Source organism: Streptomyces sp. NPDC050287, from assembly GCF_044459385.1.
GTDB lineage: Bacteria > Actinomycetota > Actinomycetes > Streptomycetales > Streptomycetaceae > Streptomyces.
This window is the reverse complement of the sequence record NZ_JBITIY010000014.1, coordinates 1-57,671: the sequence shown is the minus strand read 5'-3', so window position 1 is coordinate 57,671 and position 57,671 is coordinate 1. Positions and strand designations below refer to the sequence as shown.

Annotated in this window: 45 protein-coding genes and 5 pseudogenes (1 of these 50 running past the window's edge); 16 read left to right on the top strand and 34 right to left on the bottom strand. The window is 70.6% G+C overall.

The window, feature by feature from the left end:
* The 6 genes in view from ACIBK3_RS36800 to ACIBK3_RS36775 are tightly spaced (at most 36 nt apart) and all read right to left on the bottom strand, a layout consistent with a single transcriptional unit that may run on beyond the window.
* Positions 1–617 carry the 5' portion of an aldo/keto reductase gene (locus tag ACIBK3_RS36800; protein ID WP_399372096.1) on the bottom strand. 382 nt of this gene lie to the left of the window's left edge, so the window shows 617 of its 999 coding nt (coding positions 1–617); it begins with the start codon at positions 615–617; the stop codon falls past the left edge of the window.
* Positions 614–1,369 (bottom strand): SDR family NAD(P)-dependent oxidoreductase, encoded by a 756-nt coding sequence (locus tag ACIBK3_RS36795; protein ID WP_399372095.1) that lies wholly within the window; start codon positions 1,367–1,369, stop codon positions 614–616. The genes ACIBK3_RS36800 and ACIBK3_RS36795 overlap by 4 nt, the downstream gene beginning before the upstream one ends.
* Complete coding sequence (locus ACIBK3_RS36790; RefSeq protein ID WP_399372093.1) at positions 1,366–2,718, bottom strand: L-fuconate dehydratase; 1,353 nt, start codon at positions 2,716–2,718, stop codon at positions 1,366–1,368. Before ACIBK3_RS36790 ends, ACIBK3_RS36795 begins: the two co-directional genes overlap by 4 nt.
* 36 nt (positions 2,719–2,754) lie before the next feature.
* On the bottom strand, positions 2,755–3,771 hold the full coding sequence (locus ACIBK3_RS36785; protein ID WP_399372353.1) for an ABC transporter permease: 1,017 nt from the start codon (positions 3,769–3,771) through the stop codon (positions 2,755–2,757).
* Position 3,772: 1 nt separating this feature from the next.
* Positions 3,773–5,335, bottom strand: a complete 1,563-nt coding sequence (locus tag ACIBK3_RS36780; RefSeq protein WP_399372092.1) for a sugar ABC transporter ATP-binding protein — start codon at positions 5,333–5,335, stop codon at positions 3,773–3,775.
* Entirely contained in the window at positions 5,332–6,414 is a 1,083-nt protein-coding gene (locus ACIBK3_RS36775; protein ID WP_399372090.1) for a sugar ABC transporter substrate-binding protein, read from the bottom strand. The genes ACIBK3_RS36780 and ACIBK3_RS36775 overlap by 4 nt, the downstream gene beginning before the upstream one ends.
* 164 nt (positions 6,415–6,578) lie before the next feature.
* On the opposite strand from ACIBK3_RS36775, the gene ACIBK3_RS36770 reads away from it, so the two are divergent.
* Positions 6,579–7,280, top strand: coding sequence for a FadR/GntR family transcriptional regulator (locus tag ACIBK3_RS36770; RefSeq protein WP_399372089.1), 702 nt, complete (start codon positions 6,579–6,581; stop codon positions 7,278–7,280).
* Positions 7,281–7,327: 47 nt separating this feature from the next.
* On the opposite strand, the pseudogene ACIBK3_RS36765 reads toward ACIBK3_RS36770, so the two are convergent.
* The 5 genes and pseudogenes from ACIBK3_RS36765 to ACIBK3_RS36745 all read right to left on the bottom strand — a co-directional run.
* A pseudogene (locus ACIBK3_RS36765) lies at positions 7,328–7,560 on the bottom strand (DUF6009 family protein); the annotation flags it as partial.
* Positions 7,561–7,686: 126 nt separating this feature from the next.
* A complete protein-coding gene (locus tag ACIBK3_RS36760; protein WP_399372088.1) occupies positions 7,687–8,820 on the bottom strand; it encodes an epoxide hydrolase family protein in 1,134 nt (377 codons plus the stop codon).
* A gap of 22 nt (positions 8,821–8,842) precedes the next feature.
* The gene (locus tag ACIBK3_RS36755; RefSeq protein ID WP_399372087.1) at positions 8,843–10,099 is read right to left on the bottom strand and encodes an MFS transporter; all 1,257 of its coding nucleotides are present in this window, start codon (positions 10,097–10,099) and stop codon (positions 8,843–8,845) included.
* Positions 10,096–10,833, bottom strand: coding sequence for a TetR/AcrR family transcriptional regulator (locus ACIBK3_RS36750; RefSeq protein ID WP_399372084.1), 738 nt, complete (start codon positions 10,831–10,833; stop codon positions 10,096–10,098). The genes ACIBK3_RS36755 and ACIBK3_RS36750 overlap by 4 nt, the downstream gene beginning before the upstream one ends.
* Before the next feature lie 37 nt (positions 10,834–10,870).
* Positions 10,871–11,185 (bottom strand): annotated as a pseudogene (locus ACIBK3_RS36745) (hypothetical protein); the annotation flags it as partial.
* A 53-nt stretch (positions 11,186–11,238) separates the two neighbouring features.
* Between ACIBK3_RS36745 and ACIBK3_RS36740 the strand changes: the two are divergent.
* Positions 11,239–12,054: an SDR family NAD(P)-dependent oxidoreductase gene (locus ACIBK3_RS36740; protein WP_399372083.1), complete on the top strand. Its 816-nt coding sequence runs from the start codon at positions 11,239–11,241 to the stop codon at positions 12,052–12,054.
* A gap of 256 nt (positions 12,055–12,310) precedes the next feature.
* Here ACIBK3_RS36740 and ACIBK3_RS36735 read toward each other — a convergent pair whose 3' ends face one another.
* Together ACIBK3_RS36735 and ACIBK3_RS36730 are read right to left on the bottom strand one after the other, a co-directional pair.
* Positions 12,311–13,846 (bottom strand): alpha-L-fucosidase, encoded by a 1,536-nt coding sequence (locus tag ACIBK3_RS36735; protein ID WP_399372081.1) that lies wholly within the window; start codon positions 13,844–13,846, stop codon positions 12,311–12,313.
* 12 nt (positions 13,847–13,858) lie between these two features.
* Entirely contained in the window at positions 13,859–15,685 is a 1,827-nt protein-coding gene (locus ACIBK3_RS36730; RefSeq protein ID WP_399372080.1) for a family 20 glycosylhydrolase, read from the bottom strand.
* Positions 15,686–15,935: 250 nt separating this feature from the next.
* On the opposite strand from ACIBK3_RS36730, the gene ACIBK3_RS36725 reads away from it, so the two are divergent.
* The gene (locus tag ACIBK3_RS36725; protein ID WP_399372079.1) at positions 15,936–17,279 is read left to right on the top strand and encodes an amidase; all 1,344 of its coding nucleotides are present in this window, start codon (positions 15,936–15,938) and stop codon (positions 17,277–17,279) included.
* 326 nt (positions 17,280–17,605) lie between these two features.
* On the opposite strand, the gene ACIBK3_RS36720 is transcribed toward ACIBK3_RS36725, so the two are convergent.
* Together ACIBK3_RS36720 and ACIBK3_RS36715 are read right to left on the bottom strand one after the other, a co-directional pair.
* Positions 17,606–18,592, bottom strand: coding sequence for an endonuclease/exonuclease/phosphatase family protein (locus ACIBK3_RS36720; RefSeq protein ID WP_399372351.1), 987 nt, complete (start codon positions 18,590–18,592; stop codon positions 17,606–17,608).
* A 116-nt stretch (positions 18,593–18,708) separates the two neighbouring features.
* A complete protein-coding gene (locus ACIBK3_RS36715) occupies positions 18,709–19,344 on the bottom strand; it encodes a M15 family metallopeptidase (protein ID WP_399372077.1) in 636 nt (211 codons plus the stop codon).
* A gap of 87 nt (positions 19,345–19,431) precedes the next feature.
* On the opposite strand from ACIBK3_RS36715, the gene ACIBK3_RS36710 reads away from it, so the two are divergent.
* Together ACIBK3_RS36710 and ACIBK3_RS36705 are read left to right on the top strand one after the other, a co-directional pair.
* The gene (locus ACIBK3_RS36710) at positions 19,432–20,127 is read left to right on the top strand and encodes a response regulator transcription factor (RefSeq protein ID WP_399372075.1); all 696 of its coding nucleotides are present in this window, start codon (positions 19,432–19,434) and stop codon (positions 20,125–20,127) included.
* A complete protein-coding gene (locus ACIBK3_RS36705) occupies positions 20,120–21,238 on the top strand; it encodes a sensor histidine kinase (protein WP_399372074.1) in 1,119 nt (372 codons plus the stop codon). Before ACIBK3_RS36710 ends, ACIBK3_RS36705 begins: the two co-directional genes overlap by 8 nt.
* A gap of 37 nt (positions 21,239–21,275) precedes the next feature.
* Here the strand turns inward: ACIBK3_RS36705 and ACIBK3_RS36700 are convergent, their stop codons facing one another.
* Both ACIBK3_RS36700 and ACIBK3_RS36695 read right to left on the bottom strand, forming a co-directional pair.
* The gene (locus ACIBK3_RS36700; RefSeq protein WP_399372073.1) at positions 21,276–21,758 is read right to left on the bottom strand and encodes a GNAT family N-acetyltransferase; all 483 of its coding nucleotides are present in this window, start codon (positions 21,756–21,758) and stop codon (positions 21,276–21,278) included.
* A gap of 55 nt (positions 21,759–21,813) precedes the next feature.
* The gene (locus ACIBK3_RS36695; RefSeq protein ID WP_107416040.1) at positions 21,814–21,987 is read right to left on the bottom strand and encodes a hypothetical protein; all 174 of its coding nucleotides are present in this window, start codon (positions 21,985–21,987) and stop codon (positions 21,814–21,816) included.
* Positions 21,988–22,434: 447 nt separating this feature from the next.
* Between ACIBK3_RS36695 and ACIBK3_RS36690 the strand changes: the two genes are divergently transcribed.
* Together ACIBK3_RS36690 and ACIBK3_RS36685 are read left to right on the top strand one after the other, a co-directional pair.
* The gene (locus ACIBK3_RS36690) at positions 22,435–22,872 is read left to right on the top strand and encodes a hypothetical protein (RefSeq protein WP_399372071.1); all 438 of its coding nucleotides are present in this window, start codon (positions 22,435–22,437) and stop codon (positions 22,870–22,872) included.
* Between the two features lie 25 nt (positions 22,873–22,897).
* On the top strand, positions 22,898–23,701 hold the full coding sequence (locus tag ACIBK3_RS36685) for an SDR family oxidoreductase (protein ID WP_399372068.1): 804 nt from the start codon (positions 22,898–22,900) through the stop codon (positions 23,699–23,701).
* 24 nt (positions 23,702–23,725) lie between these two features.
* Here ACIBK3_RS36685 and ACIBK3_RS36680 read toward each other — a convergent pair whose 3' ends face one another.
* The 7 genes from ACIBK3_RS36680 to ACIBK3_RS36650 all read right to left on the bottom strand — a co-directional run bounded on the left by ACIBK3_RS36680 (position 23,726) and on the right by ACIBK3_RS36650 (position 33,292).
* Positions 23,726–23,977 carry a hypothetical protein gene (locus ACIBK3_RS36680; protein WP_399372067.1) on the bottom strand — a complete coding sequence of 84 codons (252 nt, stop codon included), beginning with the start codon at positions 23,975–23,977 and terminating at the stop codon, positions 23,726–23,728.
* A 73-nt stretch (positions 23,978–24,050) separates the two neighbouring features.
* Positions 24,051–25,544 (bottom strand): SDR family NAD(P)-dependent oxidoreductase, encoded by a 1,494-nt coding sequence (locus ACIBK3_RS36675; protein ID WP_399372065.1) that lies wholly within the window; start codon positions 25,542–25,544, stop codon positions 24,051–24,053.
* 102 nt (positions 25,545–25,646) lie between these two features.
* Entirely contained in the window at positions 25,647–26,975 is a 1,329-nt protein-coding gene (locus ACIBK3_RS36670) for a wax ester/triacylglycerol synthase family O-acyltransferase (RefSeq protein WP_399372064.1), read from the bottom strand.
* A gap of 240 nt (positions 26,976–27,215) precedes the next feature.
* The gene (locus tag ACIBK3_RS36665) at positions 27,216–29,828 is read right to left on the bottom strand and encodes a PA14 domain-containing protein (protein WP_399372062.1); all 2,613 of its coding nucleotides are present in this window, start codon (positions 29,826–29,828) and stop codon (positions 27,216–27,218) included.
* A gap of 121 nt (positions 29,829–29,949) precedes the next feature.
* Entirely contained in the window at positions 29,950–31,170 is a 1,221-nt protein-coding gene (glgC, locus tag ACIBK3_RS36660) for a glucose-1-phosphate adenylyltransferase (RefSeq protein ID WP_399372061.1), read from the bottom strand.
* A gap of 122 nt (positions 31,171–31,292) precedes the next feature.
* The gene (gene glgA / locus ACIBK3_RS36655; protein WP_399372059.1) at positions 31,293–32,444 is read right to left on the bottom strand and encodes a glycogen synthase; all 1,152 of its coding nucleotides are present in this window, start codon (positions 32,442–32,444) and stop codon (positions 31,293–31,295) included.
* A gap of 38 nt (positions 32,445–32,482) precedes the next feature.
* Positions 32,483–33,292: a (2Fe-2S)-binding protein gene (locus ACIBK3_RS36650; protein ID WP_399372057.1), complete on the bottom strand. Its 810-nt coding sequence runs from the start codon at positions 33,290–33,292 to the stop codon at positions 32,483–32,485.
* 210 nt (positions 33,293–33,502) lie between these two features.
* Between ACIBK3_RS36650 and ACIBK3_RS36645 the strand changes: the two genes are divergently transcribed.
* Positions 33,503–34,738, top strand: coding sequence for a DMT family transporter (locus ACIBK3_RS36645; protein WP_399372055.1), 1,236 nt, complete (start codon positions 33,503–33,505; stop codon positions 34,736–34,738).
* Here ACIBK3_RS36645 and ACIBK3_RS36640 read toward each other — a convergent pair.
* Both ACIBK3_RS36640 and ACIBK3_RS36635 read right to left on the bottom strand, forming a co-directional pair.
* Positions 34,728–35,429 (bottom strand): annotated as a pseudogene (locus tag ACIBK3_RS36640) (peptidoglycan DD-metalloendopeptidase family protein); the annotation flags it as partial. The gene ACIBK3_RS36645 and the pseudogene ACIBK3_RS36640 overlap by 11 nt on opposite strands.
* A gap of 195 nt (positions 35,430–35,624) precedes the next feature.
* Positions 35,625–35,831, bottom strand: a pseudogene (locus tag ACIBK3_RS36635) (transglycosylase family protein); the annotation flags it as partial.
* A gap of 376 nt (positions 35,832–36,207) precedes the next feature.
* On the opposite strand from ACIBK3_RS36635, the gene gndA reads away from it, so the two are divergent.
* Entirely contained in the window at positions 36,208–37,647 is a 1,440-nt protein-coding gene (gene gndA / locus ACIBK3_RS36630; protein ID WP_399372052.1) for an NADP-dependent phosphogluconate dehydrogenase, read from the top strand.
* 495 nt (positions 37,648–38,142) lie between these two features.
* Here gndA and ACIBK3_RS36625 read toward each other — a convergent pair whose 3' ends face one another.
* Genes ACIBK3_RS36625 through panD form a run of 3 tightly spaced genes read right to left on the bottom strand, consistent with a single transcriptional unit; the run spans position 38,143 to position 39,641 of the window.
* Positions 38,143–38,805: an aspartate/glutamate racemase family protein gene (locus ACIBK3_RS36625; protein WP_399372050.1), complete on the bottom strand. Its 663-nt coding sequence runs from the start codon at positions 38,803–38,805 to the stop codon at positions 38,143–38,145.
* A 32-nt stretch (positions 38,806–38,837) separates the two neighbouring features.
* On the bottom strand, positions 38,838–39,182 hold the full coding sequence (locus ACIBK3_RS36620) for a GNAT family N-acetyltransferase (RefSeq protein ID WP_399372049.1): 345 nt from the start codon (positions 39,180–39,182) through the stop codon (positions 38,838–38,840).
* A 39-nt stretch (positions 39,183–39,221) separates the two neighbouring features.
* A complete protein-coding gene (gene panD, locus ACIBK3_RS36615; RefSeq protein WP_399372048.1) occupies positions 39,222–39,641 on the bottom strand; it encodes an aspartate 1-decarboxylase in 420 nt (139 codons plus the stop codon).
* Between the two features lie 431 nt (positions 39,642–40,072).
* Between panD and ACIBK3_RS36610 the strand changes: the two genes are divergently transcribed.
* Positions 40,073–42,649: a DUF262 domain-containing protein gene (locus tag ACIBK3_RS36610; protein ID WP_399372046.1), complete on the top strand. Its 2,577-nt coding sequence runs from the start codon at positions 40,073–40,075 to the stop codon at positions 42,647–42,649.
* A gap of 108 nt (positions 42,650–42,757) precedes the next feature.
* Here ACIBK3_RS36610 and ACIBK3_RS36605 read toward each other — a convergent pair whose 3' ends face one another.
* The 5 genes and pseudogenes from ACIBK3_RS36605 to ACIBK3_RS36585 all read right to left on the bottom strand — a co-directional run bounded on the left by ACIBK3_RS36605 (position 42,758) and on the right by ACIBK3_RS36585 (position 48,615).
* Positions 42,758–43,867: a hypothetical protein gene (locus ACIBK3_RS36605; RefSeq protein WP_399372045.1), complete on the bottom strand. Its 1,110-nt coding sequence runs from the start codon at positions 43,865–43,867 to the stop codon at positions 42,758–42,760.
* Positions 43,868–44,039: 172 nt separating this feature from the next.
* The gene (locus ACIBK3_RS36600) at positions 44,040–45,230 is read right to left on the bottom strand and encodes a restriction endonuclease (protein WP_399372043.1); all 1,191 of its coding nucleotides are present in this window, start codon (positions 45,228–45,230) and stop codon (positions 44,040–44,042) included.
* An 88-nt stretch (positions 45,231–45,318) separates the two neighbouring features.
* On the bottom strand, positions 45,319–46,623 hold the full coding sequence (locus tag ACIBK3_RS36595) for a hypothetical protein (RefSeq protein ID WP_399372350.1): 1,305 nt from the start codon (positions 46,621–46,623) through the stop codon (positions 45,319–45,321).
* Between the two features lie 261 nt (positions 46,624–46,884).
* A pseudogene (locus ACIBK3_RS36590) lies at positions 46,885–47,154 on the bottom strand (amidohydrolase family protein); the annotation flags it as partial.
* Between the two features lie 861 nt (positions 47,155–48,015).
* Positions 48,016–48,615, bottom strand: a complete 600-nt coding sequence (locus ACIBK3_RS36585; RefSeq protein ID WP_399372041.1) for a TetR/AcrR family transcriptional regulator — start codon at positions 48,613–48,615, stop codon at positions 48,016–48,018.
* Positions 48,616–48,758: 143 nt separating this feature from the next.
* On the opposite strand from ACIBK3_RS36585, the gene ACIBK3_RS36580 reads away from it, so the two are divergent.
* The 6 genes from ACIBK3_RS36580 to ACIBK3_RS36555 form a co-directional block, all read left to right on the top strand.
* On the top strand, positions 48,759–49,559 hold the full coding sequence (locus tag ACIBK3_RS36580; protein ID WP_399372039.1) for an alpha/beta fold hydrolase: 801 nt from the start codon (positions 48,759–48,761) through the stop codon (positions 49,557–49,559).
* A gap of 92 nt (positions 49,560–49,651) precedes the next feature.
* Positions 49,652–50,023, top strand: coding sequence for an antibiotic biosynthesis monooxygenase family protein (locus tag ACIBK3_RS36575; protein ID WP_399372038.1), 372 nt, complete (start codon positions 49,652–49,654; stop codon positions 50,021–50,023).
* A gap of 388 nt (positions 50,024–50,411) precedes the next feature.
* Positions 50,412–52,436: an HAD-IIIC family phosphatase gene (locus ACIBK3_RS36570; RefSeq protein ID WP_399372348.1), complete on the top strand. Its 2,025-nt coding sequence runs from the start codon at positions 50,412–50,414 to the stop codon at positions 52,434–52,436.
* Positions 52,433–52,669 (top strand): acyl carrier protein, encoded by a 237-nt coding sequence (locus tag ACIBK3_RS36565; RefSeq protein ID WP_399372037.1) that lies wholly within the window; start codon positions 52,433–52,435, stop codon positions 52,667–52,669. Before ACIBK3_RS36570 ends, ACIBK3_RS36565 begins: the two co-directional genes overlap by 4 nt.
* On the top strand, positions 52,666–53,454 hold the full coding sequence (locus tag ACIBK3_RS36560; RefSeq protein WP_399372035.1) for a thioesterase II family protein: 789 nt from the start codon (positions 52,666–52,668) through the stop codon (positions 53,452–53,454). Before ACIBK3_RS36565 ends, ACIBK3_RS36560 begins: the two co-directional genes overlap by 4 nt.
* 278 nt (positions 53,455–53,732) lie before the next feature.
* Positions 53,733–57,671: acyltransferase domain-containing protein (locus tag ACIBK3_RS36555; protein ID WP_399372033.1), on the top strand; the 3,939-nt coding region annotated here is incomplete at its 3' end.

Below are 57,671 nucleotides of genomic sequence, written 5' to 3'. Positions count from 1 at the left end.
AGTTCGGCGAGAGCCCGTTGGTCCAGGAGCGTGTACCGGCCGGCGCACAGCACCACGTCGACGTCGGTGTCGCGGACGAAGCGGGTGAGCATCTCGGCCTGGTTCATGCCCGCGCCGATCGCGCCGACCACGCCCTCCGAGCGGAGCTTCTCCAGCGCCGGATAGCCCTCGTGGAAGGCCTGTTCGGCGTGGTCGTCGGGGTCATGGAGGTAGACGACGTCGACCCGGTCGAGGCCGAGCCGTTCGAGGCTGGCGTCCAGGCTGCGGCGTACGCCGTCGGCGCTGAAGTCCCACACGCGGCGGTGGGTGGCGGGGACCGCGAAGCCGTTCGCGAGGTCGTCGCCGCCGCCGTCGGTGGGCTCCAGGAGCCGTCCGACCTTCGTGGAGATCGTGTACGCCGGGCGCGGACGCGCACGCAGGGCGCTGCCGAGGCGGCGTTCGGACAGGCCGAGTCCGTAGTGCGGCGCGGTGTCGAAGTAGCGCATGCCCACGGTCCAGGCGGCCTCGACGGTCGCCCGGACCTGCTCCTCGCCGATCTCGGCGTAGAGGTTGCCGATGCCGGCGGCGCCGAAGGACAGCGCGCTGACCTCGACGCCGCTGCGGCCCAGCCGGTTCACCGGCCCACCGGCCGCAGTCGCAGCCCCTGCATGCCGCCGTCCACGGCGAGGGACGTGCCGGTCGTGGCGCCGGACAGCGGGCTCGCGAGGTAGGCGACCGCGCCCGCCACCTCGTCGGCGCTGACCAGGCGGCCGGTGGGCTGGCGGGCCTCCAGGGCGGCGCGTTCGGCGGCCGGGTCGGCGGCCTTGGACAGCAGGCGGCCGACCCATGGGGTGTCCGCGGTGCCGGGGTTCACGCAGTTGACGCGGATGCCCTCGCGGACGTGGTCGGCGGCCATGGCGAGGGTGAGGGAGTACACCGCGCCCTTGGTCGCGCTGTAGAGGGCCCGCTGCGGGAGACCTGCCGTGGCCGCGATGGAGGAGGTGTTGACGATCGCCGCGTGCGCGGATTCCCGCAGGTGGGGCAGGGCGGCGCGGGCCACCCGGACCATGCCGACGACGTTGACGTCGAGCACCCGGTGCCACTCGTCGTCGGGATTGTCCTCGACGGTGCCCTGGGCGCCGATGCCCGCGTTGTTGACCACGATGTCGAGCCCGCCCAGGTCGGCCGCGGCGGCCGCGACGGCCTCGCGGACGGAGGCGTCGTCGGTGACGTCGGCCCGGTAGCCGAGCAGCGGCTTCTCGACCGACGACAGGTCCAGGTCGAGCACGGCGACCTGGGCGCCGCGCGCGACGAGGAGTTCCGCCGTCGCCCGGCCGATGCCGGAGGCACCGCCGGTGACCAGTGCCTTGAGTCCCGCGAAGTCGTTCATGCCGCCTGTCCCTTCTTCTGCTCGGCGAGGTCGGCCACCCAGAAGGCGCCGTCGGGGTATGTGTACCGCGCGATCGACTCGGGGCGCATGGCGGCCGAGAAGCCCGGCGTGGTGGGTGCCGTGTAGTGACCCTCGCGGATGACCACCGGGTCGATGAAGTGGTCGTGCAGATGGTCGACGTACTCGATGACCCGGTCCTCGGTGGTGCCGGAGAGAGCCACGTAGTCGAACATCGACAGGTGCTGGACGAGTTCGCACAGGCCGACACCGCCCGCGTGCGGGCAGACCGGGACCCCGAACTTGGCCGCCAGCAGGAGGATCGCGAGGTTCTCGTTGACTCCGGCGACCCGGGCCGCGTCGATCTGGACGATGTCGACGGCGCCGGCCTGGAGGAGCTGCTTGAAGATCATCCTGTTCTGGACGTGCTCGCCGGTGGCGACCTTCACCGGGGCCACGGCCCGGCGGATGGCCGCGTGGCCGAGGATGTCGTCGGGGCTGGTGGGCTCCTCGACCCAGTAGACGTCGAACTCGGAGAGGGCCTTGGTCCAGCGGATCGCCTCGCCCACGTCCCAGCGCTGGTTGGCGTCGATCGCCATGCGGATGTCGGGGCCGACGACCGAACGGGCGACGCGGCAGCGCCGTACGTCGTCGTCGAGGTCCGCGCCGACCTTCAGCTTGATCTGCCGGAAGCCGTCGGCGACGGCCTCGGCGGCGAGGCGCGTCAGTTTCTCGTCGCTGTAGCCGAGCCAGCCCGGCGAGGTGGTGTAGGCGGGGAAGCCGGCGGCCAGCAGGTTCGTGGTGCGGTCGGCGGCGCCGTCCCGGCCCTTGCGCAGGAGCTCCAGCGCCTCCTCGGGGGTGAGCGCGTCGGTGAGGTAGCGGAAGTCGATCTGGCCAACCAGCCACTCGGGGTCGGCCTCGGCGAGCAGCCGCCACAGCGGCTTGCCGGCGCGCTTGGCCGCCAGATCCCATACGGCGTTGACGACCGCGCCGATCGCCATGTGCATCACGCCCTTCTCGGGCCCGAGCCAGCGCAGCTGGCTGTCCCCGATCAGGTCCCGGAAGAGGGACCCGGGGTCGGCGCACACCTCGTCGACGGACCGCCCGACCACATGGTGGCGCAGTGCGTGGATCGCGGCGACCTGGACCTCGTTGCCCCGCCCGATGGTGAAGGTGAAGCCGTGCCCCTCCGGTCCGCCCGGGCCCTCTGGGGAGTCCGTGCGCAGCACGACGTACGCCGCCGAGTAGTCGGGGTCCGGGTTCATCGCGTCGGAGCCGTCCAGCTCGCGCGAGGTGGGGAAGCGGATGTCGTAGGTGTCGACCGCGGTGATGCGGACGGGCGTCGCGGACACAGAGGACCTTTCGGTGGGTGGCAGGGACGAGGCGGGTCAGTCCTGGGCACGGCCGGTGGTGACGCGGGCGATCATGAGGGCGACCAGGATGATTCCGCCGTAGATGGCCTGGATCCAGAACGACGGCACCTGGGCGAGCGTGAGCAGGTTCTGTACGACACCGAGCAGGAGGACGCCGGTCAGGGCGCCGAACATGGTGCCCTTGCCGCCGTCGAGGCTGATGCCGCCGATCACCGCCGCCGCGAACACGGTGAAGATCATGTTCTGACCCTGGTTGGCGCTGATCGCGCCGACGTAACCGGTCTGCAGCAGGCCGCCCACGGAGGCCAGGACACCGGCGACGACGAACACCCCGAGCATCACCCGGTCGACGCGGATGCCGGCTGCGCGGGCCGCGTCCGCGTTGCCGCCGATGGCGTACAGCGCGCGTCCGACGCGGTGGTACTTGAGCACGAACCCGGCGATCGCGAAGGCGGCCGCGGCGAGCCACACCGACATCGGGACGTTGAGGAAGGTGGTGGTCGCGAGCGAGTAGAAGCTGTCCGGCATGCCGAACAGTGTCTTGCCCTTGGTGGCGCCGACGAGCAGGCCGCGCAGGACGATCAGCATCGCGAGCGTCACGATGAACGCGTTCAGCTTGAACTTGACGACCAGGATCCCGTTGAACGCGCCGATCACCGCGCCGACGACGAGGATCGCCAGCAGCGCGAGCGCGGCCGGGAACTCGGTGCCCCAGCCGGACTGGGCGGCGGGCAGCACGAGCAGTGCCCCGACGGCCGGCGCGATGCCGACCACCGACTCCAGGGAGAGGTCGAACTTGCCGGTGATCAGGACCAGGGACTCGGCCAGCACCACCATCGCGAGGGCGGCGGAGGCTCCGAGGATGGAGATCAGGTTGCGTTCGGTGAGGAACGAGTCGTTGACCACCGCACCGAGCACCATCAGCAGCAACAGGGCGGGGACGAGGGCCAGTTCGCGGGCCCGCCGCAGCAGTACGGTCCTGGCCGAGCTCGGGCCCGGGACACTGGCCTGTGTGACCGGCGGTGCCTTCATCTCAGTCACCCCGGCTTCCCCCTTCCCGGCCGGGGGTCCGGGGGTCGTCCCCCGGGGAGACGCTGTAGCCATGGTCCACTCCTTCGATGGAGGCGATCAGCTCGTGGTCGCGCCAGCCCGCCGGATACTCGGCGACGACGCGGCCGTGGAAGAGGACGAGGACGCGGTCGCAGCGCCTGAGGTCGTCGAGTTCGTCGGAGACGACCAGTACGGCGGTGCCGTCCTCGCGAGCGCTGTCCACGCGGGCCAGCAGGGACTCCTTGGACTTCACGTCCACGCCCGCGGTGGGGTTGATGAGGACCAGCAGGTGCGGGTCGGAGGCGAGGGCGCGGGCCATGACGACCTTCTGGGCGTTGCCGCCGGACAAGTCGGAAACGGGCTGGTCGGGTCCCTCGGTGTGAATGTCGAGTCGTTCGATCAGCTCGGTGGCGAAGCCGCGTTTGCGGTCGGTGCCGACGAATCCGTAGCGGCCGAGCCGGTCCAGGACGCTCAGGGTGGCGTTGTCGCCGATGGTCATGCCGACGACGAGCCCCTGGACATGACGGTCCCGGGGCACGCAGCCGACACCGGCCTTCAGCGCGGCCGTGACGTCACCGAACGGCAGCGGTTTCCCGTCCAGTCGAGCGGTGCCGCCGTGCGGGGTGTGCAGCCCGGTGAACGACTCGGCCAGCTCGATCTTGCCGCTGCCGCTGGACCCGGCGAGTCCGACGACCTCGCCGCGGCGGACGGTCAGGTCGACGTTCTCGTACGCGTCCGAGGTGAGCCCGCGGGCGTCCAGGATGACGGGGGCGGACTCGTCGACCACCCTTTCCTGGACGGACTGTTCCGCGAGGGTCTGGATGCTCTCCCCCGCCATGGCCTCGACCAGGGAGGTCCTCGGCAGGTCGGCGACCGGGGCCGTGGTGATCCAGCGGGCGTCCCGCAGCACGGTCACGGTCTGGCAGACCTCGTACACCTCCTGGAGGTGGTGCGAGATGAACAGGAAGGTGACGCCGGAGTCCTGGAGTGACCGCATGCGGGTGAAGAGCCGCTCGATCTCGCGGTTGTCGAGCTGGGCGGTCGGCTCGTCGAGGACGATGAAGCGGGTGCCGAAGCTCAACGCCCGCGCGATCTCCACCATTTGGCGGTCCTCGACCTTGAGGTCTGCGGTGCGCGCCTCCGGGTCGACCCGCACGTCCCAGGCGTCGAGCAGTTCGGTGGCCTCGGCCTTGAGCCGCCGCCAGCTGATGAAACCGCGTTGCAGCGGCTGCCGGTTGATGAACAGGTTCTCGGCGACCGTCAACTCCGGGACGACCGTGGGCTTCTGGTAGACGCAGGCCACCTTGCGGCGCCAGGCGTCCCGGTCGGCCAGCGGGGGCGCGGGCTCGCCTTCGAAGCGGACCGTGCCCTCGTCCGGCGCCTGGAGACCGGTGAGCAGAGTGACGAGGGTGGACTTGCCGGCACCGTTGCGGCCGACGAGGGCGTGGGACTCGCCGGGCAGGACGGTGAGCCTGCCGTCGGCGAGGGCGGTGGTGGGGCCGTAGCGCTTGACGACCCCACGCGCTTCAACGAGTGGCGTGCTCATTTGACCGTGTTGCCCCAGAGATTGGAGTCGTCGACGTTGTCCTTGGTGACCAGGGGCGCGGGCAGCTGGTCCTCGAGGATGCCGCTGGGCAGCTTGACGATGGTCGAGTCGTGGTCCGTCGGCCCCGGCTTGAACGTCTTCCCCTCCATCGCCGCCTCGATGTAGTACATGCCGTACTTGGCGTAGGCGTCGGCGGGCTGGGAGACGGTCGCGTCGATCTCGCCCTTGCGGATGGCGTCGAACTCCTGCGGGATGCCGTCGTTGGAGACGATCGTGATGTGGCCCGCCTGGCCCGCCTTCTTCAGCATGCCCTTCGACTTGAGGGTCTGCAGGGTCGGCGCGAGGTAGACACCGCCGGCCTGCATGTAGATGCCCTTGAGGTCGGGGTTGGCGTTGAGCAGCGTGTCCAGCTTGGACGCGGCGGTGTCGGACTCCCACTTGGCGGGGATCTCCAGCACCTTCAGCTTCGGGAAGTTCTTGCTCACGCAGGCGCGGAAGGCCTCGGAGCGCTCCCGGCCGTTGACCGAGGCGAGGTCGCCCATGATCTGCACGACCTTGCCGGAGGGGATCTGCTTGCCGAGATACTGGCAGGCCTTCTCCCCGTAAGCGATGTTGTTGGCGCGCACGACCATGGCGACCTTGCCCTTGTCGGGCGCCACGTCCACCGCGACGACCGGTACGCCCTTGCGTTCGGCCTGGTCCAGGCCGGCCTCGATGGCGGCGCTGTCCAGCGGCGCGACGACCAGGCCCTTGACGCCCTGGTTGAGTTCGTTGTTGATGTCGGTGATCTGCTGGGACGGGTCACTGTTGGAGTTGACCGTCTTCAGCGCGTCCACGCCTTCGGACTTCGCCATCTTCGGCACGTAGTCGTTGTACGACTGCCAGAAGGGCGAGGTCAGCAGGGGCAGGATCACTCCCACCTTTCCCTTGCCGTCACCTCCGGCACCTCCCGCGCTGGAGGCACCACCCGTGTCCTTGGTGCTGCCGCACGCGGCGAGCACGAGAGAGGCGCCGGCGGCTACCACCACCGCGCCGACACTCCGCATCTTGTTCCGCTTCCCCACTGTTCTGCCGGGCATCTGGTGGCTCCTCGTCGAGCGTGTTCGAGCAGATGACCGCATACTTATCAGACCACTCGGCCGGAAGAACACCCTGTGACGGCATATTTTCGGGAGTTGAGACCGTAGTGGTATGACCACTCCCGTGGTTAGACTGCGGCGCACCTGGTGATGTGGAGGATGGCGTGGACGAGACAGCCCCGCAGAAGGGCACCGTGACGCAGCGCGCCATCGAGCGGATCAAGGCGATGATCGGCGAGGGCCGGCTGGAGCCGGGGCAGCGACTGCCGACCGAGCGCGATCTGGCGGTCCAGCTCGGCATCTCCCGCAGCTCGATGCGAGAGGCGATCCGCGCGCTCACGGTGCTCGGCGTACTGGAGGCCCGGCACGGCTCGGGCATCTACGTGACCCAGCTGGAAGCCGGTGACCTGCTGGAGACCTTCGGCGTGGTCGCCGATCTCTCCCGCGGCCCGCGTCTGGTGGAGCTGCTGGAGGTGCGGCGCATCCTGGAGTCGACGGCGACCGCGCTGGCGGCGGCCCGGATCACCCCGGACCAGCTCGCCGAGGTCGAGAAGCACCTGACGGCGATGAACGACACCGACGACCCGGAGATCATCCTCTCCCACGACCTGGCCTTCCACCGCGAGATCGCCACGGCCGCCGGCAACGAGACCATGGCCGCGATCCTGGACGGCCTGTCCTCCCGCACGTTCCGCGCCCGCGTCTGGCGCGGATACCAGGAGGAGGGCGCCTTCGCCCGCACCCGCCGCGAACACGCCGCCATCCACCGCGCCCTGGTGGCCCACGACCCGGAGGCGGCCCGCGCTGCCGCCGCCGCCCACGTGGGCGAAGTCGAGGAGTGGCTGCGGGCGCAGATCGGGAGTTGAGGGCTCCGCGGGGCGGGGCGGGGCGGACCGGCAGCGAAGCCCGGGGTGCGCGAGCGGGGCGTCTTCGCTCCGGGCTTTTCGGCTCGATGGTGCGCGGGTCGACTGCTGCTCCTGGGGCTCCTCCCGGTAGAGGCCCTCGGGGAGGCTGTCACGGTCGTGCGGGAGCAGAAAGAAGACTTCGCGCTTGTACAGTCCGCTGTCGGGGTCGGGGGTCGGCGTCGGCTTCGTCGTCAAGTTCGGTGAAACCGACCATCCGGCCGTCACGGGCGTAACGGGGTTCCAGCTCCCCCACCTGCCCGGCGGCCCGCGGCCCCTGCGGGACGCGGGCGCCGACGACGACCGGTAAGTCGATCCGGCTCCGGGCGCGTTGGTGCTGGGGCTCAGGAACCCTCACGGGTTTCGGTGTTCACCGGTGTGCGCGGAAGAACTCGGTGAGGTCGTGCGCGAGGAGCTCGGGTTCTTCGTGGGCGGCGAAGTGTCCGCCGCGGGGCATGCGGGTGTACCTGGTGATGTTGTACGTGCGCTCGGCCCAACTGCGGGGCGGCTGGGTGAGGTCCGCCGGGAACAGAGCGAGGGCTGTGGGCACGGTCACCCGCTCCACCCGTCTCGTCAGCCGCTGGGCGTGTTCGTAGTAGGGCCGGAAGGAGGTCGAGATGCTGTGGGTGAACCAGTAGAGCGACGCCTGCGTGAGGAGGAAGTCGTCGCTGAACCGGGACGACAGGTCGCCCCCGCAGTCGCTCCACGCGCGGTACTTCTCGACGATCCAGGCGAGCAGCCCGGTCGGTGAGTCGGCCAGACCGTAGCTCAGGGTGAGAGGACGGGTGCTCTGTTCGTGCAGGTACCCGCCCTCTTCCGCGGACCACACCGCGACGGAATCGAGGTACTCCTGCTCCTCGGGGGTGACACCGGCCGCGTCGTAGGCGACCGGGCCGGCGATCGCCATCAGATGGATGCCCACCACGGCCTCGGGGTGCGCTTCGCCGAGCCGGGAGGTGATGCCGGCACCCAGGTCGCCACCGTGCGCGGCGTAGCGTTCGAAGCCGAGTTCGTCGTGCATGAGCCGGTGCCAGATCTCATGTGTCTGCGGCGGCTCCGCGAGCGAGGGCCGCTGAGGTGAGAAGGCGAATCCGGGCAGCGAGGGGACAATGACGGTGAACGCGTCGGCGGCGTCACCCCCGTACCGCGACGGCGTGGCCAGCCGGCGGGCGAGAGTGGTCAGTTCGAGGAAGGAACTGGGCCATCCGTTGGTCAGGACGATCGGCAGGGAGCCGGGATGTTCGCCGTCGAAGCGGAGATAGTGGACGGGGGTTCCGTCGATATCCGCCAGGTGGGACGGCAGGGCGTTGATGGTGGCTTCGTGGGCACGCCAGTCGTATGCGGAGGCCCAGTAGGCGACGAGGCGTCGCAGTTCGCCGGAGTCGGTGCCGGCCTCCCAGCCGGTGGCGGGCCAGGGGGTCGGCCAGCGTGTGTTGAGCAGCCGTGAGCGCAGCTCGTTCAGCTCGGTCTCGGGAACGGCGATCACGGGCGCGTGGTGGGTCATGGGGGTCTCCAAGGTTTCGTTCTCACATCACAGCGGTGCGTGCCTGGCTGTCGGAGCCGCTCCGCGTGCGGTTGGCGGGGGACCGGCGGGTGGTCCCGGCGATCACGACGGACAGGGCCATGAGGATCGCGATGACGAGCAGGGCATGCCCGACAGTGGTCCGGTTGCCGAGGAACCCGATGAGCGGCGGACCACCGACGAAGCCGCAGTAGCCGATCGAGACGATGACGCTGACCCGGCCGGCGGCACGAGCGGGCTCGTCGGCCCCGGCGCTCATGCTGACCGGAAAGCCGAGCGCCGCGCCCATCCCCCAGAGCAGACTTCCAGCGAACGCCAGTGCGGTGGACGGCCCGAGCGCGAAAAGGGCGACGCCGGTGGCGGTGGCGGCGGCTGCTGCCCGAAGGACGGTGACCCGTCCGAACCGGTGGAGGACCGCCGGCCCGAGCCAGCGGCCGGCGGTGAGCGCGGTGAGGAACGAGGCATACGCCAGCGTGCCGGTAGTGGCGGTGACGTGGTGACGGTCGATGACCGAGACGCTGACCCAGTTACTGCCCGCCCCTTCCGCTACCGCGAAGGCCAGTGCGACGAGCCCGACCGCCACGGTGCGCGGTTCTCGCCACGCCCCCAGACCTCGGCGGGACGCCTTCACCGGCGGTGGCACTGCGGTGGGGCACGCGGCGTGCTCAGGAAGGAAGTGCCGTGCCGCCGCGGGTATCGCCCCGGCGATGACCGCCGCGACCGCGGCCACATGGATGCTTACCGGGACCCCCAGTGCGGTCATCGGTACACCGGCCGCGGCACCGGCGACCGTACCGAGGCTGAACGCGGCGAAGAAGCGCGGCATGACGGGGCGGCCGAGCTGCCGTTCGACCGCCGCGGCGTGCACGGTCATCGCGACGTCCCAGAAACCCGTGGCCGCGCCGAGCAGGAACAGCCCGGCCACCAGGAGGGACGCTGAGAGGGCGTATCCGAGTGAGATGACGCCGAGGCTCGCGCTGACGAGCAGGGCGACGACGGTGACGGCCCGGCGGGGACCGATGCGGGTGACGACCGTCCCCGACAGCGGCAGCACGATCACGCCGCCGACGGCGATGGTGAGCAGCAGGAGTCCCAGTGACGCCGAGTCCAGCTTCAGCTGCGTGCGGACCTCGGGGAGCCGGGAGGACCAGGTCGACCCGGCGAGGCCCAGACCGGCGAAGACCGCGTAGGTCGCCCTCGCGCCCGCCGTCACCTCCCGCGCCGTCGGCGCCGCCGGGACGGCGGCGGACGCTCCGGTCACGATCCCGGCCGACCGGCCGGGCCGAGCGTCTGGTCGATCGCGTCCCGTGTCCTCGCGCGCGACTGTGACGCAGTCGTGAGCAGAGCATGCATGATCATTCCCTCAAGCAGGGGGTCGAGGCGGGCAGCGCTGTCCGGGCCGACGAAACGGGCCAGGACGGTGCGGCTGTCCTCCGTCCACGTCTGCGTCAGGGCTCGTAGTCCGGGGTTGCGGAGGGCCGCCAGGTGCAGTTCGAAGCCGAGGACCGCGCTGCGGTGCCTGGAAGGACCTCCGTGGACCAGGTCGACCAGGACATCGACGAATTGCTCGCGCGTTCCGACCTTCTCGAACAGATCCCCGAACGCAGCGGACTGCAGTTCGACATGCCGGGCGAACGCCTGCGCCTGGAGATCGGTCAAGCTGGCGAAGTGGTAGGTGATCGACCCGAGCGGCACGCCGGCCCGGGCAGCGATGTGCCGATGTGTGGTCCCGGCCACCCCGTGATCCGCAATGACGTCGAGAGTGGCGTCCAGGATGCGCGTCTTGCGGCCAGGATCGTTTCGACGGGTCCGTCGCCGCCCGCCATCCGATCCGGCGGGGGTCCGGCGCTCACCACCGGCCGTCTCCTTGGCCGTTTCACCTTCGGGCGGGTCCGCCGACGGCGGTTCGATGTGCATCACACACACAAACGTACAAGCCTTAAGAACAGATGTACAAATCAAGGGGCGCTCATCGCCACCAGGACGCGGCAGCACACCCCCGCCTACGAGAGGCTGTCGGCACCTCGTGCGAGGGGCCCGGCGGTGCGCCGGCGAGGTGGTGGAGACGGTCGCGCTCGGCGTCCGACAGGCGCGGGGCCCGAGCCGGCCCGGCGGGCACCTCGTGTGACGGGCTCGGAGCGCGGGCCTGCTCCAGCCGCGTGCGGTACTCGGTCGAGATGAACGCCGGCTGCGCCGTTTCCTGGCGGCGCAGTCCCGGGGTGCGGTGGCGCGGGTCGGCGGGCAGGCCCACGTCCGCGGGGGTGATCCGCTCGCGTCTGCCGCGCAGGAAGGCCGCCGACTCTCGTCTGTCCGCCCATCCAGGGTGCCCAGGTGCCGAGGGGCCGATCCAGGTACCGCCGGTGCCTGGATCGGCTCAGCGAACCGACGCAGGCTGGCCGCATGGACAACGCAGCCATCGACAACACATCCACCACCGACATGTCCATGCCCGGCACCCTGGGCCTGCTGGCCGGCAAGGTCGCCTTCATCAGCGGTGCCGGCCGGGGGATCGGCGCCGCCGCGGCGCGGCTGTTCGCCCGGGAAGGCGCCCGGGTCCTGCTCGCGGCCCGCACGGAGGCACAGCTGAAGGCAGTCACCGAGGAGGTCCGGGCAGCGGGCGGCACCGCGGAGTACGTGGTGTGCGACCTGGCCGACACAGCCGGCGTGCGCGCCGCCGTCGACCGCGCCGTGGACCTGTACGGCCGGCTCGACGTCGCCTTCAACAACGGTGCGACGATCCATCGGCCCGGCCCGATGGACCAGATGCCGGAGGCCGAGTTCGACCACGTCTACGAGGTGAACCTCAAGGGCGTCTGGCTGGCCATGGTCGCCGAGGTCGCTGCCATCCGGGCCACCGCCGGAACGGGAGCCATCGTGAACAACTCCTCCGTCGGGAGCCTGATGGGCAATCCCGAGCTGCCCGCGTACGGGGCGATGAAGCGGGCGGTCAACAGCCTCACCGAATCGGCAGCGGTCACCTACGGTCCCGAGGGCATCCGCGTCAACGCCATCGCCCCCGGCAACACGGCGACTGAAATGATCCGCACCTGGGAAGCGGATTCCCCCGGTCTGCAAGAGCGGCTCAACGCTCACACTCCTCTGCGCCGAGCCGCCGACCCCGACGAAATCGCCCAGGCAGCCGCCTGGTTGCTGAGCGACCGTTCGTCCTACGTGACCGGCACGGTCCTGCGCGTCGACGGCGGCACACGGACCTGAGCCTGAGCCGGGACGCCGGACGAGAGGCGGGAATCGCCGGTGGTGGTGCGCGGGTTGAGGCGGTGGATTTCTGCTTCCCTGCGGCACGCGGTCCCGAACGCCGCATCCGCACCCTGCGCGCCGAGGCCGGACGGCGCGGCCTGACCGACGGGGAGTCGGTGACCACGGAACACCCGGACGCGGCGGGCGCGGCTCGCCGGGGACGGCCCGGGAGGCCTGAAATACCCCGGCGAGCCGCCCATGTGGTCAGGTCTGCTCAGACCCGCGACCGGTACAGCCCGAACTCCGCGATCCGTACGGTGTCCCGGGCCTCGGTCACCCGAACCCGCCACCGCCGGGCCCGCACCGGAGCGGCCAGCAGCAGGATCCGGCTCGCGCCGATCGTGCCCGCACCGGTCACCTCGGTCCACGCACCGTCGACCAGCGCCTCGACCACGAAGCGTTCGACCTGCTGCCCGTGCCGCACGTCCTCCGCCAGCCGGATCCGGTCCGCCTCCCGCTCCGCGCCCAGGTCCACGGTCACCCTGCCCGGCACCACAGTGGTCCGGGCCCCGCGCGCCAGGTCCTCGGGCAGCTCCCGGTCGACCCGCTCCCGGAACTCCCGCAGCCGGGCCACGTCGGCGGTGGGCAGCAACCCGTCCGTGTCCGGCGGGACGTTGAGCAGCAGCACCGAGTTGCGGCCCACGGAACGGAAGTAGATGTCCGTCAACTGCTCGACGGTCTTGGGCTGTTGATCGGCGTGGTAGAACCAGCCGTCCCGGATGGACACATCGCACTCGGCGGGCCACCACTGCAGGTAGTCGGCCACCGGCCGGGCCCGGACCAGCGCGTCGCGGCTGCCCATGTCGGCGGCGTCGTAGGAGAGGGCGTAGTCGGTGCGGCCGTAGTCCTTCTCCTGGACCGGTACGACACTCCACTCGTCCTCGCGGGCCAGCCCGCCCTCGTTGCCGACCCAGCGCACGTCGGGGCCGGACACGGCGATGGCGGCGTCCGGGGCGAGGGAACGCACGAGGGTGTACCAGCTGTCCCAGTCGTACTTCTCCACCTTGTCCGGCGGGATCCGGCCCTGGGCCCCGTCGAACCACACCTCGTCGATGGGGCCGTACTCGGTGAGGACCTCGTGGAGCTGGTTGAGCATGTGGGCGCCGTAGTCGGTGGCGGGGAGGCTGTACGTCCTCGGCGGTGTACGGTCGTCGCCCTCGACGGGAGTGGGGACGGTGCGGGTCGTGCGGGCGCTGCCGTTGGCGTACACCCCGTGCAGGTACTGGTTCTCGTCGGCTGGCGAGATGTACACGCCGACCTTGAGGCCGTACCGCCGCATGGAGTCGGCGAAGGAGCGCAGGACGTCACCGTGGCCGTCCCGCCAACTGCTCGACGCCACCGTGTGGCCGGTGTAGCGGGAGGGGTACAGGACGAAGCCGTCGTGGTGCTTGACGGTGAGGATGGCGAGCTTGAATCCGCCGTCGCGCAGGGCTGTGGCCCACTGGTCGGTGTCGAGGCCGGTCGGCTGGAACACGTCCGGGTCCTCGTCTCCGGTGCCCCATTCGAGGCCGGTGAAGGTGTTCACCCCGAAGTGCAGGAACGCGGTCCTCTCCAGCCCCTGCCAGGTGATCTGCCGTGCGGTGGGCCGGACTTGGGAGGCCTTGCGGACCAGGTCGGCTTCGGTGTCGTCGGGAGAGACCGGGATGCGGTAGTGGGGGTCGGCCGGTGCGGCGGACGCCGGAAGGGACGGGAGTCCGGTCACGGCGAGTGCGGTGGCGGCGGTGACGAACAGACGGCGCGAGACGGTCACGAGGCAGGCTCCTCAGCTCAGGTGCCAGACGGCGGGCGGGTGTTGGTCGGGCGGGTACTGGACGAGCCGGCCCCCGTTCGGGCTCACGGTCATCTGCGTGATGACGTTGACGAGCCGGTAACCGCCCTCGACGGGCTCCAACTCCCAGCGCTGCAAGGTGTTCGTGGCGTCACAGGTCTGCCAGGTCGCCTCGGCTCCGGGCTGGAGCGGCACGTTGAGCGTCAGCTTTCCGCCCCGCACCTCCAGACAGCCGTCCGCGGTCCGCAGGGTCACATAGCCGTCCGCCGTCCGCCGCACCTCGACGTCGAGGGACCGGCCGTCCGTGGTGAGGGTGTACGTCCCGTCCGCCACCGGCACCCGGGTCAGATCACGCCATCCGGGCGCGTGTCCCACGGCCGTGCCGCGTGCGGTGAACTCGGCGTAGGTGGCGTCGGGGTGCGGGTCGCCCCAGGTGGCCTGGGCGATGTGGCGCAGGGCGGGCCACAGTTCGCCGGAGACCTCGTTCTCGGTCTCGCCGCGGCCGTTGTCGGGCCAGAGGCTGATCTTCGCGCCGGTGATGCCCTCGGCGGACGCGAGTTTCTCGCCCTCGAAGCTACGGGGGTCCCAGCTCTGGTCGTACAGGCCCTTGGTGTCGCTGTGGAAGCCGCCCCGGACGAGGTAGAGCGAGTAGGCCGCGTTCATCAACGGGTAGCCCTGGGCGAGGAGTTGACTGGGCCTGGTCGCCACGTTCAGCCAGTGCTCCACCGTGGTTCCGGCGGCGACCGGCACAGTGTTGGCGCCGGTGAGGCCGTCGTTCCAGATGCGGAGCTTCTTGCCCTTGGCGGCCGCGTAGGCGTGGACGCGGTTGACGAAGTCGATGAAGGCGTCCTGCGGGGTGGCGTCCGGGCCGTACTTCTCCCGCGCGTACCGCAGGATCTGGGGGTACTTGGCGAAGTCCGAGCCGAGCATGTACTCGTCGGCGCCCATGTGCCAGGACGTGGACGGAAAGACCTGCGCGTACTCGTCGATCAGACCGGTGTAGTAGGCGAAGGCGGCCGGCTGGGTGATGTCGAGACGCGAGGGCTGCTTGGCGCCGTCGGCGTCGGTCAGCTGGAGATCCGGCCGGTTCTCGATCCACGGGTCCATGTGTCCGGGGGAGTTGATCTCCGGGATGATCTCCACGTGGTAGCGCTCGCCGAGAGCGACCAGGCGACGGATCTCGTCCTTGGTGTAGTAGCCCCAGGTGTTGGCCTCCGGATGGGCGTCGCTCTTCACCTTCAGCTCGACGAGCAGCTGGTTGAGCTTGTTGTACGCCATCTCGCGGACCAGGTTCTCCAGCCAGGGCAGGGAGATGTGGACGTAGCAGGCGCAGACGCCGACCCCGCGTTCCTTGTAGCGCGGGACGTCCACGGTACGTCCGGCGGGGATCCGGTCGCCCTGGGCGAGGAGTTGGAGGAGGGTCCGGGTGCCGTAGAAGGCACCGGTCTCGGTCGCGCCGGTCACCGACAGCCGCTTGCCCGCGTGGAGCTCGTAGCCCTCGGTGCCGAGGGAGGCGTTGGCGGGCTCGACGTCGATGACGATGTCACCGGTGCGGGCGCCGCCGGGAACCACGGGCACCCTGCCGTGGCCGGCCGCCTTCAGATCGTCGGCGAGTGTGCCGGCGACCCGGCGTTCGGCCGCGCCGTCCGCCACCAGACGAGCGCCGGTCCGGTAGACGTAACTGCCGGACTCGGGCGTCCAGGCGCTCAGCGCGGGCACGGTGACCGGCGGGCTCTGCTCCTGCCGCGCGATCGCCGGAACCGGTGCCAGAAACAGCGTCAGCACCGCCATGACAGCGACCAGTCTCAGCCGTTTCCTCATGAGCGACCTCCCCATTCATCGGAGGCCTGATACTTGGCTCGACCTCTGGGCCTGTCAATGGGACTCGATGACATGGAACTTGGCCCATTGATCGGATGACCTGCCGACTAGTTCACAGCCGCCGACTCCCGGGCCGCCAAAAGTCCAACAAGACCGGTCCGAATGTCCAAGCGCGAGCGCTCTCGACGCGGTGGCCGCTGCCGGGCAGAGTTCTCCCTACGTACCCGCCAGTAGCCTCCAGGGAGCGCCCGTGACCAGCTGGGTCGGCCGGACAGCCGCCGAGATCGCCGCCGCCGTACGCGAGAAGCGGGCCACGCCCCGCGAGGTGGTGGCCGAGCACCTCGCCCGGATCGAGCGGCTCGACGGCCGTATCGGAGCCTTCCGCACGGTCCGGGCCGAGGCGGCGCTCGCCGAGGCCGACGAGGTGGGCGCGCGGGACGACCTGGGCGAACTCCCCCTGGCCGGGGTGCCGGTGGCCGTCAAGGACAACCTCGCCGTGCGCGGTGAGGCCAAGCGCGTCGGCTCGGCCGCGACCCCGGACACGCCCGCCGACGAGGACCATGTCACGGTGGCCCGGCTGCGGGCGGCGGGCGCGGTGGTCGTCGGTCTGACCAACGTGCCGGAGCTGTGCGTCTTCGGCACCACGGAGGGTGTCCACGGCACCGCCCGCAACCCGTGGGACCCCTCCCGCACGGCGGGCGGCTCCTCCGGCGGCAGCGCGGCCGCGGTCGCCGCCGGACTGGTGCCGATCGCCCTCGGCAACGACGGCATGGGCTCCCTGCGCATCCCCGCGGCCAACTGCGGCCTGGTCACCATCAAGCCGGGCCATGGTGTGGTGCCGGCCGGCGTCAGCGACGGCGACTGGTTCGGCATGTCCGAGAACGGGCCGCTGGCGACCACAGTGGAGGACGCGCGCCTGATGCTGTCCGTCCTCGCGGACAGCACGTCCGTACGACCGGACGCGGAGGCGACCTACCGGGTCGCCGTCTCCCTGCGCAGCCCGCTCGCCGGTATCGCCGTCACCCAGCCGTACACGACGGCGGCCCGGGAGGCGGCCGGGGTGCTCATGAAGGCCGGTCACCAGGTCCGCCGCGCCGATCCCCCGTACCCGCTGTCGCTGAGCTTCACCTCGCTCACCCACTGGACGGCGGGCACCGCCGAGGACGCCCAGGGGCTCGACCGGCGGCAGCTGGCCCGGCGCACCCGGGTCCACGCGGCCGTCGGGCGCCGTTTCGCGAAGTCCGTGCGCACCGGCGAGGGCCGGCAGGCACTGCGCAGGCGCCTGGAGCCTTTCTTCGAGGAGTACGACGTGCTGCTCACCCCGGCACTCGCCCGCCGCTCCCCCAGGTCGGCGCCCTGGCACGAGCGGGGCTGGCTGCGCAATGTGCTCGCCAACACGAACTACTCGCCCATGACCCCGCCGTGGAACCTCACCGGCTGGCCCGCGATGTCGGTCCCCTTCGGCCTCCTGCCCTCCGGCGCCCCCTGCGCCGTGCAGTTGGTGGGGCGTCCGGGATCGGAGGCGGACCTGCTGGAGGTGGCGGCCCAGTTGGAGGAGCGGCGTCCGTGGGAGCGGACGGCACCTGTGGACTGACGCCTTCCTCGCGGCGGGCCGAAAGACCTCGCTTCACGGTCTTCCATGGTTGGTGGCGTGGGGCCGGCCTGCGGTTGTTCGAGCCGGGTGGTCGGCCGGTCCCGGACTTGGGAGGGTCGGGGTACGCCGACGGGAGGGGCGGTATTCGCGGGGAGGTGGCCGAACCCCCGGCGGACTCGGGCCGGGGTTACCTCCATGCCGCACATCGTGCCCGGGGGCCGGGGCGGGCTCCGGTTCCGGTGCGGTGAGCCTGAGCCGGCTGCCCAGATTGTGGCGGCCTTCGCGGTAGGGCTGGGGTTCATCCACAACAGCGGGGTGAGCGGTGCTCACCAGCTGATCCGGGCCGCCACCGGCAGGTGGTCACTGCCTGTCGCCGGCAGCGACCACGAGCTCTCCGGCTTCACGCCGCGGACCAGGATCTGGTCGATCCGCGCCACCGGGAACTTCGCCGGCCAGCTGAAGCCGAAGCCGTTCCCGGCCACGTCCTGGGTCGAGCGCAACTGCGAGGTGATGGCGGCGAACGCGCGGTCGTCCATGGTGCCGTTCAGGTCGCCGAGCAGTACCACCCGCTCATTCCGCTCGGCGGCGACGGCCTTGCCGAGCGCCTGCGCGCCTCTGTCCCGCGAGTCCGTCCAGAAGCCCGCCCTGGGATTCACCCGTACGGACCCCAGGTGGACCACATACACCGCCAGCGGCCCCCGGTCCGTGGCCACCGTGGTGCGCAGCGCCCGGCTGTCCGCCATCCTGACGTCGACCGGCTTGGTGGCCGCCAGCGGCCCGACGTCCTGTTCGATGTCGACCGGCCGGGTGTGGGACAGCGGCAGCTTGCTCCACAGTCCGACCGTGCCCTGCACCGTGTGGTACGGGTACGCCTTCGCCAGCCCTGTCTCGTACGTGCCCCTGGCCTGCGGGGTGATCTCCTCCAGGGCCAGCACGTCCGCGCCGGAGGCGGCCAGGTCCCGGGCGGTGCCGGCCGGGTCGGGGTTGTCGGCGCCGACGTTGTGGCCGGCCACGGTGAGGTCGCCGCCGGGGTGGGACTTGTCGCCGAGCAGCCCGCCGAAGAGGTTCAGCCACACCAGGACCGGCAGCAGCAGCGCGGCCACCGCGGAGACGGAACGGCGCCACAGCGCCCCGGCCAGCAGCACCGGGATGAACAGGCCGAACCACGGCAGGGCTGTCTCCACCAGGCTGCCGAGGTTCCCGATCCGGTTCGGGATCTTCGCGTGCGACAGCATGAACAGGCCCAGCAGCAGCGCCAGCGCCGCGAGCACCAGGCCGCGCTTCCAGGGCCCCGGCCGGGAGGCGACGCTGATCGCCCGGCGGATGCCCGCGCGCCCGGTACCTGGGCCGGTGTCCCGAGGACCGGCGCCGCCCTGCCCGGTCTCCTCCGTGTCCACCTGCGTCACCGTCTGTCCTCGCTCACTGCCGGTCACTGCTGCATCCTCGGGTCCTGGGTGGGGTCGGCATACATACGCGGGCAACGACCGTCGATCGCGTCGGTGCGCAGTTCGTAGTGCCAGGGTTCGTTCCGGTAGATCGGGCACAGTCCGTACTCGGCACCGTGTTCGGACAGCCACGCCGCCGCATCGGAGTGCCCGATGTCGACCGCGTCCCCCGACACGTGAGGAGACGTCTCCGCGGTGGCCACCCATCGGGCGGCCTCCTCTTCGGACCCGTACTTGGAGACCGCCTCGCGAAGGAGCTGCTCCTGGTACTCCCGGGAACGCCAGCCGCTGTTGACGTAGAACTCGACTCCGTCGTCCGCGGCATCCGTCGCAGCCTGGCGGAGGGTCCTGAGCAGATCTGGATCGAGGTTGGCCACAGCCGGAATCGCGTCGTCGAAGACCGTCACGCCGTCGGGGACGGCACCGTCCGCCTCGCCGAGCGCACCACGGTCCTCAATGCGAAGAGTGTTCAGGGGTGATGCGGCCGAGGACGACGACGGTTTCGCTACCTGGTGGACGAGGGTTGCGGTGATCGCCGCTATGACGACTGTCAGTCCGACGAAGAGGAGCCAGCGAATCCGGCGGCTCGTTGTTCGTGCTAATGGTGGGATTCGATTCATACCGCAAGTCAAGGCAGCGCGGTGTTGTCGGCACGTATCCGGTTTTCGATATGCCGGCGATACGCGCCGGCTCCTAGCATCAGCAGCATGCGTGTGCTGATCGTCGAGGACGAACCCTATCTGGCGGAAGCCATCCGCGATGGCCTGCGTCTGGAAGCGATCGCGGCCGACATCGCGGGTGCCGGCGACACCGCTCTGGAACTGCTGAGCATCAACACCTACGACATCGCCGTCCTCGACCGGGACATCCCCGGACCGTCCGGTGACGAGATCGCCCGACACATCGTCGCCTCCGGCAGCGGCATGCCGATCCTCATGCTCACCGCGGCCGACCGTCTCGACGACAAGGCCTCCGGGTTCGAACTCGGCGCCGACGACTACCTCACGAAACCCTTCGAACTCCGAGAACTCGCGCTCAGGCTCAGAGCACTCGACCGCAGACGTGCCCACAGCAGGCCGCCCGTGCGGGAGATCGCAGGTCTTCGGCTGGACCCGTTCCGCAGAGAGGTCTACCAGGACGGCCGCTACGTGGCGCTGACCAGGAAGCAGTTCGCCGTGCTCGAAGTCCTCGTCGCCGCCGAAGGCGGTGTCGTCAGCGCCGAGGAACTCCTGGAACGCGCGTGGGACGAAAACGCCGACCCGTTCACCAACGCCGTGCGCATCACCGTGTCGGCACTGCGCAAGCGCCTCGGCGCACCCTGGGTCATCGCCACCGTGCCAGGCGTCGGCTACCGCATCGACACCCAACCGGAGGCCGGACACGAAGGAGGCGGGCGTGGATAGGGAACCCGGGCTGAGCGTTCGCCTCAAGCTCACCCTCAGCTACGCCGGATTCCTCATGCTGGCGGGCGCCCTGATGCTCATCACCGGGTATTTGTTCCTGACTCGTGTGAAACACGTCGGGCTTGTCTTCATGCCCGACTACCGCCTGTCCGTCGCGCGTGACTTCGCTCCGATGGCGGCCATCACGATGTCGTGCCTGCTGATGTTCGGTCTCGGGGGAGGGTGGTTCCTCGCCGGCCGCATGCTCGAGCCGCTGAACCGCATCACGCACGCCACCCGCACGGCCGCGAACGGATCGCTCTCGCACCGAATCCGGCTACCGGGTCCCCAGGACGAGTTCCGCGAACTCGCCGACGCCTTCGACACGATGCTCGCGCGGCTGGAAGCACACGTCGCCGAACAGCAGAGATTCGCAGCCAACGCCTCTCACGAGTTGCGCACCCCGCTGGCGATCTCGAAGGCGCTTCTCGACGTGGCCCGCACCGACCCGAACCAGGACTCCGGCGAGGTCATCGACCGCCTCCACGCCGTCAACACCCGAGCGATCAACCTCACCCAAGCACTGCTCCTGCTCAGCCGCGCCAACCAGAGGTCCTTCACCCGAGAACCCGTCGACCTGTCCCTGCTCGCGGAAGAGGCCACCGAAACACTCCTCCCCCTCGCGGAAAAGCACGGCGTCACCGTCGAGACCTCCGGCGACATCACCCCCACGATCGGATCGCAAGCGCTCTTGCTGCAGCTGACCACGAACCTCGTGCACAACGCGATCGTTCACAACCTGCCTGAACAGGGTGCCGTGTGGGTCAATACCAGCGTCCGCCCCAGCAGTGTGGTGCTCACCGTCGAGAACACCGGCGAGAGGCTCACTCCAGAGCTGACCTCGACACTCACCGAACCGTTCCAGCGCAGCACTGAGCGTGTACACGCCGACCACGCAGGTGTCGGCCTCGGCCTGGCGATCGTCAAGACCATCACCCACGCACACGACGGAACACTCACCCTCACCCCGCGCTCCGCCGGCGGGCTCCGCGTCATCGTGGAACTGCCCGCGACAGCCCCCGCGCGCCCGCGGGTGACGCATCAGGGAAGGGACGCGCCGCCACTGCCGTGAGCAGGCGGTCATTGACCGATCGGCTTGTCCGTGCGGGCTACAGGGCTTTGTACATGATGTGCAGCCCCACCCGGCCGTGCCGGGGGTGCTCGTACGCGTCGGGGACCGTGCCCAGGATCGTGAAGCCGAGGGATGTCCACAGCCTCACGGCCGCGTTGGTCTCGACGACCGCGTTGAAGACCATGCCCCGGTAACCCGCGGCCCCGGCGGCGGCGAGGAGGTGCTCGGCGAGGGCCCGGCCGTAGCCACGGCCGCTCCGGTCGGGGTCGACCATGAAGCCGGCGTTGGCGATGCGGGCGGCGGGGCCGCCGTAGTTGGGGGTCAGGAAGGCGGAGGCGACGACGGCTCCGCTGTCGTCCTCGACGACGTAGACCCGCTTGGCCGGGGCCATCCACAGGGCGCGGGCCGCTTCCTCGGAGGTGTCCGGGTCCCAGGTGTAGGTCTCGGCGGCGGCGACGATCCGGTGCCAGAAAGGCCAGATCCGTGGCCAGTCCTCGGCCACGGCTTCTCTGATCAGCATGGGCGTGAGTTTCGCACGCCCATGCGGTCGGCGATCGCGACGGGTCGCCCCGGGGTCAGTCCACGCTGGGCAGGATGTGGGGCTCGGCGAGGTCGTCCTCGTAGCCCGCGAGACGGATGGGGGCGGACCGCGCCCACACGTCGAGGCTGCCGAGCTCTCCCGGCCTGCGGCCCGCACGTTCCGGGCGTTCCTTGGGGCGTTGATCGCGATTCGTCTTCTCCGGTGTCACCGCGCACTCCTTATGTGTCGGTCACCCTCGGGGCGCCCTGCCCAGTCTGCGACCTGGTTCCCGACGCCCCGCTCGGGTCTGGTTAGAGTCAGTTCGGACGCGGTGGCGCCGGTTTCTCGTACGAGAGCAAGCCGTGGTGAACGGGCGTGTCCCATGACGGACCGTGGGTGTGGGTGGGAACCCGTACTGCTGTCCGTCCCCTACAGATTAACCAAATGAGCGGCGCTCCGCTCGATAGGGCTGAAAACAAAGGGTAACTATCCGGAGTCAACCCGTGCACAGCCGGGAATACTATGTCCCGCTTTGCCACCTTCCGCACGTTTGCCTGTCGCCCGTTCGGCCTACGTCCGCGAACAGACGACGCAGTTCAGTTCCCGTTGGCCGAATCGCAAGCCGGCCATGATCTGCTGGCGCCCTGCAAGGCTCGTCCGGCGGGAGGACTGGCGCATGGAGCTGCGCAGTGTCGAAGAGCTGATGGATCTGCTGTACGCCTGTCGGGGCACGTTCGACGCGCCCGGCCTCAGGAGCGGTCGCGTCGACCTCCACCACCACGCGCTGCGGACGGCCGCGCTGCTGCGCCGGTCCCGCCCCGCCGACAAGGAACTCCAGGTGGCGGGCCTGGTGCAGGCGATCGGCCCCTTGCTGCGCCCCGGTGAGCGGACCGCCCACGCGGACTGCGCCGCCGACGCGGTCCGTTCCCTGCTCGGCGAACGGGTCGCCGGCCTGGTCCGCGGCGTCGACCCCGCCGATGACGATCTGCTACGCCTGCGCCAGGCCGACGAGGAGGCCCGCTCCCCCGGGTTCGACGCAGGTGTCCTGGAGGACTGGCGCACGGTGCTGGAGCTGGTCGCAGCGCGCAACTCCCGTCTGGGGGCTGTTGACTGACGGACCGTCATGAGACGGTACGGCGATGAGGTCGTCGTACGGACTCGAGGGCAGGGCCGCCGTCGTCACCGGGGCCACGCGGGGTATCGGACGGGCCGTCGCCGGGCGGTTGGCGGCGGCCGGGGCACTGGTGTGCGTGACCGGGCGGAACGCCGACGACGTGCGACGGACCGCCGAAGAGCTGGGCGGTATCGGTGTCGCGGGCAGCGTCGCCGATCCGGACCACCTGCGGGAGGTCACGGAGTCGGTGCTGGGCGCGTTCGGACGGCTCGACGTGGTGGTCAACAACGCGGCGACCAACCGGCCCTACGGGCCGCTCATGGACGCCGACCCGGGCGCCTGGCGGGAGGCGTTCACCGTCAACGTCGAGGCTCCGCTGCGGCTGGTGCAGTGTGCGTGGCGGGCCTGGATGCGTGAGCACGGCGGGGCGGTGGTCAACATCTGCACGGAGGGCGCCACGCACGTCGGCCCCAACGTCGGCGCGTACAACACCAGCAAGGCGGCTCTCCTGCACCTGACGCGGCAACTCGCGGGCGAACTCGCGCCGAGGGTCCGGGTCAACTCCGTCTCGCCCGGGCTCGTCCGCACCGAGATGGCGCGTTTCGTGTGGGAGCGGGGCGAGGACGAACTGGCCGCCGGGCTGCCGCTCCGGCGGATCGGGAAGCCGGAGGACGTGGCGCGGGCCGTGGTCTGGCTGGCCTCGGACGCGGCGGAGTGGGTCACCGGGGCCGACCTGCTCGTCGACGGCGGGACACGGGTCAGGACGGCGTACCCCGGCGGGTACGCCGTCCATGATCGTCTGCGGTCGTCCGCGCCGCCTCACGCCTGACCGTGACGGCACGCTCCGGATCGCTCAGGGGAACAACGCGATCCCCACGAGGACCAGCAGGACGATGCCCACCACGAAAGCGGCCGTGGCCCAGGGCCCGCGGTGCCTCAGCGGGGTCACGGGCCCCCCGCCACGGGGCCGGTCCTCCGGCAGAACGGGGTCGGCCGGGCGGTCGCTCGCGTAGAACTGCTCGTCGGACGGATAGTGGTTGCGCGGATCACCGAGGGCCCGGGGATCGACGCTGTCGCGCGGATCACTGCTGTGTCGAATGGCCATGTCACCTCCCGGCGCAGTACTCGCGTTCCGTGAGTACCCCGCTCGTGCCACGGCATGCGTCGCAGGCGGCGGGTCACCACTTCCCGGGGGCGTAGTCCTTAAGGAAGACGCCGTACAGGTCCTCGCCCGCCTCGCCGCGCACGATCGGGTCGTAGACGCGGGCCGCGCCGTCGACCAGGTCGAGCGGGGCGTGGAAGCCCTCCTCGGCGAGGCGCAGCTTGTCGTAGTGGGGGCGCTCGTCGGTGATCCAGCCGGTGTCGACGGAGGTCATGAGGATGCCGTCGCTCTGGAACATCTCCTGGGCGCTGGTCCGCGTCACCATGTTCATCGCGGCCTTGGCGGCGTTGGTGTTCGGGTGGCCCGCGCCCTTGTAGCCGCGGCCGAAGACGCCCTCCATCGCCGAGACGTTCACGACGTACGAGCGCCCGCTGGCCGCCTTCTTCGCCGCGTCGGCCATGACCGGGCGGAGCTTGCTGATCAGGATGAACGGCGCCGTGTAGTTGCACAGCTGGGTCTCGAGGAGCTCCACCGGGGAGATCTGCTCGATGGTCTGCACCCAGGTGTTGGAGTCGACGACGTCGGGGACCAGGCCGCCGGCGTCGATGGCGGTGCCGTCGAGGTGCCGGGCGACGCTGGCGTTGCCCGCCACCAGGGCCAGGTCGGCGACCTGCTGTGCGTCGAGGCTGCTGATGCCGACGGGCAGCGCGGCCAGCCCGTCGACCGCGCCGGAGTTGAAGGCGCCGATGACGTGGTGGGCGGGCAGTTCCCCGGCGGGCAGCGGGGCACTCTCGCCCTCGACCAGGGCGGCGTACGCGGAGGGCAGACGGCGGACGGTCTGCGTCGCGTTGTTGATCAGGACGTCGAGCGGGCCGGCCTCGGCGACCTGGTCGGCGAGGGCCACGGCCTGCGCGGGGTCGCGCAGGTCGATGCCGACGACCTCCAGGCGGTGCAGCCAGTCCGCGGAGTCGTCCATGGCCTTGAAGCGGCGGATGGCGTCCTTGGGAAAGCGCGTGGTGATCGTGGTGTGCGCACCGTCGCGCAGCAGCCTGAGCGCGATGTACATGCCGATCTTGGCGCGGCCACCGGTGAGCAGGGCGCGCTTGCCTGTGAGGTCGGCGCGGACGTCCCGCTTGGCGCGGTTCACGCCGGCGCAGTCGGGGCAGAGCTGGTGGTAGAAGTAGTCGACTTCCACATACCGGGCCTTGCAGGTGTAGCAGGAGCGGGGGCGCTGGAGTATCCCCGCGATCCTGCCCTCCTCGGTGACCGACGACGGGAGGATGCCCTCGGTCTCGTCGTCGATGCGCTGGGCGGAGCCGGTCGCCGTGGCCTCCGTGACCGCCTTGTCGTGCGCGGTCTTGGCGGCCCGGCGCTCCTGGCGGCGGCGCTGCTTGACGCTGCGGTAGATGCCGGCGGTGGCCCGGCGTACGGTGATCGCGTCGGGGTGGTCGACGTCCAGCTTGTCGAGTTCGTCGAGCACGCTCAGGCAGACGGCCAGCCGCTCCGGGTCGATGCCGGGCCCGTACACCTCCTCGTCCGTGGTCGCCGAACCGTTGTCTGTCACCGTCATGGCCGCTGCCGTTCCCTGGTCTTCCGCGCGGCGCTCCGACGGCTCCGCTTTCGAACGGCGAATTTTACGTCAGCGCCGGGCCGCACCGCCAAACCGCGCCGATCACGACTCGCAGGCGGTGATCAGCGTCTCCACCTCCTCGGTCAGCGCCCGGGCCAGCCGGTCGAGGTCCGGGACGGCGTGTCCGTCGGCGACGAGGCCGTAGTGGACCTGCCCGCGGTACGTCGAGACGGCGACGGCGAGGGACTGGCCCCGGGCCAGCGGGGCGAAGGGATAGACCGCGGTGAGCGGGTCGCCGCCGAGCTTCAGACCGATGCCCGGCAGGGGCACGCTGGTGACCAGGATGTCGAACCAGAGCCGGGCGGCCCCACTCACGAACGGTCCGCCGAGCCGGTGGCCGAGCGCCGGGACGTGGTCCGCGAGCAGGGCGACGGCGCCGGCGCCCCGGTTGGGCCCGGCGTCCTTGTTGCGGTCCATGGCCAGGCGGACCGTGGCGAGGCGGCCGAGGGGGTCGGGATCGGCGACGGGCAGCCGCATGAGGTAGCCGGAGAGCCGGTTGCCCTGCGGGTGCGCGGTGCGCGGCCGGCGTTTGGAGACCGGGATCAGGGCACGGGGTGCGACGCCCTCGCTGCCGTCGCCGCGCTCGTCGAGCCAGCGGCGCAGGGCGCCCGCGACGACCGCGATCAGGACGTCGTTGACGGTGCCGCCGACGGCCTTGCGGACCCGGTGCACGTCGTCGAGGTCGAGGACCACCCCGGCGGTGCGGCGGGTGCCGGTGGACGGTGCGGTGAGGGCGGTGGAGGTGCGCACGTCCAGGGTGGAGCGGGCGACGGAGGCACCGATGTCGAGCGCGCGCCCCACGTCCGACAGGGCGCCACGCACCCGTTCCCGCAGTCGGCGGACGTCCGGCAGGAGGCGGCGCGGGGGCTGTTCCGGCCGGGGGCGGGGCGCGGGCATGTCCATCGGGTCCAGGATGGCGGCGGCGAGCGTCAGCGCCCGCAGTCCGTCGGCCAGGGCGTGGTGGAACTTGAACAGAACGGCGAAGGAGACGCCGTCCTGCCCCGGCAGTACATGCGCCTCCCACGGCGGCCGGCCGCGCTCCAGCGGGCGCTGCATGAGCCGGCCCGCCTCGGCCTGGAAGTCCGCGGTGGGGGCGTGCAGGGTGACGTGGTCGAGCGGGTCGAAGTCGGGGGCGGCCTCCCGGGCGGCGCCGCCGAAGGCCGCCGGGAAGCCCAGCGGCCACACGTCCCGGATCCGCATCCGCAGTCCGGGCACCGCGGCGGCCCGGGCGGCGAGCAGGTCCGCCGCGTGGGCGCCCGCGGTGGGCGAGCGCGCCGAGAAGACGCCGAGCGCGCCCAGGTGCATCGGGTGCTCGGCGGATTCCATGTTCCAGAACGCCAGGTCGAGGGGTGCGAGCAGGTCAGCAGTCAATGGCTTGCCTCGCGTCGAGGAAGTGGGTGCCGGCAGTCAATCGCCCGCAAGCGATTACGGTCAAGTGCGATCAAGCTACGCACAGTTAACACCAGATTAAAGGGTCTTTGCAGAAGGCTCCCCCTGTCAGCTTCGTGTCTTGGGACGCCGCGCAGGAGAGGGGGGGCATCCACCGCGAGGTCCCGCCTCTCGGTGGAAGAGGCGGGACCTGTGAGCCGTTGCGGTCACATCAGCGGTAGGTCAGGGCGCCGGGCAACCCGTCGGCGTGGCCCGGGACGCGTCCCGGATCAGCGCCTGCTGTGCGGCCCGTACCCGCCGCACGTCGGGCTTCAGGACCTCGCGGTCGTAGGTCAGCAACCCGTTCAGTTCGCCCTCCACGTCCGAGATCTGGGTGTAGACGGCGCCGTTGCCGCCCCGGCAGACCAGGGCGCGCACCTCGTCGAGCTTCGCCAGGTAGTCGTCGGTGTAGGTCGCCGGGTCGACGTCGACGTACGACTGCTGGACCGACCAGGCGTGCCCGGGGACCGCCAGTCCCAGTCCGCCGTACTCGCCGCTGACCAGGGCGCGTCTGCCGTCCGGACGGGGCGGCAGGGCGGGGCTGGGATAGCCGTGCTCGTCCATGATGTCGCCGGCGTCGCCGTCGGCGCCGAGGTTGAGGCCCGACTGGTTGTTGACCAGGCGGGTCGGGTCCCAGGCCTTGGCCTGCTCGGCGACGCGTCCGACGTCGTACTGGCCCCAGCCCTCGTTGAAGGTGACCCACATGACGACCGACGGGCTGCTGATGTGCTCGTCGATCATCTGCTTCATCTCGCGCTCGTACCGGGCACGGGCCTCGGCGCTCGGGTCCACGCCCGCGGTCATCGCGGGCATGTCCTGCCACACCATCAGGCCCAGCCGGTCGGCCCAGTAGAACCAGCGGTCGGGCTCGACCTTGATGTGCTTGCGGACCGCGTTGAAGCCGAGTTCCTTGTGCACCTTCAGGTCGTAGGCCAGGGCGTCGTCGGTCGGCGCGGTGTGCAGGCCGTCCGGCCAGAAACCCTGGTCGAGGGTGGCCATCATGAAGACCGGTTTGCCGTTGAGGACCGTGCGCGGGGTGCCGTTCACCTGTTCGACGGCGATGGAGCGCATCCCGAAGTAGCTGCCGACGCGGTCCGCGCCGACGGTCACCTTCAGGTCGTAGAGGAACGGGTCGTCCGGCGACCACAGGCGCGGGTTGTCGATGGTCAGGGTCAGCGGACCGCCGGTGCGCCCGCGCGCCGTGGCGACCTTGCGCTTCCCGTCGTACGCCGTCGCCGTGATCGGTACGCCCGCCCGGACTCCCCGCGCTTCGACGGTGAGCCGCCGGCCGGGGACGTCGGGGGTCAGCTTGAGCGAGTCGACGTGGTCGGGCGCGACCGGTTCCATCCACACCGTCTGCCAGATACCGGAGGACGGGGTGTACCAGATGCCGCTGGGATCCAGGCGCTGCTTGCCCAGGGGCGGGTTCTCGCCGCTCGCCGCGTCCGTCGGGTCGTACACGCCGACGATCAGCTCCTGGGTGCGGCCGGGCCCCAGCGCGTCGGTGATGTCGGCGCTGAACTTGTCGTAGCCACCCTCGTGCGCGGCGACCCGGGTGCCGTTGACGTACACCTCGGACCGCCAGTCGACGGCGCCGAAATTGAGCCGCAGGCGCTGGCCGGAGCCGATGCGCCAGTCGGCGGGGACCGTGAAGGTGCGCCGGTACCACATGCGCTCCTCGTGCCGCTGGATGCCGGAGAGCTGGGACTCGACCGGGTAGGGGACGAGGATGCGCTCGGCCAGGGTCCTGCCGACGGGCGGCTGCTCGCCCGCCCTGGCAGCGGCGAACTGCCAGCGGCCGTTGAGGTTGCGCCAGGCGTCACGGGTCAGCTGCGGGCGCGGGTATTCGGGGTGGGCGTTGTCCGGGCCGACCTGGTCGGCCCAGCGGGTGCGCAGTTCGTACGTGGAGTGGTTGGCGCCGCTGCTCCAGAACGCCCCGACAGCGTTGCCCTCGGCGTCCGTGAGGCCGCCTGCTCCGTCGTAGCGAACGTCGGCCGTGCCGCGCGCGGTGCCGGTCTTGTTGCCGACCACGGGTTGGTCGAGGGCGACGAGGAGGGTTCTCGGGTCGGCGGGGTCGGGCCTGGCTGCTCCGAGCGGCCAGGTGGCGCCGCCGATCACCGCTTGGAGGTGGTCGGTGAGACCGGCCGGGGGCCCGCCGAGACGCTGGGCGAAGTCGAGTTTCAGGGTGCGGCCGTCGCCGAGGACCGTGGTGGCGATCGGCCCGTCGTAGTCGAACCCGGCGGGGAGCCGGAACGCGGACTGCGGGACGGCCTCCTTGCTGCCGCCGGGCTGGGTCCAGCGCAGGTGCAGGTTGGAGCCGCCGTAGTGCTCGAAGTACTCGACCTTGATGTCGTAGGCCGTGCCGGCGGTCAGATCGACGGGCTGCGCGGTCTGTTCGCGGTCCCAGTCGTCGACCCAGTGGTCGATGAGGAGCCGGCCGTCGATCCACAGCCGGAAGCCGTTGTCGCCGATGACCGAGAAGGTGTGGGCACCGGTCTTCTCCGGCACGATCCGGCCGGTCCAGCGGACGCTGACGTCGTCCGAACGGCCGGTCGCGGCGGCCAGCCGCGGCTCCAGGGTGTCGAAGTCGAGGACGGGATCGAAGGTGGTGGCCTTGAGCTCGTGGAAGTCGAAGGCGCCGGGAGCGGACTGGGTGAAGTACTCGCCCTTCAGGCCGTGGGCCTCGGCGGGGTCGTCGGCCGGCGCCGGGCCCGCGGTCAGGCCCGTGAGGCCGGTCACGCCCAGGAGTACGGCGAGGAGTAAGGAGAGTCGGTTTCTGAGGCGGGTGAGGTGCACAGAACCCCCATAACAACGTTGTCATGGACCGGAGTTGGCATGACAACACGGATTCCGCCGCGCGTCCAGGGACATGACAACAGCCCCGGTGGTCACGCGGCCACCGAGGCCGTGGTCAGCCCTACGGGACCCGCTGCCCCTTCCCGAGCGCGATGACCCCGCCCTTGGAGACCGTGTACAGCTCCGCGTCCCGCTCCGGGTTGACGCCGATCGTCGCGCCCGGCGGTACCTCGACGTTCTTGTCGAGCACGGCACCGCGCACCACCGCACCCCGGCCGATGTGCACGTTGTCGTGCAGCACCGAGCCCTGCACGACCGCGCCCGGGTCCACCACGACCCCCGGCGAGAGCACCGACCGGGTCACCTGCCCCCGGATCAGGCAGCCCGCGCTGATGATCGACTCGCTGGCGATGCCGCCGGAGTTGAAGCGGGCCGGGGAGAGCTGGCCCGAGTGGGTGTAGATGGGCCACTGCCGGTTGTAGAGGTTGAACGCGGGGCGCTCGGCGATCAGGTCCATGTGGGCGTCGTAGTACGCGTCCAGGGTGCCGACGTCCCGCCAGTAGCCCTGGTCGCGGATGGTCTCGCCGGGGACGTGGTTGGCGCTGAAGTCGTACAGCTGGGCCTCGCCGCGGTCGGTGAGCTGGGGCAGGATCGAACCGCCCATGTCGTGCACGGATTTCGGGTCCTCGGCGTCCCGCTGGAGGGCCTCGATGAGGGCCTTGGTGGTGAAGACGTAGTTGCCCATCGAGGCGAACACGGACTCCGGGTCGTCGGGCAGGCCGGGCGGGTCGGCGGGCTTCTCCAGGAACCGCTCGACCGTCAGGCCGTCCGAGCCGGGGGTGATCACGCCGAACGAGGACGACTCGCCGCGTGGGACGCGTATCCCGGCCACCGTCACACCCGCGCCGCTCTCGATGTGCTGGTTGACCATCTGGCGCGGGTCCATGCGGTAGACGTGGTCGGCGCCGAAGACAGCCACGTACTCGGGCTGCTCGTCGTAGATCAGGTTCAGGGACTGCAGGATCGCGTCCGCACTGCCCAGGTACCAGCGCGGGCCGAGGCGCTGCTGTGCCGGGACCGGGGTGATGTAGTTGCCGAGCAGGCTGGACATCCGCCAGGTGGTGGTGATGTGCCGGTCCAGCGAGTGCGACTTGTACTGCGTGAGCACACAGATGCGCAGGATGTCGCCGTTGACGAGATTGGACAGGACGAAGTCCACGAGACGGTACGTGCCGCCGAAGGTGACCGCGGGTTTCGCGCGGTCCGCGGTCAGGGGCATCAGACGCTTGCCCTCTCCGCCCGCCAGCACGATGCCGAGCACCGAAGGACCACCACGACGCATGGCCGCTCCCCTCACCCTGGTTGACCCATGCCTGCCCCTGAGCAGGCCGTACTAAGCCTGTCGAGGATCATCACGCCGCAGCGATCACGTTTCCGTGTCCGCGTGTCGCCGGAATGACGTGTCTACGTCTGTTTGAGGATCTCCTCGTAGAGCCGGACCGTGCGCCGGGCGACCGCGTCCCAGCCGAACTCGCCCACCGCCCGCTCCCGCCCGGCCTCGCCCATGCGCCGCGCGGCCTCCGGATCACCGAGGACCGAGTCCAGCGCCCGCGCGAGGCCCGTCTCGAAGTCGTCGTCCACGGGGACGAGTATCCCCGTCCTGCCGTCGTCCACGACCTCGGGGATGCCGCCGACCCGGGAGGCCACGACGGGAGTCCCGCAGGCCATCGCCTCCAGGTTGACGATCCCCAGGGGCTCGTAGACCGAGGGGCAGACGAACACCGCCGCGTGGGTGAGCAGTTGGATCACCTCGGGGCGCGGCAGCATCTGCGGGATCCAGTGCACGTCCTCGCGGACCCGGCTGAGCTCCTCGAACAGGTCCCGGAACTCCTGGTCGATCTCCGGCGTGTCCGGTGCGCCCGCGCACAGCACGACCTGCGCCGCCGGATCGATGTGCCGCACCGCGCGCAGCAGGTGGGGCACGCCCTTCTGGCGGGTGATGCGGCCCACGAACAGGACGAAGGGGCGCTCCGGGTCCAGGCCGATGCGGCGCAGGACGTCGGTGCCGTGGTCGGGCCGGTAAAGACTGGTGTCGATGCCGTTGTGCACGATGTGGACCTTGGCCGGATCCAGCGCCGGGTAGCAGCCGAGGATGTCCTCGCGCATGGCCCCCGATACGGCGATCACGCCGTCGGCGGACTCGATCGCGGTGCGCTCCGCCCAGCTGGACAGGGCGTATCCGCCGCCGAGCTGCTCGGCCTTCCAGGGGCGCAGGGGTTCCAGCGAGTGCGCGGTCATCACGTGCGGGATGCCGTACAGCAGCTTGCCGAGGTGGCCGGCGAGGTTGGCGTACCAGGTGTGGGAGTGGACCAGTTCGCGGCCTTCCAGGCCGGCGGTCATCGCGAGGTCCACGGAGAAGGTGCGCAGCGCGTCGTTGGCGGTGTCCAGCGCCGACCAGGGACGGTGGCGGATCACGCCGTCCGTCCGGCCCTCGCCCCAGCAGTGCACGTCCAGGTCGACCAGGGACCGCAGCTCCCGGGCGAGGAACTCGACATGGACACCCGCGCCGCCGTACACGTCCGGCGGGTACTCCCGGGTCAGCAGGCCCACTCGCACCCGATACTCCCTGTCTCAGCGGCTTGTTGTCTTCATGGTCACCCAGATGTGGCGTGCGGGGAAGAGCGCGGGGGGCGTGGGAAGCAACAGTCGCCGCAGAGGCCTCCGCCGGGGACCCGGTAGTAGAGGCAGCAGCTGCGGCGCCGGAAGGCGGTTCCGGTGAGGGTGCCGGTGCCGGCGAGGAGGGGGTGGGCGAGGACTTCGGCCGTGATCCGCCGGGCACGGGCGCCGGCGTCGGAACGGCCGTGCGCCCGCGCCCACGTCTCCAGCTGACGTGCGGTGCCCGCCAGCGCGGAGGCCGCGTTGCCCCACAGCAGGCCCCTGGCGACGCGGTGGCGGGCGTGCAGGGTCTCGGTCAGCGGCCGGAGGTGGCCGTGCAGGACGACGTCCGCGAGGGTCTCCGAGTCCGCGGGCAGGGGGCGCACGGCGGACAGCCACAGGTCGTCGGGGGCGCCGGCGTCGGGGTCCCAGTGCAGCAGCCCCGGGTCGAGGTCGGGGACGCGGTCGTAGAGGGCGGCGCAGCCGAGGGCCACCGACCACAGGCGGGCGGCGAGTCCCTGCTGGGCGATCGAGGCTGCGATGCGCAGTTCTGGGGCGTGCAGGGCATGCGCGACCTTTTCGATGCGGAAAGCCATAGAATATGCGTATTCAACCGCGGCTTTGTTCCCGTGGTTCCCGTGGTTGTGGTGATTCTCGTGGTTCCCGTAGTTCTCGTACACCTGTGCGAGGGTCGGTAGCGGCGGCGGTGCTTCGGTCGGTGCTCCGGTCGTGCGGAGGGCGAAGAAGCCGCCGAGCGGTCCGAGCGCGGCGAGATCAGGGTCTAGGTCCACGAGGAGCAGTAGTACCAAGGCCCCTCGGGGTCTCAACCAGGAGGTGTCCGCCCCGGGTCACCCACCTTGGGGATGATGGGGACCGATTCGTACTCCATCGGCAGTAGGACCCATTGCCTGCTCAGGTACGACGACGGGAAGAACTTTTCGCGGCATCGTGTTGGCCATGGAAGCCGACCGTTCGTCGCACCGGGCGACCCGCCCCGGTCTCACGCAGAGGAGCCGTTCATGAGTGCCCTCGCGGTGTCCGTGCTGCTGTCGCTCGTCTCCGCCGTCGCCTACGCGGGCGGTGCGATCGTGCAGGAGCAGGTCGCGGTGTCCTCCCCCGCCGAACAGTACGCGCCGCTGCGTCGGCCGGGCTGGTGGGCGGCGGTCGCTCTGAACGGCCTCGGCGGACTGCTGCACGTGGTGGCGCTCGCCTTCGGCCCGCTGAGCCTGGTGCAGCCGCTGGGCGCGCTGACCATCGTGTTCGCCCTGCCGATGGCCGCTCTGTTCGTGGGCCGCCAGGCCGGGGCGACCGCCTGGCGCGGCGCGGTCATGGCGACGGTGGGTCTGGCCGGTGTGCTCTCCCTGGTCGGCGCGTCCGACGCGCAGTCGCTCAGCAGTGCCCAGCGGGTGCTCGTGGCCGTGGTCACCGCCAGCGCGGTGATCGCGCTGATGATCGCGGGCCGGGCCGCGCACCGGCACCCGGCGGTCCGCAGCATCCTGCTCGCGACCGGCTCCGGCATAGCCTTCGGCATGTCCTCCGTGTTCACGAAGACGGTCGCCGTCGACTGGACCGGCGGGGTCTCCGCGGCCGACATCCCGTCCCTGGCCGTGATCGGTGTGCTGGCCACGGCCGGCATGCTGCTGTCGCAGGCCTCCTACCGCGGCGCCGGCCTCGCGGCCCCACTGGCCACTTTGACCGTGGTGAATCCGGTCATCGCGGCCGCGGTCGGCATAACGATGTTCGACGAAACCTTCCGCTACGGCACCCTGGGCACGGCGCTCGCGCTGGGCTGCGGTGTGGTGGCGGCGGGCGGTCTGATCCTGCTGACCTCGGAGCGGATCGCTCGCACCCACGCCGAGGAGGCCGCGGCGTCCGCGCTGCCGGTGCCCGCCACCGCCGAGTCGGCCGAGCCGGTACCCGCCCGGGCGCCGGCCGAGGAACTGCCGGCGTGGCTGCCCGAGCAGCAGGTCGTGGCAGTGCCGGGAAGCGTGCTCGTCCCGGCGGTCCCGGCCCCGGAGGTCGTCCTCGTTCCGGCCCCGACCGCGGCCCTGGAGGACGTGCTCCTCGCCCCGGGGGCGGCTGCGGAGGGCGCCCCGGAGGGCGTGATCATCCCGGCGCCGGCGGGCGGACAGGACACGCCGGAGCCGTCGCACCCCGAGGCCGAAGGCGCCCTGAACCTCTACGGGCCCTTCTACGGTGGCCCGTACGTCCCGATGCCGGTCCTGGACCGGCACCGGACGCGCGTCACATCCTGACCCCGCCGGCCCTCAGATAGGCCACCGGGTCGACGTCCGTTCCGAAGCCGGGCCCCGTCCGCACCTCGAAGTGCAGATGGGGGCCCGTGCTGTTGCCGGTGGACCCCGAGCGGCCGATGCGCTGCCCGGCGCCCACCGTCTGGCCGCTCCTCACGGAGATCGCCGACAGGTGGGCGTACTGGCTGTAGCGGCCGTCGGAGTGCCGGATCACCACCTGGTAGCCGAAGGAGCCCTCCCACCCGGCACTGACGACCCTGCCCGCCCCGACCGCCTTGACGGACGTGCCGGTGGGCACCGGGAAGTCGACGCCGGTGTGGTAGCCCTTCGACCAGGAGGAGCCGGCCGCGCGGTACGCCGCGCCGGTGGCCGCGCTCACCGGCGCGACCAGGGAACCGCCCTTGGCGGCCTTCTTCTCGGTGTGCCGGGGCTCGGGCGAGGTCCGCGGGGCGGATGCGCGGCTGGTGTGGGACGTCGTGGTGGGGGCGTCCTGGCCGCGCAGCTTCAGCCGCTGCCCCGGGACGATCAGGTCGGGGTCCGTGCCGATGGTCTTCCGGTTCGCGGCGTAGAGGCCCTGCCAGCCGCCCCGGACGCGCTGGGCGTCGGCGATCGCGGAGAGCGAGTCACCGCGGACCACCGTGTACATCTCGGCCGTCCCGGCCCGCGACTGCGGTGTGGTCTGCGGCCGCACGTCCCGTACGGAGGTGCCGCCCGGCTTCTTCGTCTTCTTCGTCGTGTTCTTCGCCGTGCTCGCCTGACCGGTGTCCGCGTGGCCGGCGGGACGGATGTCCGGGGTGCCCCCGTCCCGGGTCAGCCCGGCGCGTAAGGAGCAGGTCGGCCAGGCGCCCGGCCCCTGTCCGTCCAGCACCTTCTCCGCCACGGCGATCTGCTGGTCCTTGGTGGCAAGATCCGCTCGGGGCGCGTACCGCGTTCCGCCGTACGCCTCCCAGGTGGACCGGGTGAACTGGAGCCCGCCGTAGTAGCCGTTGCCGGTGTTGACGCTCCAGTCGCCGGTCGACTCGCACGCGGCGACCTTGTTCCAGGTGTCCACGTCCGCGGCCTGGGCCGCACCGGCACCGATGAGCGGGATGGCCATGCCGGCGCCGCCCGCCGTGACGGTGAGTGACGCACGGTTGATCCTGTTCGGCTGATACCGGCGGTGCCGGCCGCGTACGGCCATCAAAAGCCCCCTCGACATGCGTCACGGAGGGGCAAAAGTAAGCGCTGCGAACAGGCCATGACAAGACGGCAATCGGCCGCGATCGCGTCGAACCGACCGGGAACAAACGCCTGTTGCGAACGGCTGAGGCAGGTGGGGCCATTCGTGCGTATCTGCCTGCGGAACGCCGAGCGGCCCGGATGTGCGGTCGGCGTACCGGCACGTCACGATGGTCAGTGGGGCGATACTGGCGGGCACGACCGGAATCCCCGACGGCCGGAATCTTTCACCGGATCCACTAGGAGCCAACCGCATGAGCAATACAGCCCAGATCGGCGTCACCGGACTCGCGGTCATGGGCCGCAACCTCGCCCGCAACTTCGCCCGCAACGGCTACACGGTCGCACTGCACAACCGGACGGCGTCGAAGACGCACGCCCTGGTCGAGGAGTTCGGCGGCGAGGGCGACTTCATCGCGGCCGAGACCGCGAAGGAGTTCGTGGCCGCGCTGGAACGGCCCCGCCGCCTGGTCGTCATGGTCAAGGCAGGCGACCCCACCGACGCGGTGATTCAGGAGTTCGCCCCGCTGCTGGAGCCCGGCGACATGATCATCGACGGCGGCAACGCGCACTTCGCCGACACCCGGCGCCGCGAGCGCGAACTGCGCGAGCAGGGCATCCACTTCGTCGGCATGGGCGTCTCGGGCGGCGAGGAGGGTGCGCTGAACGGACCGAGCATCATGCCGGGCGGCCCCAAGGAGTCGTACGACTCGCTCGGTCCGATGCTGGAGAAGATCTCCGCGAAGGCCGAAGACGGGTCGCCCTGTGTCACGCACGTCGGTCCCGACGGCGCCGGCCACTTCGTCAAGATGGTGCACAACGGCATCGAGTACGCCGACATGCAGCTCATCGGTGAGGCGTACCAGCTGCTGCGCGACGTCGCCGGGTACGAGCCCGCGCAGATCGCCGACATCTTCCGTACCTGGAACACCGGACGCCTGGACTCCTACCTGATCGAGATCACGGCCGAGGTGCTGTCCCATGTGGACGCGGCCACCGGCAAGCCGTTCGTGGACGTGGTGGTGGACCAGGCCGAGCAGAAGGGCACCGGTCGCTGGACCGTCCAGATCGCCCTCGATCTCGGCGTCCCGGTCTCCGGCATCGCGGAGGCGGTCTTCGCCCGCTCCCTGTCCGGACACGCGCCGCTGCGCGAGGCCTCGCGCGGGCTGGCGGGCCCGAAGGCGTCGGCGCTGAGCGAGTCCGAGGCGGGCGCCTTCGCGGACCGCGTGGAGCAGGCGCTGTACGCGTCGAAGATCGTGTCGTACACGCAGGGCTTCCACGAGATCGCGGCGGCCCGCGAGGAGTACGACTGGGACATCGACCTGGGTGCCGTCTCCGCGATCTGGCGCGGCGGCTGCATCATCCGCGCGGCCTTCCTCGACCGTATCCGCGCGGCCTACGACACCCGCGCCGACCTGCCCAGCCTGCTGTCCGACGAGACCTTCGCCCAGGAGATCGCGGACGCCCAGGACGACTGGCGCGAGGTCGTCGTCGCGGCGACCCGCCAGGGCGTCCCCACGCCCGGCTTCTCAGCGGCGCTCGCCTACTACGACGCGCTGCGCGCGGAGCGGTTGCCCGCGGCGCTCACCCAGGGTCAGCGGGACTTCTTCGGTGCGCACACGTATCGGCGGGTGGACCGGGACGGGGCGTTCCACACGCTGTGGGGTGGGGACCGGTCCGAGGTTTCGGCGTAGCACCCACTGGGTGGATGTTTTCGGTTGGGTGCGGGTGGGGCGCGGGTGCGGGTAGGGCGCGGGTGCGGGTAGGGCGCGGGTGCGGGTGCGGGTCAGTCGGGGGAACTCGCTCCCACTCGGCGGAGCCGCATATCGATACGGCCCCGCGCCCCTGAAGTGAGTCGCGGTGGGCGGCGTTGGTTCGTCGCCCACCGCATTTGTCGTTCACGAAAGCGGTGGGCCCGGTTCCGGGTTCGGGACCGGCTCCGGTCCCGGGGGGATCGGGGACGGGTCCGGGGCCGGGGGCGGTACGGGATCCGGGTGGGGGTCCGGAGGCTGGGGGTCCGGGCCGGGGGTCGGGCTCGGTCCGGGGCCCGGGGTGGGCGGATGGACGGGGTCCGGGGCGGGTCCGGGATGGACCGGGTCCGGGTACGGGTTGGTCATGGTGTCCTCCGGCCAGTCGGTCGACTTCGGCTCTGGACTACTCCCCCGCGTACCCGACGGCGGCGCCACCACTCACTCTCCCGGGTGAAGCACCGGGCCTGGGCCGCCCGCTGCCTCCGCCCCCGCCGCCAGTCCGGGGCGAGGGCTGGACAGGACGGGGATCGTGGTGGTCGTCAAGTGCTGGGCCGGGGTCATGGACGCCTGGGCGAGGACGATCGCGTCGGCGTCGGTCACCGCGTCGGCCGCGGCGGACACCAGACGCAGATGGCCCTCCGCGTCGCCCGTCTCGAAACGCTCCCAGGCGCCCGGGACGAGACGGGCGCCGACGGCGACGGAGTGGCCGGCGCGGAGGGCCTCCTCCTCGATAAGGGCGACCGTCGGGCCGAACGTACTCTCGACGGTGGCGAGGACGACGATCCGGGGGCCGAGAGCCACCGCGGCGGACGCCATCGGACGGTCCACCCGCAGCACCGGTACGCCGATCCCGGCGGCGGCCGCCTCCGCGACCTGGCCGATGGTCGAGCAGGTGCACAGGACGGCCCGCGCCCCGAGGCCGGCCGCCCTCCGCAGCGCCGCCCGCACGTCGCCCGCGACCGCTTCGGGCCCTTCCGCACGGGCCCGGCTCAGCAGTTCCTCGTCGACGAGGTGCCGCAGTTCCAGGCCCGGGTGGTCCGCGTCGCGCAGGGCGTCGAAGACCGGGACGTGGCGGGGCGAGGTGTGCAGGAGGGCGAGCATGACCGGGGCCGGGGATCGAAGCGACCGCGGGATCAGAAGCGGCCGGGGTGCGCCGCCAGCCACTTCTTCGCCGCACGGAGCAGTTCGGGGTCGGCGGCGGGAGCCTCGTCCGGGTGGCGTTCGGCCCACTTGACGACGTACGGGCACAGCGGGGCGACGACGACACCCTCCCGCCGCGCGATGCCGTACAGCTCGCGTGCCAGGGAGCCCGCGATGCCCTTCCCCTCGTGGGCCGGCTCGACGATCGTGTGGACGGGGACGAACGCGGTCGCCGGGGCCTCCAGGACGAAGTACTCGATGCGGCCGACGACTTCACCGCCGCCGATCGCCTCCAGACGGCCCGCCGCCCGGTCGTCGCGGATCTCGATGTCACTCATGGGCACGCTCCTGGTCCGAAGATCGTCGAAAGTCAGGGGTCAGGCCACCACGGCCTGCGGGCTGCGCTGCTGATCCGAGCCCGGCACCGGCTCCGACGGGTCGGTACCCAGGGCCACGACACGGTTGTCGCGGTCCACGTGCACGACTCGGGGTGCGAACTCCCGTGCCTCGGCGTCGGTCATCTGAGCGTAACTGATGATGATCACCAGATCGCCGGGATGGACGAGATGAGCGGCGGCCCCATTGATCCCGACCACCCCGGATCCACGCTCGCCCTCGATGACGTACGTCTCCAGCCGAGCCCCGTTGGTTATGTCGACGATGTGCACGAGCTCACCGGGCAGCAGGTCGGCGGCGTCGAGCAGGTCCGCGTCGATGGTCACGGATCCCACGTAGTGCAGGTCGGCCTGGGTGACGGTGGCGCGGTGGATCTTGGATTTGAAGAGAGTACGCAGCATTTGGGTGCTCCTGCCGGTCGGCTCCCTGCCTGCTTGTGCAGGTCAAGGGCGGTTTTCACTCTACAACGGCTGGTTTCGAACTGTTTCCCGCCTGCTCGTCGGTACCGACGCTGACCGATTACTGAGTTTGCTGGTTCACAGCCGGGCGGACATGCAGGAATCGTGAGACACCCGCTTCGTCCTTGAGGTCGACAGGCCGAACCAGGCTACGGAACGGCGCTGATGACCGCACTGAGAGCCCCGTCACTGAGGATGGGGACCGCTCCTTCTCCGACACGCGCTTCACCCCCGCCCTGCTGGACGAGCTGGACCGAATCCACGCGCCGCTGTGCGTGCCCAGGAAGGGCTGGAACATCTCCGCGACTGCCGGCGGAAGCCCTATGGTCGTTCCCACGTACCACATCGGGGCCAATCACCTAGGGGGGAACACGATGCAGGCGAAGGAGACGCTGTTCGCCGATCTCGTGCAGGGGAGGGCGCAGCAGTTCCAGGTGCCTCTCTATCAGCGGACGTACTCCTGGACGGAAAAGCAGCTCAGCCAGCTGTGGAGCGACATCCTGGAGCAGGCCGAACTGCTCGAGTCCGGAGAGCGGGCGAGCGCGCACTTTCTCGGTTCCGTCGTGCTCGCGCCGTCCCCGCAGAACGAGGCGACGTTCCCCCGCTGGCTCGTCGTCGACGGTCAGCAGCGGTTGACCACGCTCTCCCTCGCCCTGGCCGCGATCCGCGATCACGTCGCGGACGCCAAGCCGGACGAGGCCGAGCGCATCGCCGAGGAATACCTGATCAACAAGCGCAAGAGCGGTGGTGACCACTTCCGGCTGCTACCGACCCAGGCAGACCGGCCGCAGTTCGCCGCGCACATTCGGGGCCCGCTCACTGCGCAGGCCGTCGCCGGCGGAAACGTCGCCGCAGCCTATGGCTTCTTCCGCCGCAAGCTCGTCGAGGCGGAGGATCCGGCCGCCCCGCAGGACGTGTTCCGCATCGAGCAGGCCATCACGTCCCGGCTGACTCTGGTTGCGGTGACCGCCGAGCGGGGCGACAACGTGCACCGCATCTTCGAATCCCTCAACAACACCGGTCTCAAGCTCAGTCAGGCCGACCTGCTGCGCAACTACCTGTTCATGCGGCTGCCCACCCGCGGTGAGCACGTCTACGAGACCTACTGGCTGCCGCTGCAGAACATGTTGAGCAACGACGAGCTCGAACAGCTCATGTGGCTGCAGCTGGTGCTCGACGGGGACGACCGCGTGCGCCGCCAGGACCTCTACGCGGCTCAGCAGCAGCGCTTCGAGCGCGACGAGGTGACCGAGGGCGAAATCGAGGCGTACATCAGGGAGTTGTACCGCCACGGCGCTCTCTTCCGTCGGCTGCTCCACCCCGACGAGGAGCCGGACGCAGCGGTCCGCGCCCATCTGCACCGCCTGGACGCTTGGCAGGCACAGGTCACCTACCCCGCGCTGATGCTGCTTCTCGAGCGGCGGGAGCGGGGAGGGCTCGACTCTTCGGAAACGGCACGCGCGATGTCGTACATCGAGAGCTTCCTGGTGCGCCGGATGGTCTGCCGGGTGCCGACGAACAACCTCAACAGGGTCTTTCAGGCCATGCCTGGACAACTCCCGCTCGACGTGCCCGTCGCCGACGGCCTGCATCAGCTTCTCTCCGCCGACAACCGCTTCTGGCCCGACGACGACGAACTGCGCGACAAGATCCGGACCGCGCCCTTCTACCAGTACGGACGCTGGCACCAGCGCAAGATGGTGCTGCAGCGCCTGGAGGAGAGCTACGAGCATCCCGAGCCGGTGGACTTCGCCGCCGCGCAGCTCACCATCGAACACGTCCTGCCCCAGTCGGCGGGCGACGAGTGGCTGCGGATGCTCAGCGAGGACGCGGCCGGCGTGGACACGGCCGAGGATCTGCACGTCCGCCTGCGGCACACGCTCGGGAACTTGACACTGACCGCGGTCAACTCGGAGCTGTCCAACCACCCCTTCGAGCGCAAGCAGGACCTGCTGCAGGGCAGCCACCTGGAGATGAACCGGCGCATCGCCGCCACCGAGCGCTGGGGCGCGCAGGAGATCCGCGCCCGCGCAGACGAGCTCGCCGACCGCGCGATCACGCTGTGGCCGGCGCCGCTGCGCGGAGTCGGCCGGGCGGAGCGCAGCCGGGACTGGCAGCTGGCCCATCAGGTGCTCGCGGCGCTCCCCCACGGCACCTGGACGTCCTACGGCGACCTCGCCGCGTTCCTCGGGTCCGGTGCCCAGGCCGTGGGCAACCACCTGGCGGACACTCCGGGGGTGGCCAACGCCTACCGGGTGCTCACCTCCGAGGGCAAGGTCTCCGGCGGCTTCCGCTGGGCATCCCCGGAGGAGGGAGGCGACGTCCGTGCCCGGTTGATCGCGGACGGCGTCCGCTTCACGGTCAACGGAGCCGCCGATCCGGCGCAGCGCGTCACCGCCGACGATCTCGCCCTGCTGGTCGCCGGTACCGAGGACGACCAGTCGGACGGTGAGGACACCGCACAGCGCGGCCGGGAAGGCCAGGACGGAGAGACGCGCGCCGACCGGTTCTTCCGCCAGCTCGCCGCGGACGACTCCTCCGAGACGGTGGGGGCCGTACATGCACTCTTCTCCCACTGGGAGGGGCTCGGCGGCTGGATCGGCCACGGGTCGGGCCACGTCATCACCAGCGCGTTCCTCATGCTCGGAGAGGCCGGTGCGCCGGGCCGCGGCATTTGGCCGTTGACGCTCTATCCGGGCGGTGGGCGGGGCGGCACGGTGGAGGTGGTGTTCCAGCACCTCGCCGCACGCGAACCGTTCACCGACCGCACACTGCGCGCCGAATTCCTCCGGCGGCTCAACGAGCTGGAGGGCGTCGACATCCCGGAAGGCAAATTGGAACTGCGTCCCAACTTCCGCCTGTCGCTGCTGGAGAAAGACCACAACCGCGAACTGCTCGCCAAGACTCTGGCGTGGTTCCGGGACCGCTGGGAGGGCCGGGGCACAGCCTGAGGGGCGAGCGCCCGTCCCTCCCCGTCATGGCCGTCGCCGCAAGGCGCTCGGCCTCCCGGCTCCTGCCGGCCGTACGCTCGACGTCGACGGGCTTGGCCCGTGCCCTCGTCAGAAGAGATCGGGTGTCTCACCGAAGTCGCTGAGGGACGGTCCCGGCCTTCCGCTGACCTCCCGAAACTCGCTCGAGCTGTATTGAAGCTGGAAGGTATGGGGGTAGTTCTCGTCAACCCAGTACATGGTGATGGCGGCGAGCAGGTTCCGCGTCATCCAGTGAGTGCGGGATCGTGTTTCCTCCTCCTGGTCCAGGATCCATGCCTCGACCTGCTCCGGCAGGCTGAAGGTCAGCCTGTAGGCAGGACCTGCGCGCGGTTCGATCAGCCACAGCGGATGCCCCACCGAGCGGTGGCTCCTGTGTACGCGGACGGCGTGAGTGGGCTGTTCGCGTGCGTATCTGACAAAGGCATTGAGATCGTCGGAGACAAGCCCGAGGACGAAAGGAGCGGCGGGAAAGGCCAGGACGAGTCCCAGCGACGACCGGCGGCGCAGGCCCGCCGCCAAGATGTCGAGCGGATCGGTCACCGAGGAAGCATCGGCTGCGGGTTCGTCCCACAGGTCCAGCAGGTGCCGACGCAAGTAGTTGCGAATCTTGTACACGGTGGGCCGCTGACTCGGCGGCATAGGCTTCATCGCGTCGTAGACCGACTTGGCCGCCACCCTCACCAGGTCGCACAGCGGCTGGAAGTCGGGCAGGGACAGGTCGATGAGAGAGATCTGGTGGGCAAGCGCGAACTCCTGAGCATCCTGGGTGAACCCTGATGTCGAGAAGATCGCGTAGCTGTAGTGATAGCGCGCCCTCGGGCGGTGCGGGCCGGAGCCGTTGCCCAAGGTGGTGACGACGTTTTCATTGAGGTCATGCACGACACCGTGGCCGTTGCGCACGGTGGCGAGACCGACCTTGGGGCGTATGAACTTCGCCTCGGCGAACAGGCGGATCGGGAGTGAGAACGGGGGCACGTACTGGAACTCTCCCAGTGTGTCCGCCTGATGCCAGGCCCCGCGCCCCCGCACCACCAGTCCGTGTTTGCGTTTCTCCAACACCTTCCACGGCGGCCTGGCCTGGTCGTCGTCCTCCGTCAGTAGACGGTACCCACTGGACCGCAGCAGCCAGGCCAGGACCTCTTCGAGAAGGTACCCCCGCAGTGTTACCAGCCCCACCATGGTGTGACCCTATGCACGTTGGTCCTGATTGGACATCAGAATGGCATATTTTCCTGCCCCCACAGCATGCGTCCTGGCGCGAGATCCGGGAAGGAACCGCCGGCATTGGCGAGTGATGACATCTGCGGGAGCGAAAATGCGGCGCCTCGCACGCACGGGCGTGCCGGTTCCGTCAGGCACGCATCCCCAGCTTGAGGGCGGCTTCGCGGGCCTTCTCGTCGGCCAGGGCGATGAACCGCTTCCGCCCTCCATGGGTCTGGAAGTCCGCCCGCGACTTGGACAAGAGGGATTCCGCCCGCTCTGTCAGCTTGTGCGCCGCTTTCAGATTCTTGATGAGGTCCTTGGTGTACCGGTTGGACGGCAGCGCGTGGACCTCATCCGTGTGCGCACGGACGCGAGTGATCAGGCGGAGCACGGTCTGTCGCTGGGTTTCCAACTCGGCGGCACGCTGAGTCGCGCGTGAGTTCGGCGCCTGGGCGCGCCCGGAAACCGCCTGGCGCCGAGCGGACAAGTCAGCCGCTGCCGCGTTCAGTGGCGTGATGTGTCCGGGTTCCTGGATGGAGAAGAGCGCGACCTTTCTGTCGTCGGCGAACTGCAGGGCACGGGCTGTATAGCCGCCGGACGCGTAGAACAGCAGGTGATGGTGCGAGTCCGCCACCCCCCGCAGTTCTCGGACGGGGCCGACACCGATCGGCTGGCTGTAGTGCTTCACCTGCGCGATTGCGTCCCGGGCGATCACGTCGACACCCCCGTCCGCGCCGGCACCCGTCACCCGCGCGTCGGTGAAGCCGAGGCTGCGCATGTGGTCGACGGCTGCGAATTCGGCGTCCTGCCATGTGCGGATGGTTCTCGCGCGGTACACCCTCTCCTGTGAGCCGTCGCCTTCTTCCGCATGCGGAGGTGTGGACGCCCGGCCGGCCCCCGCCCGGTGAGCGCCGAGCGTCCCAGAGGCACTGCGGTCGCCCTGCGCGAGGTTCGGAGGAGCAGCCGGAGCGCTGCCATCGCCCTGCCGGCGGGCGGCGACCAAAGCGCGGGCCACGGCCGCGGAAAGGGCCTTGAGCTCTACCGCGCCTTCGGGGCCGTCGAGAACGACCGTCTCACCGAACCGGGACTGGCTCCCCCTCGCCAGGACGGTGAGGGGGCGGCACAGTTCCATGTGTTCCACCTTGAAGGTGCCCCGCCAAAGGAGGAGACGCCGACGGGTCAGTGCGCCGTGGAAGCGGAGAGTGGTGAACAGCAACTCGACCCGTTCGCCCGGGCCCAGTTGGGTCAGTAACTGTTCGGCTTGCGGTGAGTTGCTGACCCAGCCGCTGCCGCGTACGGCAGCGGAGGTGCGAGGGTCGCTGCGGAGACTTGACACCATGCCATTTTGCATCAACTCCCCGTACGGCCCAGGTTTCGGTGCGGAATGCCCCGTACCACTCACCAAGGGAGTGCGAGGGCGCACACGCCTACGCGGGCAGCGCAGGGAACACGACCACCGAGCCGTCCTTGTCGCGGGCGATCTCAATCGCCACGTCTGTCGTGCGGCTGTTGACCGTGACGCCGTCACCCAGCTGGTGAATCCGGTGTGTCGCGCGCATCAGGCGATCTACTTCACCGGTCGTGAAGACGGGTCGCAAACCGTTCGGGCGTGCCAGCTCCAGCGCCGACAGGCGTACCAGGACCCCGGCGATACCCGACTCCAGTTCGTCGAGGCGCTGCTGGTCGCGCTTGAGTGCGCGGGTGAAGTTCTCGAAAAGGTTGTCAGCGTCGTTCTGGGCATGCTCGACGGCCTGCAGGACATTGACCCGCCGCTTCAGCGCAATGGCCAGGGCGGCGAGTTCGAGGTGGGCGCGGAAGGTGCCGCCATCCTCGTCGACTCCGGGGAACGACTTGGTCAGCGTGCCGATCTCGACGGCCTCGCCGTCGGGCAACTTGTCGAGTGCGCTCTGCCACTGGGCCAGGCGACGGTCAGCGCGGCCCAGCGCCGTGTTGATTGCATGCACTGCCGAGTCCAGTCCCAGCGAGACACCGAGCTTGCCTTGGTCGAGCAGAATGGCGGTGGCTTTGTCGATGGCATCGCGACAGCCGTCGAGTTCGCTGCGCTCGTCATCGAGCTTCTGATCGTGCAGTTGCTCCAGCAGTTCTGTGATGCGTTCGATGGCCTCCTGGCGCTTGGAGTCGGCATTCGCGCTCACCCCCACCGCCACAGCCATGAGCACGAGCGGCGCGGCCACGGTGAGCGCCGCGCTGCCGGCGGCCGCGACGCCGGCTGTCGCACCGGCTCCACCGACCGCGCCCGCTGCCGCCGCTTTGCCGACCGGCACGAACTTCGCGCCGGCGGCGATGCGGCCCGTCGTCGAGTTCACGAGTGCACCGTAGATGTCACCGGCCGCTCCCTTCGCCGCCATCGGGCGAACGATGCCCTGACCGAACTGGGCGGCGACCTTCGCCGGAACCACCATGCGATACAGGCCTTCGCCGGCAGCGGTCGCCGTGGAGGAACTCCGTGCTGACTGCGTGACGAGCTGCGACAAGTGCTGTGCCAGGGGACTCACGGCATCGAGCGGGATGCCTCGGCTGCGGTCGAGCTTGTCGGGCAGCGGATGTAGCTCAAGTGTGGCGATCGGCTCGTCGGCAAGGGCGGCCAGCACGCTGCGCAGTTCACCCAAGCGCTCAGCCGTCATCGGCTTGTCTCCGGTCAATGCGGGCACGCGGACGTCACCAGTCGCCAGCGTCCACACCGGAACGGTTGCCTTGCGGTAGTCAATCATCGTCTCCCCCTTGTTTTCCCAGAACAGCCTACGACTGACGTCCGACAAGACCAGGCCGGCACGTTCCATGCGGCGCATCAGGTCGGCGGCGGTGCGCAGGGAGTTGACGATGACGCCGATGCGGTCTGCCGGGTGCCGCGCCGCCATGGTGGCGATGTCGACGGTCGAGCTGGCGGCAGCCCTCGCCGACACCGAACGCCGCCGCGCCCGGCTGATCTCCGAGGTCGCCCTGGCCGGGATGTCGGGGCCGAAGCAGAGCTTCGGGGCCGGGTTGACCTCCGGACCTGTCGGGTGGAGGTAGACGTAGGCACCGCGGTCATTGAGGATCTCGTACAGAGGCGCGAAGGAAGGATCCCCCAGGTAGGTGCCCTTGTAGTTGGTGAGCAGGCAGATGCCGTCGAGATCCAGTTCGCCGAGCGCGCGGTCCACCTCGGCCACCGAGCCCTCGATGTCGGGCATCGGGGTGACCGCGAAGATCCCGAACCGGTCACCGCGGGTCTGCACGAGGTCGCGGGCGTAGTCGTTGACCGCGCGGCGGTGGCGTGCTGGTCGTCGACCGGGCCGACGGTGACCTGGAGGTCACCGAACGACAGGACGCCGGCCTGGATCCGGTACTGGTCCATGAAGGCCAGGTGCCGATCGACCGACCACGGACCGTACGCCCCGGTAATGGCCCCGAGAAGGCCGTAGCGCTTCAGGTAGTCGTTGTACACGTCGGGCGAGTAGTGCGCGTGGGTGTCGATACGCCAGTTGCCCGTCGGCATCCCCGGCCCGGACGCTGCCGCCTCCGGACTGGCCATCGCAGCAGGCACCGTGGCCGCAGCCGCCGTGACGAGCGCCGCGGCCGATGCCCCTTCGATCATCCTCCGACGCGAGATGTTCCGTCGCAGGTTCATTCCAGGGCTCCTCTTCGTTCTGAGTGCGAGTCAGATCGTGTGCGCGTGCGTCGTGGCGCGGTCGCCAGGCTGGGCAGGGCCTGCGCAGGACGGCGCTGGTTCTCCGCGGTAATGGAGGCCGCTGCCTCCACGCGAGGGCGTGCGCGCGGTGCGGGCCGATTGGAGGGTACGAGCGAGTAAGTCGCTCCTGGGCCGCGCCAGTTGCCGCCGACAGGACGATCCCGCGCTTATGCGTGGTAACTGACGTGGCCCCGTCGGCAGGCAGTCGGCCGGGGAGCGGACCCGTGAGCGACGGCACCGACCCCGGACGAAGGAACGCGCCGATCACGACGGGACCGGACAGCGTGGGGTCAACCGGCGTGGTCAGGTGCCGCGGAAAGGTTGATCAACGCTGTCCACCGGCGGGACAAGGAGTACGTGCATGACCGCCAGGCAACAGCCGGCTCATAAAGCACCTACCACTCAGCACATGAAGCTTCCATGAAGCCAGTGGCTGCTACTGGGAGTCCTGCGGTGCGTCGGCACGCCGCAGCATGGTGAGCCATTGGGCCACGACGGCGTCGATGAAGGCGTCGGTGACCTGGCCGCGGTCGAGGAAGAGCCTGGCGAGGACGGGCCCGTACAGCAGAGTGAACTGGTCTTCGCTGATCTGGACGCCCGAGGGCTCAAGCAGTCTGTTGAAGCCGATGTAGCGGTCTTCGCCGATGCGGACGAGCGCCCGGGCGCTGTCGGGGTCGTGGTCGGCCTGGGCGGTGACGGCCAGGGCCGCGGTGCGCACGGCCGGCACGCTGACGCCGGCGCGCAGGCTCTTCAGCCAGGCGGTGGCCACGTCACCCACGTCGCTGCCCGGTTCGGGGTAGGTGCCGAGGTCGGGGCCTTCGAGGACGAGGTCGAAGAGCAGTGCGGCTCGGGTGGGCCAGTGCCGGTAGAGGGTCTGGCGGGTGACGTCTGCCCGTTCGGCCAGCAGGGCGTAGGTCAGTCCGGCCGGTCCGACCTGCGGCAGCAGTTCCCGCGCGACGGCCAGTACGCGGTTGCGGGTGCGCTGCACGCGCGGGTTGCCCGGGGTCGGCTGACGGCGGTGGAGGGGCTGCTTCATGCCGCCACCCTACCCGCACATCATACGGCGCGTGTGATTGACGTCACAGGCCCAAATCATACGCCCTGCGTGATAGACCTTGGAGGGTAATCACACGCACTGGATGATTCTCGCGTATCGGCGCATCCGAAAGGCAGACGGCCATGTCACCTCGCACCCAGACCGCACCCACACCCACGTTCGCCCGCACCCGCCTCGGCTCCGGCCCCGGCCTGCTCCTCGCCCACGGCGCCGGCAGCAGCCTGGCCGGCACCTACGGCCCCGTCCTGGAAGCCCTCGCCGCCCGCCACACCGTCGTCGGCATCGACTATCCCGGCAGCGGAGACACCCCCCGCTCCACCACCCCGCTGTCCGTCGACGACCTCGCCGACCAGCTCGTCGCCGCCGCCGACGCGGAGGGCCTCGACCGCTTCGCCGTGTCCGGCTACTCCCTCGGCGGTCCGGTCGCCGTCCGCGCCGCCACCCGCCACCCCGAACGTGTCACCGCACTCGTCCTGACCGCCGCCTTCCCGCACCGCGACAACCGGCTCGCGCTCGCCTCCTCGGTCTGGAGCAAGATCGCCGCGTCCGGCGACCGCGAACTGCTCGCCGAATTCCAGCTCATGATGGCCCTCGGCACCCAGGCACTGGAGTCGATGCCGGCCGAGCAACTGCAGCAGACCCTCGGCTACGTCGCCGCCGGTGCGGCCGAAGGCAGCTCCGAGCAGACCGACCTCGTCGGCCAGGTCGACGTCCGGGACGACCTCGCCGGCCTCAAAGTCCCCACCCTGGTCGTCTCGACCACCGACGACCGGCTCGTCTCCACTGCCCTGCACCGGCACCTCGCCGAGACCATCCCCGGCGCCCAGCTCGCTGAAATAGCCACCGGCCACCTGCCGATGCTGGAGCGGACCGACGAGTGGCTGCAGTTCATCACCGACTTCCTCGACAGGCACAACGCCTGAACGCACACCAGGGGCGGGGCACAGCGGCCTGGCCCCTCACCCCGGGCCGCCCATTGATCACAACTCACCACACGCGAGTTCTTGGAGGAATCATGCTCACGTTCGGCCACCTCGACGCGTCCACCGACTTCCGCGACCAGCAGAAGGAGGAGACCGGACCGGTCACCGTCATCAACACGTTCGTCGCCCCGGAAGGCAAGGAGGACGAGGTGCTGGCCGCCTGGACGGACGACGCGGAATACATGAAGAAGTCGGGGAGCCTGCTCTCGGTGCAGCTGTACCGGGGCATCGGCGGCAGCCGGCTCTTCACCAACGTCGCGGTCTGGAAATCCACCGGGCACCTCCGTGCAGCGCTCGGTACGCCGGAGTTCGCCTCGCACCTGGAGCAGTATCCCGCCGGCACCGTCGCCCACCCGCACCTGTACCAGAAGTGCGCTGTCGAGGGCGTCTGCGAAGGGGAATGACGGCCGCTCCCCGATTCCGGGCTGCCGTTCGCCACGCAACGATGGGTGGCGAACGGCAGTCCCTGGGCCGCGGACGACTCACGCCGATGACGCCGGTCTGTTCCCTCTGTCCGACCGGCCGGTACTCGAAGTGCTTGGCCTGGTCCGGGTTCGGCGCGGCGGTCGGCCTCCGGGGCGAGGCGGGCGCCGCCCACCTGCAAAAGCCGTAGTGCGAGAGGCGGGGTGACGGCCGAAGGCCACGGCGTCGGTCCGGCACCGAGCCGCCTGCTCCATGCGACACCCCCCAGCGGCGGGCCGCGACTTCATGCACTAGACCGCTGTTAGAGCCGCTTTAGGCGTCTCCCCAACGATGGCCCGCGTCGTATCCGACGTATGGGGGAAGCTGGGGATGGTCGAGAAGGCCGGGCAGGAAACGCTGGACGCGGAGCCGGACGACGGCGGGGACGAGTCGTTGCCGTCGCTGCACGCGCGGGGACTGGTGGCCGCCCGCTATCCACGGGTACGTGGCCTGGTCGAAGCCCTGGTCGACAGCGGGAACCCGGACGAAGTGCGGCGCGCCGGGAACCTGCTGGCGCGGGTCGGCGTCGACGACGTGCTCAAGGAGCATCCGGACACGCCGGTCCTGAAGGTGGCGCTCACCGGACACAGCACCGTGTCCGGCCTCACCGCACCTTTGACCGTCGAACTGGCCCGCCACGGCGTTCTGTTGAGTCCCCAGGTCGCCGACTTCGGCAGCTATGTCTTCGAACTGTCGGATCCCCGCAGTGAGCTGTACGCCGGCCGCCCGGACGCGGTGGTGTGCCTGCTCGACGCGTCCATGGTGTTCGACGAGGTGCCGGTGCCGTGGACGCCGGAGGACGTACAGCGGGTGTTCGCCGAGAAGCTCGCGCTCCTTGAGCGGATGGCCGCCGTCTTCGCCGACACCGGCACGGGAGCCCTCGTACTCAACACACTGCCGTTGCCACGTGCCTGGTCGGCGCAGTTGGTCGGGGCGCACGACCGGGCCCGGCTCGGCGCGGTCTGGCGGGAGGCCAACGCGCGGCTCCTGCGCCTCATGGAGGAGCGGCCCGCGCTGACCGTCCTGGACCTCGACCCGCTGCTCGGTGCGGAGCTGCCGCTGCGTGACGCGCGGCTCGGCGTCTACACCAAGACGCAGCTGTCGCCCCAGCTGCAGGCGGCGTACGCCCGTGAGGTGGCCCATCTGCTGCGCGGGCTCACCGGGCGGGCGAAGAAGTGCCTGGTGCTCGACCTGGACAACACGGTCTGGGGTGGAGTGCTCGGCGACGACGGCATCGAGGGGATCGAGGTCGCCGACAGCTACCGGGGCGAGGCGTTCCGCGCCCTGCAGAAGGCGGCGAAGCAGATCGCCTCGCAGGGCGTACTGCTCGCGGCGGTCAGCAAGAACGACCTCGACCCGGTGCGCCAGGTGCTGCGCGAGCACCCCGCGATGACGCTGCGCGAGGACGACTTCGTGCGGGTCGTCGCCAACTGGCGTCCCAAGCACGACAATCTGCGCGAGCTGGCGGCGGAACTGAACGTGGGCGTCGACAGTTTCGTCTTCGCCGACGACAGCCCCTACGAGTGCGGTCTCGTCGTCCGCGAGCTGCCCGACACGGCGGTGGTACGCCTCGACGACGATCCGGCGCTGCACGTCGAAAAGGTGCTGCGGGACGGCTGGTTCGACGTACGGGACATCACGGCCGACGACCTCAAGCGGCCCGCGCGCTACCGCGAGGAGCTGGACCGCAAGGATTTCCTGGACGGCTTCTCCTCGCTCGACGACTACCTGCGCGAGCTGGACGTGCGGGTGCGGCTCGCGGACGCCGAGGGACCCGACATCGGTCGGGTCTCCCAACTCACCCTGCGTACCAACCAGTTCAACCTGACGACGCGGCGGCTGCAGCCGGCTGCCGTGGCCGAACTGGCGTCCACGGCGGGGGCGTTGGTGCTCACGATCCGGTCCGCCGACCGGTTCGGTGACAACGGCATCGTCGGCGCGGTCCTGGCCCACCGTGAGGGCGACGAGCTGCACATCGACAACTTCCTGCTGAGTTGCCGGGTGTTCAGCCGCGGCATCGAACAGGCCTGTCTCTCGGCCGTCCTGCGGCACGCGCGCGAGCAGGGGCTGCGGGCCGTACGGGCCGAGTACCGGCCGACCGCGAAGAACGGGAAGGTCAGCGGCTTCTATCCCGGGAACGGATTCCGGCCGGTGGGGACCGCTTCGGCCTCCGGGGCGTCGGCTTCCGGGGCATCGGACTCCGACGGATCGGCCTCCGGCGCTTCTGATGCTGCCGGGGTATCCGGGGCTGCCGGGGCCTCCGGGGCGGTCCGTTTCCGGCACGACCTGGCGGAGATCGCCGAACCGCCGGAGCACATCCGGCTGACCCTGAGCCTGGGAGGGCTGAACCAGTGAGAAACATCGACGAATTCCTCGCACTCGTCCACGGCGAAATCGGACTCTCCCTGACCCCGGAGACCGTCCGCGGCGGCTTCGACGAACTGCCCGGCTGGGACTCGCTGCACCTGCTGACCCTGCTCACCGCCATCGAGCGGGAGACCGGGCACCGGGTGTCCATGCCCGGGGTCCTGGAGGCGACCAGCCTGCACGACATCTACGAACTGACGGTGCAGGGGGCCGGGACATGACGGGAATCGTGGGGCACTCGCCCTACCTGCTGCCCCGGCAACGGGACCCCGACCCGGCCGCGCTGCGGTTGCTGTGCTTCCACCACGCGGGCGGCGCCGCTTCCTCGTTCGCCCAATGGCAGACCGCGCTGGGCAGTTCGGTGGCGGTCATACCGGTGCAGCTGGCCGGGCGGGAGCATCGGGCCCGGGAGCCGCGAGTCCACGACTTCGACCAGCTCGTCGACGACCTCGACGACGCCCTCGACCCGCTGCTCGGTCAGCCGTTCGCGCTGTACGGCCACAGCCTGGGCGGGATGATCGCGTACGCCCTGACCCGGCGGCGGTTCGTCCTCGGGCGGCGGCTGCCGGAACAGCTCCTTGTCGGGGCCTGTCCGCCTCCGCACGCGCCGCGCCACCAGGTCCCCGCCGCACAGGTCTCCGACGACGAGCTGACCCGGTGGATGCGCGACCTCGGTGGGATGCCCGACCAGATGCTGCAGTATCCGCAGTGGCTGCACCGCATGACCGCGCTGCTCCGTGACGACCTGCGGCTCGCGCAGAGTCGTCCCGCCTCGGAGTCCGGGCCATTGTCGGTGCCGCTGCCCGTTCCGCTGCGTGTGCTGACCGGGTCGGCCGACTCGCTGCTGACCTCCCAAGAGGCGCATGAGTGGGAGCGGTACACCAGCGCGGACTGCCGGGTGTTCACGCTGCCCGGCGGCCACTTCTTCCACCGCGAGTCCCCCACGTTCACCCTCCGCCTCGTCGGGTCGCTCCTTTCGGCGACGGCCGGGGTGGGGCGGAGCTGACGGAGCGCGCCTCCCGACGCCGGGATCGCGGAGCCCGGGGCCCATACCCCGGAGCCCCGGAGTCCCGGACACCCGGACACCCGGACACCGAGACCCGACTTTCAGGACTCCGGGACCCCAAAACCCAGGGAGCCCGGGACTCGGCCCCGGGACTCCGGGACTCCGGGGCTCCGGGACTCCGGGACTCCGGGGCCCCAAGGGAACCCCTGCCCGGGCCCCCTCCAAGAACTCCTCGACGCCTCAACACCCGTATCACCGAAACTCGGAGACGGTAGACGATGACTGCTCAGCCCCTTCCCGTCGTGCTGTGGCCGGTATCGGCGCCCGGACCGGCCTCGCTCAGGGCGCGGGCCGCCGCCGCGGCCGAGCTGCTGGACGCGTCACCGTCGCTGTCCCCCGCCGCCGCGGGTGCCTCCCTTCGCGCGGCGGACACGGCCGCCGGCCACCGGGCCGCGGTCGTCGGCCGGAACCGCGACGACCTCCTGGCCACACTGCGCGTGCTCGCCGCGGGCGGCACCGCCGACGGGCTGCACCTCGGCCTGTCGGCGGACGCGGGCGGCGCCGCCGGGCCCGTCTTCGTCTTCCCGGGAGTCGGGGCCCACTACGCGGGCATGGCGGCCGACCTGCTCGACGAGGACCCGGTCTTCCGGGAGTCGGTCGAGGCCTGCGAGGCTGCTCTGACGCCGCTGGTGGACTGGTCGTTGACCGACGTGCTGCGGGGCTCCGAGGGGGCACCGCCCCTGGAGTCGGCCGCCGTGGTGATGCCCGCCCTGGTCTCCGTGATGATCTCGCTCACGGCGGTGTGGCGGTCCCGTGGTGTGGAGCCGGCCGCGGTGGTCGGGCACAGCATCGGCGAGATGGCCGCCGCCCACGCCTGCGGCGCGCTGTCGCTGCCGGACGCCCTCCGGGTCGCGGTGGTGTGGGGTGCCGCCCTGACCGAGGACCGTTCCGGCCGCTGGGGCATCGTCGCGGTGCTGCTGCCGGAGGCCGAGACGCGGGCCCGGCTGGCCCCGTGGGCGGACCGCGTGGACATCGCGGCGGTCAACGGCCCCGGCTCGGTGACCGTCTCCGGCGACGCGGACGCCCTGGCCGGACTTCTGACGGCGCTGGAGGAGGACGGTGTACGGGCCCGGCGCATCCCCGCCGACTTCCCCGTGCACGTACGCCAGGTCGACGCGATCATGGACCGGCTTACGGCGGGCCTGCGCACGGTGCGTCCCGAGGCCGAGGCCCGGATCCCCTTCTACTCGTCCGCCACCGGCGGGCCGCTCGACCCGGAACAGCTGGACGGCGCTTACTGGGCCCGGCAGTTGCGCACCCCGGTGCGCTTCGAGGCGGCGGTGCGGTCGCTGCTCGCCGACGGACACCAGGTGTTCCTTGAGGCGGGACCGCATCCGGCACTGAGGATGGCCGTCCAGGAGATCCTGGAGGACGCCGGGACCCGCCGAGGCGCGGTGATCGGTTCACTCACGCGGGGACGGGACGCCGAGGCCGCGTTGCAGTCGGCGTGTGCGGAACTGTACGTCCATGGTGTGCCGGTGGAGGCGGCCGCTCCGGCTCCCGACGCGGCGGTGGCCCCTTTGGCTCTGCCCGAGTACGGGGCCGACGACGAGCGCGCCGACCTGACCGAGGTCGCGGCCGGTGCGGAACCGGTCCCGCCACTGCGGAGGGAGCTGGACGCGCGGCCGGCCGAGCAGCGGCGGCGCGCGCTGCTCGATCTCGTACGGGCGCAGACGGCCGACGTCGCCGGGGACGGGACGGATCCGGGCGATGCCGTCGCCGGGGACCAGCGGACGTTCCGGGATCTGGGTCTGGAGTCGGCGGCGGCCGTGGAACTGCGCAACCGGCTGATCCAGCTCCTCGGCGTACGGCTCCCCGTGGCCGCCGCTTTCGACCACCCGACCCCGGAGGCGCTGGCCGACCATCTGCACGGCTTGCTCTACGAACCCGGGTACGGTTTCGAGTCGGGATCGGGGGCGGAGTCGAGGCCGGGGTTCGGGTCCGCGGGGGCTTCCGCCACGGCCCGAGCGGCGGCGACGCCCGGTGAGCCGATCGCGGTCGTGGGGATGGCCTGCCGTTATCCCGGCGGGGTCTCCTCCCCCGAGGATCTGTGGCGGCTGGTCTCGGAGGGCACGGACGCCATCGGACCGTTCCCGCGGGACCGCGGCTGGGACGACGACCTCTACGACCCGGACCCCGCCGCCATCGGCAAGTCCAGCACCCAGCACGGCGGATTCCTCTACGAGGCCGGCGAGTTCGACCCGGCGTTCTTCGGTATCAGCCCCCGCGAGGCCCTCGCGATGGACCCCCAGCAGCGGCTGCTGCTGGAGACGGCCTGGGAGACGTTCGAGCGCGCCGGGATCGACCCCACCACCCTGCGCGGCAGCGACACCGGCGTCTTCGCCGGCACGTACGGGCTCGAGTACGGGCCGAGGCTGTCGGATCCGGCGGAGGGAGTCGACGGGTATCTGCTCACCGGGCAATTCAGCAGTGTGGCGTCCGGGCGGATCGCCTACACGCTGGGATTCGAAGGACCCGCCTTGACGGTGGACACGGCGTGCTCGTCGTCGCTGGTCGCACTGCATCTGGCGGCGCGGGCCCTGCGGAGCGGCGAATGCTCGCTCGCCCTCGCCGGCGGCGCGACGGTCATGTCGAGCCCCGGTATGTTCGTGGAGTTCAGTCGGCAGCAGGGGCTGTCGCCGGACGGCCGGTGCAAGGCCTTCTCGGCCGACGCCGACGGAACCGGCTGGAGCGAAGGCGTCGGGCTGCTCCTCGTCGAGCGGCTCTCCGACGCCCGCCGCAACGGCCACCCCGTACTGGCCGTGATCCGCGGCACCGCCGTCAACCAGGACGGCGCCAGCAACGGCCTCACCGCACCCAACGGCCCCTCCCAGGAACGCGTCATCCGACAGGCCCTCGCCGACGCCGAACTGACGCCGGACCAAGTCGACGCCGTGGAGGCCCACGGCACGGGCACGGTCCTGGGCGACCCCATCGAGGCCCAGGCCATCCTCAACACGTACGGGAGGGCACGGTCACCCGAACACCCGTTGTGGCTGGGCTCGTTGAAGTCCAACATCGGACACGCCCAGGCCGCCGCCGGCGTCGGCGGCGTCATCAAGATGGTCATGGCCCTGCGCCACGGTCTCCTGCCTCGCACGTTGTACGCCGACCGCCCCACCGAGAACGTCGACTGGACCGACGGCACGGTTCGGCTCCTTGGGGAGGAGGTCGAGTGGGGGCCGGGTCGCGAGGAGGGCCGGCCGCGGCGGGCGGGCGTCTCCTCGTTCGGGATCAGCGGCACCAACGCCCACGTCGTCATCGAGGAAGCCACACCCGACGAACACGACACACCCGAACTACCGCCCCTGCCCTGGCTGCTGTCCGCCAAAAACACCGGCGCCCTGCGCGACCACGCCCGACAACTGGCCGCGTTCGTCCAAGACCGGCCCGACACCGACCTGACACGGACAGCACACCAACTCGCCGCCCGCACCCGCTTCGACCACCGCGCCGTCATCTCCAGCGGCTCACCCCAGGACCTGCTGACCGCACTGACCGCCCTGGCCGACGGCGACGGCAGCCCGCACCTCACCACCGGCACCGTCACCACCGGCAAAACCGCCTACCTCTTCACCGGCCAGGGCAGCCAACGCGTCGGCATGGGCCGCGAACTCTACGACGCCCTCCCCGAATTCGCCCGCGCCTTCGACACCGTATGTGACCGCTTCGACGAGATCCTGGACCGGCCGCTGCACGACGTGATGTGGAACAGCGCGCCGGAACTGCTGCGGCAGACCCAGTACACCCAAGCAGCACTGTTCACCCTCCAGATAGCGCTCTTCCGCACCCTGGAACACCACGGACTGGCCCCCGACTACCTGATCGGGCATTCCATCGGCGAGATCTCCGCCGCCCACGCCGCGGACGTCCTCGACCTCGACGCCGCCGTCAGCCTGGTCGCCGCCCGCGGACGCTACATGAACGCCGCCCGCACCGACGGGACCATGCTCGCCCTCCAGGCCACGGAGAAGGAGGTCCGTTCCCTGCTCGACGGTCTCGGCCAGGGCCTGGACCTCGCGGCGGTGAACGGGCCGCGGTCCGTCGTCGTGTCCGGTGACGCGGACGCCGCCGACGCCGTCGCCGCCCATTTCGCGGCCCAGGGCCGCAAGACGACACGTCTCGACGTCAGCCACGCCTTCCACTCCCCCCACATG

Bases quoted from the DNA above. Each gene is read 5' to 3' on its own strand.
- ACIBK3_RS36700 (WP_399372073.1), bottom strand. From the start codon at position 21,758: ATGCTGATCAGAGAAGCCGTGGCCGAGGACTGGCCACGGATCTGGCCT.
- ACIBK3_RS36680 (WP_399372067.1), bottom strand. From the start codon at position 23,977: ATGGCCATTCGACACAGCAGTGATCCGCGCGACAGCGTCGATCCCCGG.
- ACIBK3_RS36605 (WP_399372045.1), bottom strand. From the start codon at position 43,867: ATGGTGGGGCTGGTAACACTGCGGGGGTACCTTCTCGAAGAGGTCCTG.
- panD (WP_399372048.1), bottom strand. From the start codon at position 39,641: ATGCTGCGTACTCTCTTCAAATCCAAGATCCACCGCGCCACCGTCACC.
- ACIBK3_RS36575 (WP_399372038.1), top strand. From the start codon at position 49,652: ATGCTCACGTTCGGCCACCTCGACGCGTCCACCGACTTCCGCGACCAG.
- ACIBK3_RS36620 (WP_399372049.1), bottom strand. From the start codon at position 39,182: ATGAGTGACATCGAGATCCGCGACGACCGGGCGGCGGGCCGTCTGGAG.
- ACIBK3_RS36580 (WP_399372039.1), top strand. From the start codon at position 48,759: ATGTCACCTCGCACCCAGACCGCACCCACACCCACGTTCGCCCGCACC.
- ACIBK3_RS36760 (WP_399372088.1), bottom strand. From the start codon at position 8,820: ATGACCCACCACGCGCCCGTGATCGCCGTTCCCGAGACCGAGCTGAAC.
- ACIBK3_RS36610 (WP_399372046.1), top strand. From the start codon at position 40,073: ATGCAGGCGAAGGAGACGCTGTTCGCCGATCTCGTGCAGGGGAGGGCG.
- ACIBK3_RS36600 (WP_399372043.1), bottom strand. From the start codon at position 45,230: ATGGTGTCAAGTCTCCGCAGCGACCCTCGCACCTCCGCTGCCGTACGC.
- ACIBK3_RS36715 (WP_399372077.1), bottom strand. From the start codon at position 19,344: ATGAATCGAATCCCACCATTAGCACGAACAACGAGCCGCCGGATTCGC.
- ACIBK3_RS36780 (WP_399372092.1), bottom strand. From the start codon at position 5,335: ATGAGCACGCCACTCGTTGAAGCGCGTGGGGTCGTCAAGCGCTACGGC.
- ACIBK3_RS36710 (WP_399372075.1), top strand. From the start codon at position 19,432: ATGCGTGTGCTGATCGTCGAGGACGAACCCTATCTGGCGGAAGCCATC.
- ACIBK3_RS36685 (WP_399372068.1), top strand. From the start codon at position 22,898: ATGAGGTCGTCGTACGGACTCGAGGGCAGGGCCGCCGTCGTCACCGGG.
- ACIBK3_RS36785 (WP_399372353.1), bottom strand. From the start codon at position 3,771: ATGAAGGCACCGCCGGTCACACAGGCCAGTGTCCCGGGCCCGAGCTCG.
- ACIBK3_RS36570 (WP_399372348.1), top strand. From the start codon at position 50,412: ATGGTCGAGAAGGCCGGGCAGGAAACGCTGGACGCGGAGCCGGACGAC.
- glgC (WP_399372061.1), bottom strand. From the start codon at position 31,170: ATGCGTCGTGGTGGTCCTTCGGTGCTCGGCATCGTGCTGGCGGGCGGA.
- gndA (WP_399372052.1), top strand. From the start codon at position 36,208: ATGAGCAATACAGCCCAGATCGGCGTCACCGGACTCGCGGTCATGGGC.
- ACIBK3_RS36690 (WP_399372071.1), top strand. From the start codon at position 22,435: ATGGAGCTGCGCAGTGTCGAAGAGCTGATGGATCTGCTGTACGCCTGT.
- ACIBK3_RS36645 (WP_399372055.1), top strand. From the start codon at position 33,503: ATGAGTGCCCTCGCGGTGTCCGTGCTGCTGTCGCTCGTCTCCGCCGTC.
- ACIBK3_RS36625 (WP_399372050.1), bottom strand. From the start codon at position 38,805: ATGCTCGCCCTCCTGCACACCTCGCCCCGCCACGTCCCGGTCTTCGAC.
- ACIBK3_RS36560 (WP_399372035.1), top strand. From the start codon at position 52,666: ATGACGGGAATCGTGGGGCACTCGCCCTACCTGCTGCCCCGGCAACGG.
- ACIBK3_RS36730 (WP_399372080.1), bottom strand. From the start codon at position 15,685: ATGAGGAAACGGCTGAGACTGGTCGCTGTCATGGCGGTGCTGACGCTG.
- ACIBK3_RS36585 (WP_399372041.1), bottom strand. From the start codon at position 48,615: ATGAAGCAGCCCCTCCACCGCCGTCAGCCGACCCCGGGCAACCCGCGC.
- ACIBK3_RS36675 (WP_399372065.1), bottom strand. From the start codon at position 25,544: ATGACGGTGACAGACAACGGTTCGGCGACCACGGACGAGGAGGTGTAC.
- ACIBK3_RS36740 (WP_399372083.1), top strand. From the start codon at position 11,239: ATGGACAACGCAGCCATCGACAACACATCCACCACCGACATGTCCATG.
- ACIBK3_RS36595 (WP_399372350.1), bottom strand. From the start codon at position 46,623: ATGATTGACTACCGCAAGGCAACCGTTCCGGTGTGGACGCTGGCGACT.
- ACIBK3_RS36775 (WP_399372090.1), bottom strand. From the start codon at position 6,414: ATGCCCGGCAGAACAGTGGGGAAGCGGAACAAGATGCGGAGTGTCGGC.
- ACIBK3_RS36795 (WP_399372095.1), bottom strand. From the start codon at position 1,369: ATGAACGACTTCGCGGGACTCAAGGCACTGGTCACCGGCGGTGCCTCC.